Consider the following 57,671-nt stretch of genomic DNA (forward strand, 5'->3'; position numbering starts at 1 on the left):
ATGCCATCTGCTGATTCTATTTGGCAAGATCTTCAACGTTCCTTTAAAGAAGAGCTGAATCCGGCCAGTTATAGTGCTTGGATCGAGACTGCCAATGTCTTGTCGTTTGAAAAAAATCAGCTGCTGATCGAAGTACCCAGCGATCTTCATAAATCTTATTGGGAAAAAAATCTAGCTGCCAAAATTGTTGAAATGGGATTTATGAAAACTGGTGAAGAATTGATTCCTAGTTTTGTGACTGTCGAAGAAGCAGAAGCTTTAAAAACAGCCCCTTCTACTATTCAAACAGCTGCAGAAGAAAACGAGCGGCCGCCGAAATCGATCTTAAATGAAAAATACACATTTGATACCTTTGTCATCGGGAAAGGCAATCAGATGGCCCACGCTGCTGCTTTAGTTGTTGCAGAAGATCCTGGGTCTATTTATAATCCGCTGTTCTTCTATGGTGGCGTTGGTTTAGGGAAAACCCACTTGATGCACGCGATCGGTCATCAAATGTTGCTGAAACGTCCCAATGCCAAAATCAAGTACGTTAGTAGTGAAAATTTCACCAATGATTTCATTACTTCTATTCAAAAGAACAAAATGGAAGATTTTCGAAACGAATACCGCAATGTTGATCTTTTGCTGGTGGATGATATTCAATTCTTAGTCAATAAAGAAGGAACCCAAGAAGAATTCTTTAATACCTTCGAAGAACTGTATCGCAATAATAAACAGATCGTCCTGACAAGTGATCGTTTGCCAAATGAGATCCCGACTTTGCCGGAACGTTTGGTTTCCCGTTTTGCTTGGGGCTTATCCGTTGATATCACCCCGCCGGATCTAGAGACGCGGACTGCGATTTTGCGGAAAAAAGCCGAAGCCGAACGCTTGGAGATCCCCGACGATACCTTAAGTTATATCGCTGGGCAGATCGATTCGAATATCCGAGAACTTGAAGGAGCACTCGTGCGGGTGCAAGCTTTTGCTACGATGCAAAACTCAGACATTACAACGAGCTTGGCAGCTGAAGCCATCAAAGCCTTGAAATCAAGCCATGGCTCGACCCAAGTTTCGATTTTGCAAATCCAAGAAGAAGTCGCAAAATACTATCACATTCATGTCAATGATTTAAAAGGGAAAAAACGGGTCAAAGGCATCGTGGTCCCACGGCAGATCGCGATGTATCTCTCTCGAGAACTGACCGATAGTTCTTTACCAAAAATCGGCGGCGAATTTGGCGGCAAAGACCATACAACGGTCATTCATGCCCATGAAAAAATTCAGCATTTAGTCGAAACAGATCCCACGATCAAAAATGAGATCGCTGAAATCAAACAAATCCTCTTCAGCTGATCTGTGGATAAGAAAAGAAGAACCAAAAAAGTTGTCCACAAGTTATTCACAGGCATTTTCGTTAGTCTAATCACTCTTTTCTCGAGTTATCCACATTACTAACAAGCCTATTACTACTATTACTTTTATTTAATAACTATAAATTAAAGGAGTATCGCTATGAAGCTAACTTTAAACCGAACAGAGTTCATGCAAGAATTACAAACTGTCCAACGGGCGATTTCAACCAAAACCACCATCCCGATCTTAACTGGAGTAAAATTATCCCTTTCAGAAAAAGGATTGACCATGACTGGGAGCAACGCCGATATTTCCATTGAAACTTTTTTAAGTGTGGAAAACGAAAAAGCGCAAATGCAAATCGAAAAAACAGGAGCGATCGTTTTACAAGCACGTTTCTTCAGTGAAATCGTTCGTCGTTTGCCTGAAAGTACCTTAACCTTAGAAGTATTAGACAATAATCAAGTAGCGATCACTTCTGGAAAAGCCAACTTTACCGTCAACGGCTTGGATGCCGATAGTTATCCACATTTACCAGTTGTCGAAAGTCAAGATTCGATCGAGATTCCAGCGCACGTATTGAATAAGGTTGTTAGTGAAACAGTCTTTGCGGTTTCGCAACACGAAAGCCGTCCGATCTTGACTGGGGTTCACTTTGTCTTAGAAAATCAAAAATTATTAGCTGTTGCGACGGACTCACACCGTTTGAGCCAACGGGTGATTCCATTGGAAAGCGGAGAAACAGCCTTCAACATCGTGATTCCTGGCAAAAGCTTAACGGAACTTTCTCGTTCCTTAACAGATGAAGAAGAAGCGATCCAAATCAGCATTATGGATAACCAAGTGTTGTTCCAAACGAAAACCATGAAATTCTATTCTCGTTTATTGGAAGGAACTTACCCAGATACCAACCGTCTGATTCCTTCAAGCTTCAATACTGAGATTGAATTTTCTGTCCCAGAATTGTTACAAGCCATCGAACGGGCGTCATTGCTTTCTCATGAAGGCCGTAACAACATCGTTCGTTTGGCGATCTCCGAAGAAGCCGTTGTCTTATATGGAAACTCACCAGAAATCGGGAAAGTCGAAGAAGATCTTTCTTTTGAAAAAGTGACCGGCGACCCATTAGAGATCTCTTTCAATCCTGACTATATGAAAGCAGCACTCCGAGCCTTTGGTGACACGAGTATCGTGATCCGCTTTATCTCAGCGATCCGTCCCTTTACATTGGAGCCAACAGAGAGCAAAGGCAGCTTTATCCAGCTGATCACACCGGTGCGAACCAACTAGTTTTTCATATCTTTTGAAAAAAGTTGAAACAATCATCTGAAAATGAATAAATGAGTTAAAAGGGCTTAAAATCGTTTTTAAGCCCTTTTTTCTATTTTGGCTTCTTTTTTGTCTAAAAGCAGTAAGTCTTCTGAGAATGAAAAATATGCCGATGAATTTGTTTTCTTGGCAAAAAAAGAGTATAATAGAGCTAAACGCTCTTTGATAGAATTGAGGGGAATTATGAAAATGCAAATACCGTTAGAAACGGAATACATGACACTTGGACAAATGCTCAAAGAAGTCAGTGTGATCAGCAGCGGCGGCCAAGCGAAATGGTACCTTGCAGAGCACACCGTTTTTGTCGACGGCGAGCCAGAAAATCGACGAGGGCGCAAATTGTATGCGGGAATGCGTATTGAGCTACCTGATGAAGGTACTTTTTTTATGGTGAAGAAGGAAGACGCCGATGCGGCTGAATGAGTTGCATTTAAGCAATTATCGGAACTATGATTCGCTGACACTGACTTTTGAGAAAGGTCTGGTCATTTTTTTAGGCGAAAACGCGCAAGGAAAAACCAATATTTTAGAAAGCATCTATGTATTGGCGATGACCAAAAGCCACCGCACCTCCAGCGAGCAAGAGCTTATCCGCTGGGACACAGAAGGGGCGCGGATCTCTGGCAGTGTCAGTCGGGGACGCTCAACGATCCCGTTAGAACTGTTTTTGTCAAAAAAAGGACGAAAAACGAAAGTAAACCACATTGAGCAAAAAAAGCTCAGTAGTTACATAGGGCAGTTGAATGTCATTTTATTTGCTCCAGAAGACCTCTCCCTTGTAAAAGGAAGTCCCCAAGTCCGCCGCAAATTTCTCGATATGGAAATAGGGCAGATCGATCCAATCTATCTTTATGATCTCGTTCAATACCAATCCGTTTTGAAACAGCGCAATCAATACTTAAAACAGCTGAATGAAAAAAAACAGACCGATGAGATCTATTTAGATGTTTTAACGGAACAGCTGGTGGCTTTCGGCAGTAAAATCATTTTAGCCAGACAACGATTTGTTCAGCGCTTGGCGTATTGGGCAAATCAGCTGCACCAAAAGATCAGCCAAGGAAAAGAAACCTTGCAGATCGACTACTTATCGAATGTGCCTGGTGAGGCGAGTACGCTGGAGGAGATCCAACAGCAATTTGTCAAAGCCTTGGCACTAGTCAAAGACCGTGAACGATTTCGGCAAGTCACGTTGGCAGGTCCCCATCGAGACGATCTGGATTTTTTGATCAATGAGAAAAATGTTCAGACCTTTGGTTCGCAAGGACAGCAGCGAACGACCGCCTTAAGTGTTAAATTGGCAGAAATCGATTTGATGAAAGAAGAAACGGGGGAATATCCCGTCCTTTTATTAGATGACGTCATGAGTGAGCTGGATGATTCCCGACAACTGCATTTATTGGAGACCATTGAAGGAAAAGTTCAGACCTTTCTGACAACGACGACATTAGAACATGTGAAAGACAAAATGTCTGTGGAAGCAGAGATTTTTTATGTAGAGCAAGGACATATTAAAGGAGAATAGACTGAATGACAGAAGAAGAAAAAAGCTTAGTTGAACGTGCAAAAGCCTATGATGCCAGTCAGATCCAAGTGCTGGAAGGACTAGAAGCCGTCCGCAAACGACCTGGGATGTACATTGGTTCTACCAGTTCAGAAGGTTTGCACCACTTAGTATGGGAAATCGTCGATAACTCGATCGATGAAGCACTAGCAGGCTTTGCCTCAAGTATTCAAGTGATCATTGAACCAGATAATAGTATTACGGTCGTCGATGACGGTCGGGGGATCCCCGTTGATATCCAAGCCAAGACAGGCCGTCCAGCGGTAGAAACCGTCTTTACGATCCTGCATGCCGGCGGGAAATTCGGCGGTGGCGGCTACAAAGTATCTGGTGGACTGCACGGGGTAGGTTCCTCCGTCGTTAATGCGTTATCCACGACTTTAGACGTAAAAGTCTATAAAGAAGGCAAAGTGTATTATCAAGAATACCATCGTGGGGCAGTCGTTGATGACTTGAAAGTGATCGATGAAACCGACCGCCACGGAACGACCGTCCACTTTGTTCCAGATCCAGAGATCTTTACGGAAACAACCGTATTCAATTTTGATAAATTAGCGACACGGGTTCGGGAATTAGCCTTCTTGAACCGTGGCTTAAAAATCTCGATCGAAGACAAACGGGAAGAAAAACCCGTCTTGAAAGAATATCATTACGATGGCGGGATCAAGAGCTATGTGGAGCATTTGAATGCGAGTAAAACAGTGATTTTCCCAGATCCGATCTACTTAGAAGGAGAACAACAAGGAATCACGGTTGAAGTTTCCATGCAATATACCGATAGCTACCACAGCAACCTGTTGAGTTTTGCCAACAACATCCATACCTATGAAGGCGGAACCCATGAATTCGGGTTTAAGACTGCCTTGACACGGGTAATCAACGATTACGCCCGCAAGTCAAAATTGATGAAAGAAAACGATGAAAACCTAACCGGAGAAGATGTTCGGGAAGGATTGACAGCAGTTATCTCTATCAAGCATCCAGATCCTCAGTTTGAGGGACAAACGAAAACCAAATTAGGAAATTCGGAAGTGCGGACAGTCACCGATCGTCTCTTTTCGGAACATTTCACGAAATTCTTGATGGAAAACCCGAATGTGGGTCGTCAAGTCGTGGAAAAAGGACTTTTGGCATCAAAAGCCCGTCAAGCAGCCAAACGTGCCCGGGAAATGACTCGCCGAAAAGGTGCGTTAGAAATCAGTAACTTACCTGGGAAATTAGCTGACTGTTCCAGTAATGATCCAGAAAAATGCGAATTGTTTATCGTCGAAGGAGATTCTGCCGGCGGTTCAGCAAAACAAGGCCGCAGTCGCGAATTCCAAGCGATCTTACCGATCCGTGGGAAAATTTTAAATGTCGAAAAAGCCAGCATGGACAAAATCTTAGCAAACGAAGAGATCCGTTCATTGTTTACGGCAATGGGAACTGGGTTTGGTGCTGATTTTGATGTAGCAAAAGCCCGTTACCACAAGCTAGTTATCATGACCGATGCCGATGTCGATGGTGCCCATATCCGGACCCTGCTTTTGACGCTGTTCTATCGTTATATGCGTCCAATCGTTGAAGCTGGTTATGTCTATATCGCACAACCGCCATTGTACGGTGTCAAACAAGGGAAAAATATCCACTATATCCAACCCGGCAAGAATGCCGAACAAGATTTGAAAAATACGATTGAATCACTGCCTGCGACACCAAAACCAACGGTTCAACGCTACAAAGGTCTAGGGGAAATGGATGACCACCAGTTATGGGAAACCACGATGGACCCTGAAAACCGGATGATGCTGCGGGTCAGCGTAGATGATGCCATAGAAGCCGATCAAATTTTTGAAATGCTGATGGGGGATCGCGTCGAACCAAGACGGGCCTTTATCGAAGAAAACGCGCACTACGTGAAAAATCTTGACATCTAGCCAATCGTAGAGGAGGAAACAGCTTGAGTGAAGAAGCAAAACAAAATATTCATGACGTCAATCTGACCAGTGAAATGCGCGAGTCCTTTATCGATTATGCAATGAGTGTAATTGTTGCTAGGGCTTTACCAGATGTGCGGGATGGCTTAAAGCCGGTTCACCGCCGAATTTTATATGGAATGAATGAATTAGGGGTCACACCAGACAAGCCCCATAAAAAATCAGCCCGGATCGTCGGCGATGTCATGGGGAAATACCATCCCCATGGGGACAGTGCGATCTATGAATCAATGGTGCGGATGGCACAGCCCTTTAGCTATCGCTACATGCTAGTCGATGGCCATGGAAACTTTGGTTCAGTCGATGGTGACGGTGCCGCTGCGATGCGGTATACCGAAGCCCGCATGAGTAAACTGGCGATGGAGATGCTGCGGGACATCAACAAAGATACCGTTGATTTCCAAAGCAACTATGATGATACAGAACGAGAACCAGCGGTATTACCTGCCCGCTTCCCGAACCTTTTGGTCAACGGGACGACTGGGATCGCTGTTGGGATGGCGACCAATATCCCGCCTCATAACTTGAATGAAGTCATTGCCGCCATCGATCTATTGATGGAAAATCCAGAAGTCACAACGAGTGAATTGATGGAAGTCCTACCAGGACCAGACTTCCCAACTGGCGGGATCGTCATGGGAAAATCCGGTATTCGCCGTGCCTATGAAACAGGGAAAGGGTCGATCACTGTTCGCGGAAAAGTCGAAGTGACTGAAATGCCCAACGGCAAAGAACGGATCTTAGTGACTGAATTGCCATATATGGTCAATAAAGCGAAGTTGATCGAACGGATCTCTGAGCTGCACCGTGACAAGCGGATCGAAGGAATCACCGATCTGCGGGATGAATCATCTCGTGAAGGCATGCGGATCGTGATCGACGTTCGTCGCGACGTCAGTGCGTCGGTGATCTTAAACAATCTCTACAAAATGACTGCACTGCAATCTTCTTTTGGCTTTAATATGTTAGCCATTGAAAAAGGCGTGCCGAAGATTTTGAGCTTGAAACGAATTTTAGAAAACTACATCGAGCACCAACAAGAAGTGGTGACTCGTCGGACACAGTTTGATAAAAACAAAGCAGAAGCTCGTGCCCACATCTTGGAAGGATTACGGATCGCATTGGATCATATCGATGAGATCATTGCTTTGATCCGGGCATCAAATTCTGATGATGAAGCGAAAAATAGCATGATGGAGCGCTTCAAATTGTCCGATCGCCAAGCGCAAGCGATTTTAGATATGCGTTTGCGTCGCTTGACTGGTTTGGAACGCGACAAGATCGAAAACGAGTACCAAGGCTTGTTAGAATTTATCGCTGATTTGACAGACATTTTAGCAAATCCACAACGAGTCCTAGAGATCATCCAAACGGAGTTGCAAGAATTAGGCCAACGCTTTGGTGATGATCGCCGGACTGAATTATTGGTTGGGGAAGTCTTAAGTCTTGAAGATGAAGATTTGATCGAAGAAGAAGAAATCGTCATTACCTTGACGAACAATGGGTACATCAAACGAGTAGCTAAGTCTGAATTCCGTGCACAACGCCGCGGCGGACGTGGCGTTCAAGGAATGGGGATCCACGATGAAGACTTCGTGAAGACGTTGGTTTCTTGTTCGACTCATGACACATTACTGTTCTTCACCAATAAAGGGAAAGTTTACAAAGCCAAAGGCTATGAAATTCCTGAGTATGGTCGGGCAGCCAAAGGGATCCCTGTGATCAATCTCCTAGGGATCGATTCTAGCGAACGGATCGAAGCGATCATTTCGGCTTCTGGTGGGCCTCAAGAAGGACGCTACTTGTTCTTCACGACGCGTCTAGGTGTGGTCAAACGGACCTCAGTGACGGCCTTTTCAAATATCCGTGCCAATGGTCTGATTGCGATCGGTCTTCGGGAAAATGATGAGTTGGTCAATGTAATTGAAACCCACGGCGAAGATGTCGTGATCATCGGAACCCACGATGGCTACTCTGTGACCTTCAAAGAAGCGCTTGTGCGGGATATGGGCCGAACAGCTGCTGGTGTGCGAGGCATTCGTCTAAGAGACGGAGACTACGTGGTAGGCGCCGCTGTGATCACAGAAGACAGTGAGGTCTTGGTCATCACTGAGAACGGCTATGGCAAGCGTACCAAAGGCTCTGAATACCCAATCAAAGGTCGGGGTGGAAAAGGGATCAAAACAGCCAACATTACGGCGAAAAACGGTCCATTAGCCGGCTTGACGACGGTCAGCGGTGAGGAAGACATCATGGTGATCACCGATAAAGGCGTCTTGATTCGTTTCAATGTAGCGACTGTTTCCCAAACGGGTCGGGCAACCTTAGGGGTTCGTTTGATGAAGATGGAAAACAATGCCAAAGTAGTGACGATGGCAACGGTTGAACCAGAAGTCGAAGAAGAACTAGCGACTGCTGAAGAAACAGCGGTACAAGACGTACCAGTTGTGGAAGAAGCAACGGAAGACACCACGGATACACAAGAATAAGCAATACGTTTTCTAGGAAGACAGCAAGCTGCGAACCTGCAGCTTGCTGTCTTCTTACTCTTTTTCAAAAAATCGGCAGCAGCTGACGTATTTATCAGTGTAAGCGATTGTTTGCGGTGATGGGTAGATGCAGGGACGCAAAAAAATAGCTTGCAGTAGGGACGAAAAAAGTGTATAATAATTATTTGTGAGTAGTCTAATTAGACCACTCTCTCTGCTCCTAGAAAACTAGGGGCCAAAGTCCACAGGGAGGTGAAAAATCAATGGAAAACACGAAATATGAGATTTTATATATCATTCGTCCAAACATTGATGAAGAAGCAAAAGCCGCATTGATCGCTCGTTTTGACTCAATCTTAACTGATAACGGCGCTGAAGTTATCGAATCAAAAGATTGGCAAAAACGCCGTCTAGCGTATGAAATGGATGGATTCCGTGAGGGTATCTATCACATCGTTAAAGTTTCTTCTTCAACAACTGCAAGTGCAATCAACGAGTTTGACCGTCTTGCGAAAATCAATGATGACATTATCCGTCACATGATTGTCAAAGAAGAAGCATAATATTGTTTCACATGAAACAAAAGCGATGAGGAGATGATGAACTTTGATTAATAATGTTGTACTAGTAGGAAGACTAACCAAAGATCCTGATTTACGTTACACTTCTAATGGCACTGGTGTCGCAACCTTTACCTTGGCGGTAAACCGCAATTTTACCAACCAAAGTGGAGAGCGCGAAGCTGATTTCATCAACTGTGTTATTTGGAGAAAACCAGCGGAAACATTAGCAAACTATGCACGCAAAGGAACTTTATTAGGGGTTACTGGACGTATTCAAACCCGTTCATACGACAACCAACAAGGCCAACGTGTTTATGTAACAGAAGTCGTTGCTGACAACTTCCAATTATTAGAGTCGCGGAATGCTTCCGAGCAAAGACGCACAACTGATAGCGGATCTGGCAGTAACAATACGTATAACTCAAACAGTTCTTCTGGATTTGGTAACAATAACTCAAATCAAACTCAATCCTCTCAACCATCAGGAATGCCTAATTTTGATCGAGACAACTCCGATCCATTCGGAAACTCATCAATCGACATTTCAGACGATGATTTACCATTCTAAGAAATTGATAGGAGGGAAATAGGATGGCACAACAAAGAAGAGGCGGACGCAAACGTCGTAAAGTAGACTACATTGCTGCAAACCATATTGAACATATCGATTATAAAGATATTGAATTACTAAAACGTTTCATTTCAGAACGCGGTAAAATCTTACCACGTCGTGTAACTGGTACTGGTGCGAAAAACCAACGCAAACTTACCATTGCAATCAAACGTGCGCGTATCATGGGATTACTTCCATTCGTAGGCGAAGAATAAAGGCTCTTCGACATTTAGTGTTGGTAGAGAAAGATACAACTGAAAATTTAGTCATAACCAGTTAGGCAGAGTGCTTAACTGGTTTTTGTTTTACTTGGAAGATCAAGCCTTGAATGAGATAAATTCTTGCTCGAAAGTTATGGAAATTTCGATAGCCGTAGGCTACTCGTTTTATCACTTTTATCTTGTTGTTTGTTCCTTCTAATGCACCATTACTATACCTGGTTTTTAAAGCATATTGAATCCCTAATTTGTATTTATTTAAAAACGTCAGCTTCTTACAAAACCATTGTGGGAGGCGTTGATCTAAGCTGTTGATCGTATCGAAAAAGCTTTGGCTGTCCTTGTGTTTAAAGTGATAGAGGAGGAGCTGACAGGTCTCGTAAGCCCTTGTTAATTGCTCGTCATAACTCAAAAGCTCATCGACGATCGCTTTTTGCGTCATTGGTCTACGAAAGGATCGATCATATTGATAATTGGAACTATCCAGATCATAGGCATGTTTAAGGAGTAATTTCCAGAATCGCTTCAATCGTCGATACTTTGTCGGTTCCGTTTTTTGAAAGCTATTCATTGTTTTAATTCGCAACTGATTTAACGCACGAGTGATTTGTTGGACAATGTGAAAGCGATCGGTCACGATTTTGGCGTTTGGGAAGACCGCCTTTACAAGTTCAAAATAAGGGGCATTCATATCCATCACGACGTATTTCACGTTCGCTCGTGCTTTTCGAGTGAATTTAAGGAAATATGGTTTTAAGAAAGCCAGGCGACGATTCTCCAATACACCGATTAATTGCTGGGTCTGCCCATTCATAAAGACAAAACTCATTTTTCCACTGCAGGACTTCATCGATTTGAACTCGTCAAAACAAAGGACCGAAGGTAATGTATCAAAACGAGGATGATACGTTTTTAAACAGGTGTGCAGGACACGCAGAACGGTTACGTCAGAGACAAAATAGCGATCGGCAATTTCTTTTCTTGTTGTATTCTTCGCCAGTTCCAAGGCAATTTGAACCTTTAATTCCTTTGAAAGATAGCAGTTTTCATCCACCAAATTGGTCTGAGCGTTGAATGTCGACTGACATTCTTTACAGTAAAAGCGCGTACGTACCAAGCGTAATTCTGTTTTGATGTCTCGATAAGGCAAAAGTTGGACTTTTGTTTTATGTGAGCCATTCTTGATGATTCGTCCTTCATTTTTGATACCACATTTACGGCAATGGCTTGGTATATAGCTAAGTTTGGCATGGATAAGATTGGTGCGAAACCCCTCTTCTTCTATAGTCTCTAACCATTCTTCTTCGAAGAATAAATTTTCATCTGTTAAACCTAACAAGTTTCTAGTACAATGATCCATGGAGATATCCTTTCTTGGTGTGGTTTTGTTTTAGTCGACTAAATTCTACCAGTTAGGCTATCTCTTTTTCTATCTTTTTTTACAAAAAAAGTGTCAGTAGAAAATCCGTAGATTTTCCACCAACACTAAATATTGTAGAACCAGAATAAATCGAATGATTTTCATTGACAAGTTTCTTTTGAAGCTTGTCAATTTTTTTACATTAAAATCGGAACGTAGCGAAGGCAAGATTGTTTGAGGAATCATCTGTATAAGGTGTTCTTTTGTTTCATTTTTACTGCGCCTCTATCGAATTTTCTGCAATCTTAATACATTCTCATAAAGCTACTTGCTATAATCTTTATAGACAGTTCTTCTTTGCGTGCAATACACAACAATAGCAGCGGTACCTATTGCAATCAAGCAATTGGTTATAGATCCTAGAATGGATGAAAGATAAAGAGTAGCTAACAGCTTTTGTATGATCCATGATACTCTTATCATTGAAAATACCCCCATTGATTAATTACCAGTTTTAATGTACATTCTTTATGAAGATAATAACTGAATTTCATGAAATAGAAAATAATCGGCAGAAAAAACAGCTAATTTGCAGAGAATAAAGGATATTTAAAATAAATTTTCTAAAAAAACACAATATATGGTATGTTATCATGGTTTATCGTAGGATATATAGTAGTTGATAATCTGCAGAAAATAGTGGTTAATCTGCAGATAATCTGCAGATTAACAGAAAAGGAATGAAGGTATGGTGCAATTTACTTTAAAACCAGAAGGCGCTCAAATCGAGTATAAAAAATCAATGAAACAATTACCTAAAGATTTTTGGGAAACGTATTCGGCTTTCGCAAACACAGAAGGTGGTATGGTTGTTTTAGGGATTTCAGAAACAGAACCGGGTGTATTTTCTATAACGGGTGTTCAAAATGTAGAAAAAGTGAAAAAAGAACTATTTAATTCTCTACAAGATGATAGGAAAGTAAGCTATAACCTAATTTCTGAGAGACAAGTTAATGTAAGGTATTTTGATGAGAAAGCTGTCATTGAAATACTTGTTCCAGCAGCGCCTGCTTCGAAAAAACCAATCCATATCAATAGGGATCTAAGACAAACTTACAAAAGAAAAAATGACGGTGACTACAAAGCTACACCAGAAGAATTAAAGTATATGCTCAGAAATTCAGAAAGAGATCTAGATTCTGATACCCTACCGAGGTATGATATAAATGATTTAAATAAAGCCTCTATAGAAAATTATCGAAGATTATTGATTGGTAACAATGAGGATTCCCAATACATTGATATGGGGATACAAGAGCTCTTAATCGATATAGGTGCGATGAAAAGAAATAGAGAGAATCTAGAAAAGATTGACTATCAACTGACTGTCGGTGGGCTCTTATTCTTTGGAAAATATAGTTCTATTGTAGACTATATACCGCATTTTCACTTAGATTACTTTAATCGAACTGGATCGAGTGATCGGTGGAGCGACAGAGTAGCAACTGGTGATCCAAATTATCCGGATCTGAATGTATTTTCTTTTTTTCAAATCGTTTTAGAAAAATTACGAATGACCATTCAAGACAAATTTGATTTAACGAACGATTATACTCGAAATTCCTCAACTAATGACATAGGTATCGCATTGAGGGAAGCTTTGGCAAATGCACTTATACATGCAGATTACTTTTGTAAGAAATCAATTCGAATAGAGGCATATAGAGGCTTTTATATTTTTGAAAATCCTGGTGAAATGAAAATTTCGATAGAAGAATTTATTCGAGGTGGAGATTCTCAGCCTCGGAATAATACGATCACAACTTTGTTTAGAAGAGTTGGCCTATGTGAACGTGCGGGCACGGGAGGTCCTAAAATTGTCCAATCCGCGGCTAAAAACAAATTAAAGATGCCAGATATCCTATCCGAAAACGAAAAAACATGTTTAAAAATATGGAAAATAGACCTTGCTGAAGCTCATCCAGAATTAACTGTAGAGGAAAAAAGTGTATATAAGTGTATAATGCAAGCTGGGTATAGTATTTCTAGTATGGAAATACAAAAAAAGACAGGTTTAAGTAGATATTATGTAACCGAGGGAATTAAAGTATTGATTGAGAAAAATTTGATTTCGCAAGAAGGAAAAGGAAGATCAACAAAATATGCACTTGTAGAAGGAACATCTGAGAAATTAGCTCAGCTTCAACACATTATGAAAAGTTTAGAAAATTATTACATTAACTAAATGAAAGTAATTGAAGCGATTTGTTTGTGAGTATAGTAAATATGAAATTAGGTTTTGCGAGACGAATAAATCAAATGATTTTCATTGACAAGTTTCTTTTGAAGCTTGTCAATTTTTTTATCCATCGAAGAGTAAATTGTTATTTTATATATAGATAGAATAACGAATGATAGAAATTTTTTCCTGGTTGGTTCACCAAAAAAGTTTCACGTGGAACTTTTTTGCATCAATCGCCTATTTGATTGTTTTGTGGTAAAATAAGGAACAAAGCTTCAAAAAAATGGGATGATACATTGAGGGGTAAAAAAGATGGCAGCAATTGGGTTGATTTCAATTGATAATTACGATGATTTGATTGAGAAAAAAGACGACAAACAAGTTTCTTATTTGAACTCGCTGATCACGACACTGATTTCTGATTGGGCAAGTGAGAATCATGTTTTTTACAAACGAATCAATTCCGAGCGGTTTCTTTTCGTCGCGAAGTATTCAGATATTGAGCGGATGAAGGAAGAAAAATTCCAATTTTTGACTAGAGTACGGCAAGTTGCGGAAAAAAATGATCTGGCATTAACGATCAGTATGGGAATCTCCTATGGGGAAGAGTCTTTTGAAGAGATTGGTGAAGTGGCACAAAACAATCTCGACATTGCGTTAGTTCGTGGCGGCGATCAAGTCGTTTTAAAAGAAGCCAAAGAAGAAGCAAAACCGCAATTCTTTGGCGGTAATACGGATGGTACGCCGAAGAGAACGCGTGTTCGTTCTCGTGCCATGAGTACGGCGTTGAGAAAGATTTTTGCTGAAAACCAGCGGATCTTTATCATGGGTCATCGTTACCCGGACATGGATGCTTTAGGTTCGGCTTTTGGGGTGGCTTACATGGCGATGATGAGCGACAAAGAATGCTACATCATTTTAAATCCAAAAGAGATCACCGCCGACATTCAGCGGGCATTGGAAGAATTGAAAAAATACCCCGAGCTGGAACGATTTGTGATCACTGGGGAAGAAGCAGTTAATTTATCAAATGAAGAAAGTGTGCTAGTGATGGTAGATTACCATAAGCCATCGATGTCGATCTCGCAAGCGGTCTATGATGAATTTGACAAAATCGCAGTGATCGATCACCATCGTCGCGGGGATGAGTTTCCCGATAAGCCACTATTGACGTATATTGAATCTTCCGCGTCTTCGGCATCGGAACTGGTAGCAGAATTAATCCAGTATCGTGCTTCTCGCAGATCGCAAGTCCCGAAATTTATTACGACTTCTTTATTAGCGGGCATCTACGTGGATACGAAGAACTTCACGGTGCGAACCACTGGTCGGACCTTTGATATTGCTGGTTATTTGAAAAACCAAGGCGCAGATACGTCATTGGTTCAATACATGTTGAGTACGGATCTCGATTCCTATTTGATGATCAGTGAACTGGTTTCTCGCAGCCAGCATTTCCGAGAAGATATCGTGATTGCTGCAGCGGATGAAGATCGGGTGTACGATAGTGTCACCGTTGCGAAAGCGGCCGATACTCTGCTATCGATCAACGGGATCCATGCCGCATTTGTCATTACGAAACAACCAGGAGATTTGATCGGTATCAGTGCTAGAAGCACTGGTAAAGTCAATGTACAAACCTTGATGGAGGCATTAGGCGGCGGCGGACATTTTACCAACGCAGCCACGCAAATAAAGAACAGCAGCATTGGTGATGTAGAAAACCAGCTGCGAGCGGAATTAACGAAAAATGAACAATAACAAGGAGTGACCAAGATGAAAGTTATTTTCTTACAAGATGTCAAAGGCAAAGGCAAAAAAGGCGATATCAAGGAAGTCCCTAATGGCTACGCACAAAACTTTCTGATCAAAAACAACTTAGCCAAACCTGCCAACAATGAAAGCATGGCAGAATTAAAAGGCAAACAAAAAGCCAAAGAAAAACAAGACGCAGAAGTCTTAGCAGAAGCGAAAGAGTTAAAAGCACTTCTTGAAAAGGAAGAAACCGTTGTGAAGATCAATGCCAAAGCAGGGGAAGATGGCCGCTTGTTCGGTTCGATCCCATCAAAACAAATTGCCGATGCCTTGAACAAGCAATACAAAATCAAGATCGACAAACGCAAAATCGAATTGGATCAGCCGATCCGTGCATTAGGCTTTACGCAAGTACCTGTAAAATTGCACCCACAAGTAACGGCAACGATCAATGTTCATACCATCCAAGAATAAGCATTACTCCCAACAGTCACATGTTGGGGTTTTTTTCGGCAAACATCCAAGCAATCTTGTACTTTGGATGGGAATCTTGTAGAATGAATGGACGAAGGAGCGAATGGCATGAATGAAGTTTGGCAAAATCAAGTTCCCCCACAAGATATTGAAGCGGAACAAGCGGTCCTAGGGGCAGTCTTTTTAGATGCCGATGCGATCATCGATGCAATGGAAGTAATCGCCCCAGAAGATTTTTATCGCCGCAGCCATCAAATAATTTTTCAAGCAATGATCCAGTTGAACGACCGTAGTGAATCGATCGACTTGATTACGTTGAAAGCAGAAATTGAAAAAAGCAACAGTCTTGAAGATGTTGGCGGCCTGACGTATCTGACTGAATTGAGTCAAGCTTCACCATCAGCAGCAAGTATTGCTTATTATGCGAAGATCGTTGACGACAAAGCCACGTTACGCAATCTGATCCAAACAGCGAGCCGTATCGTAACCAAAGGCTTTGAACAAGATGAAGATGTGCAGTCGATCATTGATCAAGCAGAAAAAAGTATTTTAGAAGTATCCGAAAAGCGCAATAGCAATGGCTTCCAATCGATAGCGGAAGTCTTGAATCGGACGATCGAAACGATCGATCAGTTGGCGCAAAACAACGAAGAAATCACCGGATTACCTACGGGTTATGCGGCTTTAGACAAAATGACGGCGGGGCTGCAAAAAGAAGAGCTGATTATTCTGGCTGCCCGTCCCGCGGTAGGGAAAACCGCATTTGCCTTGAATATCGCGCAAAATGTCGGAACGAAAACCGATCGTTCCGTGGCGATCTTTAGTCTGGAAATGGGGGCTGAATCATTGGTCAACCGGATGCTTTGTGCGGAAGGCTCGATTGAGGCCAGTCACTTGCGGACGGGGCAGCTCTCAGAAGAAGAGTGGCGGAATTTGATCGTTGCCATGGGCAGTCTTTCTAACGCCAATATCTATATCGATGATACCCCTGGGATCAAGATCTCTGAGATTCGGGCACGTTGTCGGAAACTGGCGCAAGAAAAAGGCAATCTCGGCTTGATTTTGATCGACTACTTGCAGCTGATTGAAGGAACGGGTCGCGAAAACCGCCAACAAGAAGTCTCTGAGATCTCTCGCCAATTAAAGAAACTGGCGAAGGAATTAAAAGTGCCAGTGATCGCACTGTCTCAGCTTTCTCGGGGTGTGGAACAACGACAAGACAAGCGTCCTGTTTTAAGTGATATTCGGGAATCAGGATCGATCGAGCAGGATGCCGATATCGTTGCTTTCTTGTACCGAGATGACTACTACCGCAGCGAAGGCGACGATGACGATGAACCAGAAGAACAACAAAACAACAATGTGATCGAAGTCATTATCGAGAAAAACCGGAGTGGTGCCCGGGGGACCGTCGAACTTCTATTTATCAAAGAATACAATAAGTTCTCCTCGGTCTCGCCGCGAGAAGAGTTCGGGTAAGACACCAACGATGTGAGAAACCAAGGCTCCTGCTGCCGCCTGCATTGCGCTGATGGCAGCAGGGCTTTTTTTATGTGCTGACTTTATTCGTTTTTACGTGTATAAATAATTATTGAGAAGAAAATAGTTCGTTTTTTACCCCTGAAAAATGAGAATTTAAAACGATTATTCGATTTTAGATTGAAAGAGCTTGCGAATCTTGTTACAATACTTAAGGAATGCACTAATTAAAGAAAGAGGTCATTATATGTCATCTGTAGTAGTAGTAGGTACACAATGGGGCGATGAAGGTAAAGGAAAGATTACGGACTTTTTGAGTGAAAACGCGGAAGTCATTGCACGTTATCAAGGTGGAGACAATGCCGGCCATACGATTAAATTTGACGGTGTGACCTATAAACTGCATTTGATTCCTTCTGGGATCTTTTATGCAGATAAAATCAGTGTCATTGGAAACGGGGTCGTTGTGAACCCGAAATCATTAGTTAAAGAATTAGCATACTTGAAAGAAAACAATATAATAACAGAAAACTTAAAGATCTCTGATCGTGCTCATGTTATTTTACCTTACCATATCCATTTGGATCAGCTGCAAGAAGATGCCAAAGGTGACAACAAGATCGGTACGACGATCAAAGGGATTGGACCAGCCTATATGGATAAAGCTGCCAGAGTCGGCATTCGGATCGCTGATCTTTTAGACAAAGAAATTTTTGAAGAACGTCTGCGTATCAACTTAGAAGAAAAAAATCGTCAATTCGTGAAAATGTTTGACGCAGAGCCAATCGCCTTTGAAGACATTTTTGAAGAGTATTACGAATATGGCCAACAAATCAAAAAATATGTGACGGATACTTCGGTGATCCTTAACGATGCCTTAGATGAAGGCAAACGGGTTTTATTTGAAGGGGCACAAGGCGTGATGCTGGATATCGACCAAGGAACCTATCCTTTCGTAACGTCATCCAACCCCGTTGCTGGAGGTGTCACCATCGGTAGTGGTGTGGGCCCTTCAAAAATCAACAAAGTCGTTGGTGTCTGCAAAGCTTACACCTCTCGGGTAGGAGATGGTCCTTTCCCAACGGAACTGTTTGATGAAACAGGTGAACAAATTCGTAAGATCGGTCGTGAATACGGAACAACGACAGGACGTCCTCGCCGTGTGGGCTGGTTTGATACCGTCGTGATGCGCCATTCAAAACGGGTCTCAGGGATTACAAACCTATCCCTTAACTCGATCGATGTCTTGAGCGGTTTAGAAACCGTGAAGATCTGTACCGCTTATGAACTAGATGGTGAATTGATCTATCATTACCCAGCAAGCTTGAAAGAGTTGAACCGCTGCAAACCAGTCTACGAAGAACTTCCTGGCTGGTCTGAAGACATTACTGGCTGCAAAACATTAGCAGATCTGCCAGAAAATGCACGCAATTACGTTCACCGCATCTCTGAATTAGTCGGTGTCCGCATTTCGACCTTCTCGGTAGGACCAGACCGCAGCCAAACCAACATTTTAGAAAGTGTTTGGGCGCAAATCTAATCTGACACAAAAGCTTCAGAACAAGACGAAGAACTCCTGTGTCAAAAGCAGTCAACGATAAGTTTGGCTGCTTTTGATGAGAATTTCTTCTGTCTTGTTCTTTTTTTGCTATAATAGGGGGTAACGAGAGGGGTGAAACCATGTTTCAAATCATGACAGATTCCTGCTGTGATTTACCAGCAGCAAGATTAGCGGAGCTAGATGTTGCGTATATTCCGATGCTGATCGAATTAGACGGCAAAGAATATATCGATGATATGGGCAAAGAATTTGATACGGAATGTTTTTTAGGAAAACTAAAAGAACATGCGCAGCCGACAACTTCTCAAATCAATGTCGGACGTTATATGGAGTATTTTCGGCCGTATGTCGAAGCGGGCACACCGGTCCTTTATTTAGGTTTTTCTTCAGGAATGAGCGGCTCATTCCAAAGTGCCGTCCAAGCCGTAGCCTTACTAAAAGAAGAATACAAAGAAGTTGCGATCACCTTGATCGATACGCGCTCTGCGAGTTTAGGCGAAGGCTTCTTAGTGGCTGAAGCAGCCCAACAAAAAGCCCAAGGACGTTCGTTGCTAGAAGTCAGCCAATGGGTAGAAGAAAACAAACTGCGTTTAGATTCATGGGTCACCGTCGACGATTTAAAACAATTGGAACGCGGCGGCAGAATCTCTAAAACGGCGGCAGCGATCGGCGGATTGCTGAACGTGAAACCAATCATTACCGTCGATACTGCGGGAAAATTACGCAGCGTTGATCGAGTGCGGGGACGCAACAAAGCGATCCAAAAAATCGTGGATCAAACCATCGCCAATCTTCACGAATCAAAAACCAATACGGTTTATTTTGCCAATGCTGGCGATGCCGAAGCGGCGGAGAAAGTCATCAAACGTTTGACCGAAAAAGTTCCTGACATTATTATTCATCATTATCCATTAGGTCCAACGATCTCCAGTCATACCGGCTACGGCTGCTTGGCGCTGTTTTCATTCGGCAAAGCCCGTTTAGAACAAGCGTAACCTGCCAAAAATACCCGAAGCACCTAGACAAAATAAAAGAAACGCTCCAGTTGCAGCCTTGGTGGCGGGCAACTGGAGCGTTCTTTTTTTCAAAAGCAGCTTATTGATTCATTTCTGCTACGCGTTTTTGGACATCTTTGTTTTCTAAGAATTCATCGTAGGTCGTTTCGGCACGATCCACCACGCCTTTGCTAGAGACCGCAATGATACGGTTCGCAAGGGTTTGAATAAATTGGTGGTCATGAGAAGCAAACAACAATGAGCCGGTGAAGGCCATCAAGCCATCGTTTAATGCGGTGATCGATTCTAAGTCCAAGTGATTGGTTGGATCATCCAATACCAGTACGTTGGCTTTTGAAAGCATCATTTTCGACAACATGCAGCGAACTTTTTCGCCCCCGGAAAGAACATTGACGGGTTTTAATACTTCGTCACCAGAGAACAACATGCGACCTAGGAAGCTGCGCAAGAAGGTATTGTCGTCTTCTTCTTTGCTTGCGTATTGACGCAACCAATCAACGATCGGGGTATCCGTATCAAATTCGCTGGTCGTATCTTTTGGCAAGTACGCATGCTGCGTGGTCACGCCCCAACGAACACTACCTGTATCAGGAGTGATTTCCCCCATGATGACTTTGAATAGCGTTGTGGTGGTGATATCGCTATTGGCAACAAAAGCGACTTTGTCGTCTTTGTTCAAGGTGAAAGAGATATTGTCTAAAATCTTTTTGCCGTCGATCGTCACACTGACATTGTCGACTTGCAGCAAGTCATTCCCGATTTCACGTTCTGGTTTAAAACCGACAAACGGGTAGCGGCGAGACGAAGGTTGAATATCATCAAGAGTGATTTTATCCAACATTTTTTTCCGAGATGTTGCTTGTTTGGATTTTGATGCATTGGCACTAAAGCGTGCGATAAAGTCTTGCAGTTCTTTGATCTGCTCTTCTTTTTTGGCATTTGATTGGGATTGTAATTTCGCAGCTAATTGGCTTGATTCCAACCAGAAATCATAGTTGCCGACAAACAATTTGATTTTGCCGAAGTCTAGATCGGCCATATGGGTACAAACTTTATTTAAGAAGTGGCGGTCATGGGAAACAACGATGACGGTGTTGTCAAAGTTGATCAGAAACTCTTCTAACCAGTTGATAGATTGGATATCCAATCCGTTGGTAGGCTCATCTAGGAGCAAGACGTCTGGCTTACCGAAAAGGGCTTGTGCCAGTAAGACTTTCACCCGTTGACCAGCAGTTAGATCTTTCATCAAGACATGATGCAATTCATCGGGAATGTTCAAGCCTTGCAAAAGAACAGCGGCTTCGGGCTCTGCTTCCCAGCCATCAAGTTCCGCAAATTCGCCTTCTAGTTCGGCGGCACGAATCCCATCTTCATCAGAAAAGTCTTCCTTCATGTAGATCGCGTCTTTTTCTTTCATCACTTCGTAGAGACGTTTATGGCCCATGATGACCGTTTCGATCACTGGAAACTCTTCGTAATCATAGTGGTTCTGCTTCAAGACAGCCATCCGTTCATCAGGACCTAAAGACACATTCCCGGTTGAAGGTTGGATCTCACCAGATAAAATTTTTAAAAAAGTTGATTTACCAGCACCATTTGCACCAATCAAACCATAACAATTACCAGGCGTAAACTTAATATTAACATCATCAAACAGTTTGCGGTCTGAAAAATGCAAACTTACATCACTTACTGTAATCAATTCTTTTCCTCACTTTATATAAATTGACATGGAGTCTCCTAGCATTATAGCGATGAATGTTGAAACTTTCAAGTAAAGCCGAGGATTTCATCAGGAAAGGCTTAGGGCTGGTGAAAGAAAAATTTTGGCTGCTGCTGCCTTCCTAGTAGAACCTGACGGCTTCCTATGCTAGAGTATTGGTAGAATAGTTAGACAAAGGAGCAGACGAATGGTGGATTGGTTGGTTGGATTGTCGCCATGGCAGCAAGCGTTGGCGGGGACGATCTTTACGTATGGTATGACGGCGCTTGGGGCAGCGCTAGTCTTTTTCTTCAAAGAAATCAATAAAAATGTCCTGAATACGATGCTGGGGTTTGCCTCTGGCGTGATGATCGCTGCTAGTTTCTGGTCGTTATTAGATCCTGCGATCGCACGAGCCGAAGAAAATGGCGACATTCCGTGGCTTGTGGTCAGCATCGGGTTTGGTTTGGGTGGTTTGTTTCTATATGCAGCAGATAAGACGCTCCCGCATATGCATTTTGGTCCGAATCATGAAACAGAAGGTTTGCCCAGTCATTTGAAGCGAACGATCTTGCTGGTCTTTTCCATCACGCTGCATAATATCCCAGAAGGCTTGGCGGTAGGGGTAGCGTTTGGGGCGGCGGCTAGTGCCGATGACCCGCGAGCAGCGATCTTAGCGGCGCTTTCGGTAGCGATCGGAATCGGGATCCAAAATTTTCCAGAAGGCGCAGCCGTTTCGATCCCCTTGCGCCAAGAAGGGTTAAGCCGAACCAAGGCCTTTATGTATGGGCAAGCGTCCGGGATCGTAGAACCGATCGCCGGTGTGATCGGAGCTTTGCTGGTAACGAGTATGTCCGCTGTCTTGCCGTATGCGTTGGCTTTTGCAGCGGGTGCTATGATCTATGTAGTGGTGGAAGAATTGATTCCAGAAGCGCAGCAAACCTTGACTAGTCGCCGCCATTTTGCGGTCTTTGGCGTCATGCTAGGCTTTATCTTAATGATGGTTTTAGATGTAGCATTAGGCTGATCGATAAAAAAACACCTGACTTTCCAAAAGTCAGGTGTTTTTGATTTACTTGTAATTAACGATAATATTTTCTTGGCTTTTGGCGAATCGATGTTAACCAGCGAACGATCAAAACGGCTAGCAGCAAAGGAATCCCGAAACGGAAGACCAATCCGATCAGCCCACCAATAATGCCTAATACAACGGATAAAACAAGGGATGCTGCGATTAAAACTGCCACGACAGTAACGATTCTTCCTAATAAACTTTCTGTATTCATTGTGACTCCTCCTAGACTTTTTTTCTTATCCCTAGCATAACAAGAAAGAAAAAGAAACACATCCAACTTAAGACGGAATAATTGCTCCGCCGTGGGCCATAGGTTTGTGATAAACTAAACATGAATGAATCATGAAAGGAGTCAAAAAGAATGAATGCAGAAATTCTCACGAGCCAAGTCATCACAGAAGGAGGGTGCAATGCCTGTTTGCCTTATGAACTCAATACCTTCACGCTGCAGCTGCCGGATGGTCGTAGTTTTTCGTTAGAAAACTTGGATGCTGCTGCATTGGTGATGCCAATTGCCCAGATCAATCAGTGGCAGACGCGCTTATTATTAGAAGAAGACGAAGGATTGATCTATCAAAAAGGAACGCAAGAAGTAATTTTCGTAGAGGGCAGCCGTCAGGATACGTTTTCCAGCAAAGGACAGACGATTTCTTGTCCGAAAAAGAGTTGCGAAGCTGACGTCTTTGCCACAACCAATCGAGTGCTGACAGAATTGTTTGGCATCGAACCGATTTCCTTCGTTCTGCGGGCTGCACAAGCATAAGAGGACGAAAAAAAGCCGCTTGCGCATGTACCGACCTTTTAAAGTTAGCTTTTTAGTCTAACTATTGGAAGTCATGACAGCAAGTGGCTGTTTTTTCGTATCGTTACTTACGGATCTGGCCTTCGCCATAAATAATGTATTTGGTAGAAGTCAGTGCTTCTAACCCCATTGGCCCACGGGCATGGAGTTTTTGCGTCGAGATGCCGATCTCGGCACCAAAGCCAAACATAAAGCCATCGGTGAAACGGGTCGAGGCATTGACGTAAACCGCCGCCGCATCAACTTCTTTCAAGAAGCGTTGGGAAGCGAAATAATCATCGGTGATGATCGCTTCGGAGTGCTTCGTATTGTAGCGATTGATGTGAGCAATGGCTTCTTCTAGCGAAGTCACCACTTTGATCGCTAAGATATAGTCTAAAAACTCGGTTGCCCAATCCTCTTCAGTGGCAAGCTGTGCATTGTTTAAAAACGCCAACGCTTTTTGATCTCCTCGCAATTCGACTTGATCGGCAAACTGCTGTTCTACCATAGGCAAAAACTCCGCTGCCACTGCTTCATGGACGAGGATCGTTTCGATGGCATTGCAGACAGAAGGGCGTTGAGTCTTTGCATTCGTGACGATCGCCAGTGCCATCGGCAGCTGGGCTGCTTGGTCGATGTAGATATGATTGTTGCCGGTGCCGGTTTCGATCACTGGCACCGTGGCGGTCTCTTTGACACGACGAATCAAGCCGGCGCCTCCCCGAGGGATCAAAACATCCAAGTAATCTGTCAGCCGCATCAGCTCAGCCGCTGTTTCGTGGCTCGTGTCTTCGATAAACTGGATCGCATGGCGGGAGTGTCCATTGGCAGCTAATGCCTCTTGTAAAATAGTCACGAGGACTTGATTGGAGTGGAAGGCTTCCTTTCCACCACGCAAAATCACGGCATTTCCTGATTTGAAACACAGACTAGCTGCGTCAGTGGTGACATTAGGGCGGGCTTCGTAGATGATGCCGATGACCCCTAAAGGCACTCGTTGTTGACCAATCAAAAGATCGTCAGCATTGCGCCACATTTTATCCACGGCACCGATTGGGTCGGGCAATTGGGCGACTTCTCGGATGCCGTTAGCCATCTCGGTGATCCGTTGTTCTGTCAGCAACAGTCGATCCAGCATTGTCTGGCTGGTTCCTTTGGCTTTTGCGGCGGCTAGATCTTGTTGATTAGCAGCTAAAATCGTCTCGGTAGCTTTTTCTAAAGCATCGGCCATCGCTGCCAGTAGGTGGTTTTTTTCGCTGGCACTCAGTAAGCTTAATGTCTGGGCGCTTGCTTGAGCTTGTTGACCGATCGTTTGCAAGTTGCTCATTGCTCATCCTCCGTTCGTTGATAAAAGTGGGTGCCGACAGGTTCCCCTGCGAGCAAGTCAAAAATAATTTTCGGCTGCTTGCCGTTAGCCAGCAGCATGTGACTGTTCAAGTCTAAGATACGTTGGGCGGCTTTTAGTTTACTGGTCATACCGCCGGTTCCATAAGGACTGCCTTTTCCCGTAGCTTGTTCTAAAAGTTCTGGGGTGATTTCATTGATCTCGGAATACAAAACGGCATCAGGATCATTCAGCGGATTGGCGGAATAAAAGCCGTCGATATCAGAAAGCATGATCAAAAGCTCGGCTTTCGTCAACTGAGCGACGATCGCTGACAGCTGGTCATTGTCGCCGAATTTGGTGAGATGATCCAATTCATCCACTGCTACCGTGTCGTTTTCATTAATGATCGGGATGATCCCCATCGTAAGTAATTGCTCTAAGGTGTTGCTAACGTTTTGACGGCTTTGGGGAAATTCGATGATGTCTCTGGTCAGCAGGATCTGTGCAGTCTGCTGGCTATAGCTTTGAAAACGCTGGTTGTAGATCGTCATCAGTTCCGATTGGCCAACGGCGGCCACGGCTTGCTGCTGCGGGATCTCCACGGGTCGTTCTTTCAAATTCAACTTGTTCATGCCAACACCGATCGCACCAGAAGAAACTAAGATGATTTCTTTGCCTTGGTTTTGCAAAGCTGCTAAGACAAAGGCTAATTCATCGATGCCAGCTAGATTGATGGCACCATTGGGATAAATCAACGAGCTGGTGCCGATTTTTACAACGATTCGGTTTTTGTTTGAAAGATCTGCGCGCATATGCCACCGCCTATTTTTTGATATTTTTTCTATTGTACTCGCAAACGGGCGTTTCGTCATGTCCTTTTTTCTTTTTGGTCTATTTTTAAACGAAGAAATTGTAAAGACTTTTCGATAATTGTGTTTTCCATGAAGAAAATAGTTCTTCCTATGCTAAAATAGCTATATGTTTTATTATTGGAGGAACCCATGAAATTACGAGGATTTGAAATTATTACAGCATATAGAGAAAAAAGCATCACCTTGCCTCAACGTGCCACCCATCATGCGGCTGGTTACGACTTTGAAGCAGCGGAAGAAATCGTGGTGCCAAGCATTTGGAAAGCGGGCGTGATCGACGGGGTCAAAGCGCTTTTTGCAAAAGAGACCGCAAAACAATTGAAGCCAACCTTGGTTCCCACGGGGATCAAAGCCTATATGGGGGAAGACGAGTATTTGCAGCTGACAAATCGTTCCAGCAATCCTTTGAAACGTTTCTTAGTCTTGACGAATGGTGTCGGCGTCATCGACAGCGATTACTATGACAATCCAGATAATGAAGGGCATATCATGTTTCAGTTTACCAATTTCGGCCCCACAGATGTCGTCATTAAAAAAGGCGAACGGATCGGCCAAGGAATTTTCTTGCCGTTCTTAAAAGCTGATCAAGATACAACCACTGCCAGCCGAACCGGCGGCTTTGGCTCCTCGAATCAGTAAATCCTGCCTGGGGGTCTTTTTGATAGAAGTAGTGGAGGAGATCAATGGCAAAAAAAGCAAAAAGTCAATTTGTCTGTCAAAATTGCGGGTATAGTTCCCCTAAATATTTAGGGAAATGCCCCAATTGCGGCAGCTGGAATTCAATGGTGGAAGAAGTGATCCAAGAAACCGCCGATCGTCGAGTACGTACGACATTGACGGGGCAAAAGATGCAGCCGACGAAACTCGCCGATGTCGTACCGAAAAAAGAACCGCGGGTCCAAACGAAACTTGCTGAGTTGAATCGCGTCTTAGGCGGCGGCGTGGTCCCAGGCTCCTTGATTTTGATCGGTGGGGATCCAGGGATCGGAAAATCGACGCTGCTCTTGCAAGTTTCCCAGCAATTAGCAGCGATCGGCGGGACGGTCTTGTATGTGTCAGGAGAAGAAAGTGCCGAACAAATCAAAATGCGGGCGCAGCGCTTAGGCGCCATCGACACAGAATTTTATCTCTATGGGGAAACGGACATGTCAGAGATCAGTAAAGCGATCGAAAACATCCGCCCAGATTATGTGATCATCGATTCGATCCAAACCATGACCCAACCGGATATCACCAGCGTGGCAGGCAGTGTCAGCCAAGTGCGAGAAACGACCGCAGAATTGCTGAAAATCGCCAAAACCAATGGCATCGCCATCTTTATCGTTGGCCACGTGACGAAGGAAGGCTCGATCGCAGGACCGCGGATGCTGGAGCATATGGTGGATACCGTCTTGTATTTCGAAGGCGAAAAGCACCACAGTTTTCGAATTTTGCGGGCCGTAAAAAACCGCTTTGGGTCCACCAATGAGATCGGGATTTTTGAAATGGAAGAAGGCGGGTTGAAAGAAGTCGCCAATCCGTCACAAGTCTTTTTGGAAGAACGCTTAGAAGGCGCAACTGGATCGGCGATCGTAGTGGCAATGGAAGGCAGTCGGCCAATCTTGGTGGAAATCCAAGCACTGGTCACGCCAACGATGTTCGGCAATGCCAAACGCACGACGACGGGGCTAGACTTCAACCGCGTCTCGCTGATCATGGCGGTTTTAGAAAAACGGGCAGGCTTGCTGCTGCAAAATCAAGATGCCTACTTAAAAGCAGCCGGCGGGGTCAAATTAAATGAACCCGCGATCGATCTAGCGATCGCTGTTAGTATCGCGTCTAGCTACAAAGAAAAAGGCACCAGCCCGACGGAGTGTTTTATCGGTGAAATTGGCTTGACGGGTGAGATTCGCCGAGTCAACGCGATCGAGCAACGGGTCAAAGAGGTGCAAAAACTAGGTTTTACGAAAGTTTATTTGCCTAAAAATAATCTGACTGGCTGGCAGCCGCCCAAAGGCATCGAAGTCGAAGGCGTGTCTACCTTAGCCGAAACCTTGCGGAAAGTCTTCCGTTAAAGTGGAGTCAATGCAAGAGCAAGGGGCAATCGCCTCTCCTCTTGCCCTGACGCTGCTGATTCATTCGTTTGAACCAACCGACCGACAGCCGCTGACTGGCGGAAGGAGCCTGTCTGGCAGCACGGATTTTTGAACAAAAGAAACTTACTGGAGTATGGAGGAACATGTATGCAGAAACGAGTCATTACCGCACTAATGGTACTTGCCGGAGCAAGTCTGGGGATCTCACTGATGCCTATCGCATGGCAAGCCATTGGGCAAACCCAAAATGAATGGCTGAATAATAACATCACTAATAGTTTGCTTGGAGCCCTTATTTTCTTTTTATTATCTTTACTATTAGCGAAATATATTGCAGCCGGTATTCGCAAAATTGAAGAAAAACTAAGTGAATTGAGCTTAACGTATCTCTTGTTTGGCGCAATTGGTTCGATCATCGGTCTGATGATCGGTGTGATCGTGTCGATTCCTTTTTACAATTGGGATATTCCTTTTATCAACGGGATCGCCCCAATCTTAGTGATGGTCCTGTTAGGGTATCTCGGTTTTCAGATCGGGACGACACGGATCGATGAATGGAAAAAAGTCTTTGCCCCGAAAAACAAAAAGGCAGAGCCCCAAGAGCAAGATGAACAGCAGATGCTGGAAAGAAAGATCGCGGACCACTTCCACAAATACAAAATTTTGGATACCAGCGTGATCATTGATGGTCGGATCTATGACATTGCTAAAACAGGCTTTTTAGAAGGCGTCTTGCTGATTCCGAATTTTGTCTTGTACGAATTACAATACATCGCAGATTCTGGCGATAGTTTGAAACGGGTTCGGGGCCGCCGCGGCTTGGATATTTTGAATGCTTTGCAAAAAGAAGAAGGCATCGCAGTTGAGATGTATGAAGGCGATTTTGAAGACATTTCCGAAGTTGATAGCAAGCTGATCAAGTTAGCGAAGATGCTGGATGGTGTCGTCGTGACCAATGATTACAATCTAAACAAAGTTTCTGAATTTCAAAATGTGCCTGTCTTGAATATCAATGCGTTGGCCAATGCGGTCAAACCAGTGGTGATTCCAGGAGAAAGCATGCACGTCTTAGTGGTGAAAGCTGGCACGGAGCGCCAGCAAGGGGTCGCTTATCTAGATGACGGGACGATGGTCGTGGTGGAAGATGGCCAGCATTACATGAATGAACACATCGAAGTGATCGTCACCAGCGCCTTGCAAACGGCAGCTGGGCGGATGATTTTTGCCAAACCAGCCCATTCTGGTCGCGGCATCGACAACAAAGAAGGATCGAAATCAGAGAAATAATCCTCGGCAGCTGGCGTAAAATATGCCAGCTGCCTTTACTAATTGGGTTATTGATTGTACAATTCAACTTGAGGGTTCTGTTTTTTACGCGGGTCTTTCCCACTAAACTGAACAATAAGCCCCAAGCAGCTTGGCTGGCTTGGAAATCAGATGAAGGAAGAGGAAAACAATGACAAAAGTACGTGTACGTTACGCGCCAAGTCCAACAGGACATTTACACATCGGGAATGCTCGGACGGCTTTATTCAATTATTTGTTTGCTCGTCATAATGACGGTGAATTTATTATCCGAATCGAAGACACCGATCAAAAAAGAAACATTGAAGATGGTGAAAAAAGCCAGCTTGAAAACTTGCAATGGTTAGGAATGGATTGGGACGAATCACCTGAAAATCCAGGAGAATACGGTCCGTATCGTCAATCAGAACGAGGCGATATCTACCAACCACTGATCGATCAATTGCTTGCAAGCAATCGTGCGTATAAGTGTTATTGTACGGAAGAAGAATTGGAAGCCGAACGTGAAGGCCAAAGAGCTCGTGGCGAAATGCCCCATTATGCAGGGAAATGTGCCAACTTAACACCAGAAGAGCAAGCCGAAAAAGAAGCACAAGGCTTGAAACCAGTGATTCGTTTCCGTGTCTCTCGCAATACTGAATACAAATTCCACGACATGGTCAAAGGCGAGATCGTTTTTGAATCAGATAATGTCGGTGGCGATTTTGTCATTCAAAAACGTGACGGTATGCCGACTTACAACTTTGCAGTAGCAGTCGATGACCATCATATGAAAATCACCCATGTGCTGCGTGGAGATGACCACATCGCCAACACACCAAAACAGTTGATGATCTATGAAGCATTTGGCTGGCAAGCACCAGAATTCGGGCATATGACGTTGATCATCAATAGCGAAACCGGGAAAAAATTAAGCAAACGGGACGAATCGATTCTCCAATTCATCGAGCAATACCGTGAGTTGGGTTATCTACCAGACGCTATGTTCAACTTCATTGCACTTTTAGGCTGGTCACCAGTAGGGGAAGAAGAAATCTTCTCTCAAGAAGAATTGATCAAAATCTTTGATCCTGAACGGTTGAGCAAATCACCAGCTGCCTTCGATGCCAAGAAGTTGGAATGGGTCAATAACCAATACATGAAACAAATGGATCTGGATGAATTGACGGCAATGTGCGTCCCTTACTTGGTAAAAGCCGGTCGCATCGAAGAAACATTGACCGAAGAAAAAGCTGCCTGGTTGAAAAAAATCGTTTCCTTGTATCAACCGCAAATGAGTTTTGCGGCACAAATCGTCGACCTTTCGGAATTGTTCTTCGAAGAACACCCTGAATTAGATGATGCAGCCAAAGAAGTCTTAGCAGGAGAAACTGTACCGACGGTTTTAACAGCCTTTAAAGAAAAATTACAGGCGATGCCAGTCGTTGAGGCTGCGGCAGTCAAAGCAGCCATCAAAGAGATCCAAAAAGAAACAGGCATCAAAGGCAAGAATTTATTCATGCCGATCCGCGTGGCGGTCTCAGGCCAAACCCACGGACCAGAACTACCAGATACCGTTGAATTATTAGGGAAAGAAAAAGCCCTTGATCATTTGAATAACGTGTTATAAACACAGCGAATAGACGAAGTACTAGCCGATTTTTTTCAGAGAGACCACGGAAGGTGAGAGTGGTCAAAAAAGGCTAGGAAATGCACCTAGGAGTGGCTTTGGCGCAAGTCAAAGACGAAGCAGCGGACGTTACCCGCTTGAAGGCAGTGCCGAACTGCGAACAAAAGTGGGACCACGCAAAAAAGCGTCTTTTGAATAAGGAAACTTATTTGAAAGACGCTTTTTTCGTATCAAGAAGTTTGGATAAAGTAGGTGAGAAGATGACTTGGTTCAAAAAAGCAATTGCGGCAACAAAAAAACATGATCCATCGGTACGATCAACGTTGGAGATCATCATCACATACCCAGGATTTCATGCCTTGTTTTGGCATCGTTGGTCGCATTTTTTGTTTCAGCATCGCTGGTATTTTTTGGCAAAACTGACGGCCCAGTTTTGGCGTTTCTTGACTGGGATCGAGATTCATCCTGGTGCGCAGATCGGCCAAGGGGTCTTTATCGATCATGGGATGGGCGTCGTGATCGGGGAAACGGCGATCATTGAAGATGATGTCGTCTTGTTTCACGGAGTCACCCTGGGGGGAACCGGCAAAGAGCGGGGCAAGCGTCATCCCACGGTTAAAACCGGTGCGTTTCTCTCAGCCCATGCGCAGATCTTAGGTCCTGTCACGATCGGTGAATATGCAAAGATCGGCGCCAATGCAGTGGTTTTGAAGGATATCCCCGCAGAAGCAACTGCTGTCGGCATCCCGGCAAAGATCGTTCGAATCAAAGGAAAGAAGGTTACCCACGATGATTAAAATCTATAATACGCTGACACGAGAAAAAGAAGTGTTTCAGCCATTGGAAGAAAAGAAAGTAAAAATGTATGTTTGCGGACCCACCGTCTATAACTATATCCATATCGGGAATGGCCGCAGTACTGTTTCATTTGATACCGTACGTCGTTATTTCGAATACCGCGGCTATACAGTGGACTATTTGATGAATTTTACTGATGTCGATGATAAAATCATTCGTGCAGCAAAAGAATTAGGTACGACGGCCCCAGAAGTGGCAGAGCGTTTTATCAACGCCTTCAATGAAGATACTGCAGCGCTGAATGTCAAACCTGCTACGATGAATCCTCGTGTGATGGATCATATTGAAGACATCATTGCCTTTATTGCTGCTCTTGTAGAAAAAGGCTATGCCTATCCAGTCAATGGCGATGTTTATTACCGTACCCGTAAATTTGCTCACTATGGGCAATTAAGCGACCAATCCATCGACGAGCTGGAAGTCGGCGCAAGCCAGCGAACCGGTGAAGAACAAAAAATCAAGGAAGATCCGTTGGATTTTGCTTTGTGGAAAGCGGCAAAAGGCGATGAGATCGCTTGGGAATCTCCTTGGGGAGCCGGCCGTCCCGGCTGGCATATCGAATGCTCGGTGATGGCGACCAAACACCTAGGCGAGACCATCGATATTCATGGAGGCGGACAAGACTTGACCTTCCCTCATCATGAAAATGAGATCGCCCAAAGCGAGGCAAAAACCGGCAAGACCTTTGCCAACTATTGGATGCATAATGGCTATGTGACGATCGGTGAAGACGAAGAAAAAATGAGTAAGTCGCTGGGCAACTTCGTCACGGTGCATGAGATGGTCAAAAAAGTTGATCCACAGGTGCTGCGTTTCTTTTTGGCAACGACTCAGTACCGCCGACCAATCAAATACAGCGAGACTACCTTGCATGAAGCACAAACCAATCTGCAAAAATTGCGTACGACCTATGAAAATGCCAAATTCCGCTTGAATAGCAGTCACTATCAAGCCAGCGATGAGGAAGTCAATGCACCGGTTCTGGAAGAATTTGAAGAACGTTTCGTCAAAGAAATGGACGACGATTTCAACGCGGCTAACGGGATCACTGTGGTCTATGAATTGGCGAAGTGGCTGAACTTAGCTAGCGAAGACCCAGAAACAGATTTGGCTTTATTAGCCGCTGGATTAGCCAAATTCAGCGAATGGCTGACGATTTTCGGGATTTATTTTGTATCCGAAGAATTGTTGGATGAAGAAATCGAACAGCTGATCAATGAACGGATCGCCGCCCGCAAAGCCAAAGATTTTGCCCGCAGCGACCAAATCCGTGATGAGTTGAAAGAACAAGGGATTATCTTAGAAGATACCCCGCAAGGAACCCGATGGAGACGAGAAGCATGAGAGATTATAAACAATTGAATGGTTTGGCATTGGCCTATGTGGGGGATGCGGTCTATGAAGTCTATATTCGCGATTATTTAGTCGCCCAAGGCCAAACCCGCCCGAACCAACTGCACCATATGGCGACCCACTATGTGTCAGCCAAAGCCCAAGCGGCATTGATCCAAAAGATGTTGGATGAAGAGATCCTGACCGAAGAAGAACATGATTTTTACCGCCGCGGCCGTAATAGTAAAAGCCATACGGGTGCCAAAAATGCCGATGTCACGACGTATCGTATCGCTACTGGCTTTGAATCGCTGATCGGGTATTTGCACCTCACGCAGCAAAAAGAACGCTTAGACGAGCTAATAGACTGGTGTATAAAGAAAGTAGGAGAAGAAGATGCGAGAAAAACCGCAAAGAAAGCGTCCAAATAAAAAAACAGCTGGCCGATCAGAAGCCAGACAAGAAAATAGACCGGATCGCCGCAAAGAAGCCGCTGGAGAAGCCATCGAAGATAATTTTGTCTTCGGCTATCATGCGGTTGCTGAAGCCTTGAAAGAAGGGCGAGGCAACAAGCTGTTTCTTTCCGAAGAAGCACGGGGAGAAAAAATCGATCGTTTGAAAGAAATGGCGCGGGAACAGGCAGTTCCGGTCAAATGGGTGCCAAAACAAAAGCTGGATACGATGAGTGACCAAGGGGTCCATCAAGGCATGATCTTGGCGATCACCCCTTATCAGTATTTGACCTTGGATGAATTGTTGGCCCAAACGAAAGAACAGCCGCTGTATCTGATTTTAGATAATCTAGAAGATCCCCATAATTTCGGCTCCATCATGCGAACCGCTGATGCCAGCGGCGTAGACGGGATCATCATTCCAAAACACCGTGCGGTGGGGATCACGCCGATCGTGGTGAAAACGTCGACCGGCGCAGTGGAACATATCCCTGTGGCCCGCGTGACCAACTTGACCCAAGCAGTCCAGCAGCTGAAAAAAGCTGGTTTTTGGATCTTCGGTACTGATATGAGTGGCAGTGATTACCGCACATGGAATGCCCAAGGGGCGGTCGGTTTGATCATCGGCAACGAAGGTCGAGGCATGGGGGAAGGTTTGAAAAAAGAAGTGGATCAAATGCTGACGATCCCAATGACCGGGCACGTGCAGAGCTTAAATGCCAGTGTGGCGGCAGGTTTGTTGATGTATCAGGCCTTTACTAGCCGAAATGGGGCGTCCCAATGAAAACCCCTTTGCTGATCGTGGATGGCTACAATATGATTGGCGCTTGGCCGGAGCTGGTTCTTTTGAAAAATCAGGACCGTTTAGAAGATGCCCGAGAAGCCTTACTGAATCGGCTGTCGAATTATGCAAAATATGAAGGGTTGAAAATCATCGTTGTTTTTGATGCCCAACTGGTGCCTGGTGTGACTCAAAGTTACACCAAATATCAGCTGGAAGTTATTTTTACCGAAGAAGGAGAGACCGCCGACAGCTACATCGAACGAATCGCTGGTGAATTAAACAATCGATTGACGCAAGTCACCGTCGCTACCAGCGATTTAGCCGAACAGTGGGTGATCTTCTCTCAAGGTGCTTTGCGAACTTCGGCACGAGAATTGTACAAAAGCGTGGAAAAAACAGAAAAAGACATCCACGAGCATCAAACCGACTTGCGGTTTGAAAATTTCCGACGCAATTCCCCTTGGTCACCTGAACAATTAGCCGAACTTGAAAAGAAATTGCAAGACCTTAGTTAGGGACAAAGTTGGTCTGGTAAATTAGAAGATGTCCGAGCCATTTATGATACGCTCCTTTTGTAGCAAATGAACCAAAAACAAAAGGAGTGATCTCGATGCGCACAAAGGAAAGACAAGTATCGCACCGTTCAGATAGATTTGAAGAGTTGTTCAGAAAATATCGACCGATCGTTGAGATTTTGCATAAAAAATATTATCTGCGGGATTATGACTTAGACGATTGGCTGCAAGAAGGCAGGATCGTTTTTAATAAGTGTCTAAAGACTTACGATAAGGACAAAGGAACGACGATCGGTATCTTGTTTAAGCGTTCCTTTGAGAACCGTATCTGCAGCCTGTTGCGGGCGCAGCATGCCCAAAAACGCAAAGCCCAAGTCGATGCCTGCTCGCTGGAAGAAAAGCTTTTACAAGAAGGCAATCGGTTTTTGACCGATCATAATCGCTGTGCGGAAACTGCAGAGACCTACTTGTTCGTTAATGAATCGTTGGCAGAGTATCCGAAAAGTTTATCGTCTTTAGAACGAATGGTTATAATGAATTATTTAAAAGGATTAGAACTTGATCAGATTGCCGTTCAAGAAAAGCTGCCTTATGAAAAAATAAAAAGCGCTTTCAGTCGCGGTCGGACAAAGTTGATAGCGCTTATCAAGGGTGTTTAACAAAAATCTTATTGAAAGTAGAATTATTTTATGGTAAACTTGAAATTTTCTGCTTTTCGTGGTATGATGATGCTCGAGGTGAATGCGATGCCAACAACTTTAGCTACGATCAAGAAAGATTTAGAAGGCCGTATCGGTAGTGAGATTATGCTAGTTGCTCAGACTGGACGTAAGCGTCAAACTGAACGTCGCGGCGTTTTGACAGAAACTTATCCTTCAGTTTTTGTTGTAGATTTGGATCCAAATGAGAATTCATTCGAGCGGGTTTCTTATAGTTATTCAGATATTTTAACCAGAACTGTTGAGATTGAATTTTTATCAGAAGCTGTTTGAAACAAGAAGAGTTGACACTTTGTTGACTCTTTTTTGGTTCAATAAGATAAGGAGTGATGGGATGGCGTTTTTTCTAAAAGAGTTAGGGGAAATGACTGGGGTGGAGTTTTATCAGCTTGCCCGTTTGCGTACAGCGGTTTTTGTGGTGGAACAAGCGTGTGCGTATCAAGAGATCGATGCGATCGATGCACAAGCCAAACATTTATGGGCCCTTGATGAGGAAGGGCAGATCGTTTCGTACGCCCGTATTTTCCAGCAGGAACAAACGGTGCATTTTGGTCGGGTCATTGTGGCACCAGCATACCGGGGGCAAAAAGAAGGCCATCGTCTGATCAAAGAAGTTTTGCATCGCATTGAGCAGTGTTATCCAGCTTTGCCTATTGAGATCGAAGCACAAGCCCACTTAGAAAAATTCTACGGCCAATATGGCTTTAAAACCATTACACCGCCTTTTTATGAAGACGGGATCCTGCATGTCGGGATGAAAAAAGAAGCAAGCACAGCGACTCTCTAGCGAGGTTCGCGTGCTTGCTTCTTTTAGCGCTATGATTGATGGATCGGATGAATCCGAATCGCTTCTTTCGACCTTATTGACTAAGAGCTGTTTTTTTATCGGATCGTATCGTCCAATGAAGTTGGACGTGGATCAACAGTGTTGGCAGGAGGCGTTTGCGCTTTTAGAAGGTCACGAATCTCTTCTAAATAATCCTCTGCAGTGACTTCTGGTACTTCTTCTTCCTCAGGTTGTTGTTTCAGATTGCGTAGTTTGTTGACTGCTTTGACAATCAAGAACAAGACAAATGCGGTAATCAAGAACGTAATAATGGCAGTAATTACGCGGCCGAAATCAAAGACCACATTTTTGGCTGGTTCAAAGACTAAGCCAGAAAAGGCATCGGCGTTACCAAAGAGTGATAAGATCCATGAAACCAATGGTGTCAGCAATCCTTCAACTAAACTAGTGACGATTGCGGTGAAGGCACTCCCGATCACGACCCCGATCGCCAAGTCAATGACGTTTCCTCGTAAAATAAATTCTTTAAATTCTTTAATCATCCTGTATCCTCCCTTCTAAATCTTACTGACAGTATAGCGAAAAACGCGGGATTTATAAAAAAAAACGCTCGCTGCAACAGGTTTGATCAGCGAGCCGAGGAGAAAGTTTGTCAGCTATGCTATAATTGAAGAGATAATTTTGCTTCTAGAAGGGGTGTCACATGTCTATTGAATTAAAAAAAGGTGTTCGGTTAACGGTGCTACCGACCAAAAAGTATAAAACGATCCGTTTTTTCGTTCGGTTTACTGCACCATTGCAGGCTGAAATGACCGCCAAACGGACCTTATTGACCAGTTTATTAGAAACGACTAGTTTGGCTTATCCGACACAGACCGCATTTAGCAGTCAGCTGGCAGAGCTTTACGGTGCCAGCTTTGGTATGAATGTCAACAAACGGGGCAATCTGCATCAAATCAATGCAGCGATGTCCTTTGTCAACGGGAAGTACGTGTCAGATGAAGCAGTATTGCCGCAAGCAGCCGCTTTTTTAGCAGAAGTTTTGTTCCATCCGAATGCCCACGAGGAACAGTTTGAAGAAAAGAACTTCACCATCGAAAAGCACAACTTGATCGCCTATATGAACAGCGTGGCAGAAGATAAGCAAGCATTGGCTTCTTTAGGGCTGCAAGAGTTGTATTTCGAAAACGATCAGAATCAGAAGTATCCGAGCTTTGGCCGTCCCCAAGACTTAGAAGCTGTGACCGCAAAAGAGCTTTACCAAACCTATCGCTCAATGATGGACAATGATCAAATCGATATTTTCGTGATCGGCGATGTGGTTGAAGCAGAAGTTGCGGCGCTCTTCCAAAACATGGCCTTTACCGATCGGCCAGACCAAGCAATGCCGGTCTTTTATCAGCAAGCGGCGGAAAATATCATTCGCGAGAAAATCTTGCGGGAACCAATCATCCAAGCCAAATTGAACTTAGGCTATCATACTGGCGTGTATTATGACCAAGCCGAGCGGATCGCCTTTATGGTCTTCAACGGGTTGTTTGGCGGATTCCCTCATTCAAAACTGTTTATGAATGTCCGAGAGAAAGAAAGTTTGGCGTATTATGCTTCCAGCAGTATCGATACGTTTCGTGGGTATTTGTCGGTCCAAACAGGGATCGATGGCAAAAACCGCGACAAGGTTTTCAAATTGATCGAACAGCAGCTGCAAAGCTTGCAGCGTGGCGAAGTCACCGCGGAAGAACTGGCACAAACAAAAGCGATGTTGAAAAACCAGTACTTGCTTTCATTGGATAACCCACAAGCACTGATCGAAACAGCCTATCTGAATCAGTGGGTACCGAATACGAAAATGACGGAAGATGAATTTATGCAGAAATTGGCACAAGTGACCGTGGCAGATGTCCAAGCATTGGCTCAAAACGTGTCCTTGCAAGCTGTATTCTTCCTGGATAAGGAGACGACCCATGAATAAAAAAGTCTATCAGCAAATCAATGAGACCCTTTATGAAGAAGTATTGCCAAACGGCTTGAAAGTTTATTTGCTGCCAAAAGCCGATTTCCATAAAACTTACGGACTTTTCAGTACGAACTATGGCTCTGTCGACAATCATTTCGGGTTTTCACCCGAAGAATTGCATCAAGTCCCTGATGGCATTGCCCATTTTCTAGAGCACAAACTGTTTGAAAAAGAAGACGGCGATGTCTTTCAAACCTTTGGTCAGCAGGGGGCTTCTGCCAATGCCTTTACCAGTTTCACGAAAACCAGCTACCTTTTTTCGGCAACCGATCAAATCAAGCTGAACCTTGAAACGTTGATCGATTTCGTTCAAGCCCCGTATTTCACAGAAGAAACCGTCGAAAAAGAAAAAGGGATCATTGGTCAAGAAATCCAAATGTATGATGACGATCCAAACTGGCAGCAGTTTTTCGGTATCATCAAAAATCTGTATCCGAAGCACCCCTTGCATATCGATATCGCTGGTACGGTGGAAAGCATTGCGCAGATCACCGCTGAAGACTTGTATCTTTGCTACAATACCTTCTATCACCCAAGCAACATGACGCTTTTTGTGGTAGGCAATATCGATCCTGAAGAAACGATGGCGTGGATTCGGACCAATCAAGCGGCCAAGACCTTTCCAGAAATGCAGGCGATCATTCGCCAGTTTCCTGAAGAAACCTTTGCCGATATTCAAGCAGAATCAAGTCTTACCATGCCAGTGACACGTGCCAAAGGCGTATTAGGGATCAAAGGGGACTTGAACAAACTGCCGAAATCAGGAAGAGAGCTCTTGCGCTTCAAAAATGCGTTGAATCTTTTCTGCCAATTGGTGTTGGGCAATACTTCCGCCAATTATTTGCGTTTGTATGATCAAGGCATCATCGACGACACATTTGGGTTTGAAGTGAACTTGGATCGCGGCTTTTACTTTGCCGACTTCTCGGGGGATTCTGAAGAGCCAGAAAAAATGTTGGCAGAGATCGAAGCGATCGTAATGAATTTCCAGCAAGATCCAGAGATCAATGAAGAAAACTTGACGTTATTGAAGAAGAAAATGCTAGGGAAATATTTCCAATCACTGAACTCACTGGAGTTTATCGCAAACCAGTTTACCCAAAGTTTATTCGGTGAAACGACGCTCTTTGATCTGCCAGAGGTGATCCAATCGATCACTTTGGAAGATGTCCAGCAAGCGGCTCGTTCCTTTATCGATCCCAAAGCGTTTAGTCGTTTTTACATGTATCCAACGGAAAAAGCCTAAGCGAAGGCTGGTTTTGTCAAACAGCTGTCATCTAAGCGACACTGACTGATTCAAGGAGGAACGCCCAACAGAACAAGGGCTGGCCAACTCCTGAGTCATTCAGTGTTTTCTTTTTGCGTCAAAGGGTGGTTTTTTCTTGCAATTTGATGCCAATTTGGCGAAAAGTATTAAAATTTGTTTGCGAGTTGTGGTTAGGCTATCCTCAGACTTTTTCTTTTATGGTATTCTTTAATTATTGAAGCAAAATCTTTTTTTGTTTTTTTACAAAAAAACACGGAAAAAATGTTATATTTAGTAGACGGTGCGCTCAGATGGCAATCGGCGTGACGGAGTTTTTTTTATTGACGTATACAGGGAACCCCTGTTTTAAAATGATAGAGCAGCTTTGCTGACCTTACGACAAGCAGCGAAGCGATTTTAGGGCTTTTTTTAAAGATGAATAAAAGACTGGAGTAGATGATCGAGTGGCCAACGAAACAACGATTGGAGCAAAATTACGGCAAGCCCGTTTAGATAAAAACATTTCATTGATTGAATTACAACAAATGACAAAGATCCAAAAACGCTATTTAGAAGCAATTGAAGCAGAGCGTTTTGATCAATTGCCAGGCACTTTTTATGTCCGTGCGTTTATTCGCCAATATGCAGCAGCGGTTGGAGAAGACGGCGACAAATTGGTAGCCGTTTTTGATGGCAAAGATACGTTAGACGCCCCCTTACCAAAAAGACCGCAGCCTGAAACCGTCAGCGGCTCACGAAAAGCACAGCACGTAGAAGAAAAAAGCGGCTCATTTGTCGTCCGCTATTTGCCGATGATTCTATTAGGCCTGGTGGCCATTACGATCGTGAGTATCGTGGGCTACATGGCTTGGCAGGACCGGAATACAACGCCGATGATCCAAGGAAGCTCTTCTCTTGTGGTAGAAAATTCAGCGTCTACCGCTTCCACCACGTCAAGTACGGAAGAAACCAGTACTTCGAGTGAAGCGACTGAGTCCTCAAGTACGACGGAATCCAGCGAAGCGAAAATGACGATGACTGCCAGTGATTCGACGCAATCGTCGATCACGATCACGATGAAAGATGCGGAAAATCCTATTGAATTAGCATTTACTGGGCTAGATGCTTCTTGTTGGGTCGGTGTACAAGTCGACAACGCTTATGTGTACCAATACACTGTTCAAGCGGGAGAAACGCAATCGATGACGCTGCCAGAAGGCGCCACGAATGCAACCTTGACCCTGGGCGCAAGCCAAAACATCTCCATCAATGCCAATGGTCAGGAAGTGGACTTTTCTGATCCGCAATTTGAATTGTTACAAAAGACAGTCCGCCTCGTGATTGAATACCAAGACGATGCGGCATAAATCTGACAAATGTGCTTCATTGAGGTATCATTAGCTAAAAAGTTATCTGTTGCATCCGACCATTGAAAAGCAGAAGTAGTGGCATGATTTGCCGTTATTTCGTACAATAGTCGGCAGAGAGGAGTCTATTTCGTGAATTTACCCAATCAATTAACTGTATTACGGATCATTATGATCCCCATCTTTATTTTGGTCTTGGTTTTGCCGATCGATCTTGGCACGCTGACCGTTGGTACGACACAATTAGAAAACACGCACCTTATTGCAGCGATCCTTTTTGCGGCAGCCAGCATTACAGACTGGCTAGATGGCAAGATCGCTCGTTCCAGAGGCCTTGTTACCAACTTCGGGAAGTTTGCTGACCCGTTAGCAGATAAAATGCTCGTCATGACGGCTTTTATCATGCTGGTTGAATTAGACAAAGCCCCAGGCTGGGTAGTTTCGATCATCGTTTGCCGCGAGTTGGCAGTGACAGGGTTACGCTTGTTGTTAGTGGAACAAAGCGGGGAAGTCATGGCTGCTGCGTGGCCAGGGAAAATCAAAACCGCGACACAAATGGTTGCGATCATTTTCTTGTTCTTGAACAACATTCCCTTTTCAATGATCGGTTTGCCTATCGATCAAATCATGTTGTATCTATGTTTGATCTTCACGATCTATTCCGGGGTCGATTATTTCATAAAAAATACGAATGTTTTTAAAAATTCTATGTAAAATTTCTAGATCTAGATTTTCTAGATCTAGATAAAGAAGCGATAAAAACAAGGATACAAGTCACGAAAGTTCAGAAGTTTTCTGGACTTTTTTTGTCAATATGAAAGACTTTTACGTATCTGATAAATGAAGGAGTAAACGAATGAAAGCAGAAATTATTGCAGTCGGGACCGAATTACTTTTAGGACAGGTGGTGAATACAAACGCGACCTTCTTGTCAGAAGAACTGGCAAGTCTTGGGATCGATGTTTTTTATCATAGTGTTGTCGGGGACAACCCCAATCGCTTAGAAGAATTGCTGACGATCGCCGACAAACGCAGCGACTTGATCGTATTGTGCGGCGGCTTAGGGCCCACCGACGATGACTTGACGAAACAAGTCACTGCCCGTCATGTGGGACAAGAGTTAGTCAGAGATGAACCAGGTTATCACCAATTGAAAGCCTTCTTTGAAAACAGTCAACGGAGGATGACGGAAAACAATTTGCGGCAGACCCTCGTTTTTAAGGACGGTGTGTCTTTGCCAAATCCCAATGGACTAGCGATCGGGATCTTTTATCAGACAGCCGCTACCAGTTATTTGCTGCTGCCAGGACCACCAAGTGAACTACAGGCGATGTTTCTTACCCACGCAAAACCACTTCTGTTAGAGCAGTTTCCCCAAGAAGAGGTCTTGCTTTCTCGCGTTTTGCGCTATTACGGGATCGGGGAATCGGCATTGGTCACAGAATTGGCCGATTTGATCGAGAATCAAGTCAATCCCACCATCGCTCCTTATGCCAAACCCAATGAGGTCACGCTGCGTCTGACGGTCAAAACCGCAGACGAGGCGCAAGGGATCAAACAATTGGATGCGTTAGAAGAAACCGTCCAAGCACGGGTCGGTGCGTATTTCTATGGGTATGGGGAACAAAATTCGCTGGCAGAAACAGTCGTCGAGCTACTGATCGAGAAAAAGAAAACCGTCACCGCAGCGGAAAGTTTGACCGCTGGTTTGTTCCAAGCGACCCTAGGAGGGATTCCTGGCGTCTCTGAGGTGTTTCCCGGTGGGTTCGTGACATATTCTACTGCAACAAAAAGCAAGCTCTTAGGCATCGATCCAGGGCTTTTGGAAAGTTATGGAACTGTTAGCCAGGAATGTGCAGAAGCAATGGCCGTCTATGCCCGCAAACAAGCCGAGACTGATTATGCGGTGGCGTTTACTGGTGTTGCTGGTCCAGACGAGTTAGAAGGTCAGCCTAAAGGCACCGTTTGGATCGCCTTAGCTTCTGACAAAGGCGTCTCGAGCCAGCTGTATCACTTCAACCGCGACCGCGCCTATATTCGGCATAGTGCCGTCATGGCGGGCTTAAATCAAATACGTAAGGAATTATTAAATTAATGCGAATGTTTGTTCGTTTTTTCTTGCAATTTCCCGTCAGAAGGACTATTATTATCTTATGAACGACACACGAAAGTGATGAATATAAGGAGGATTATCCGTTTGGCAGATGATCGTAAAGCAGCCTTAGATGCTGCACTAAAGAAGATTGAAAAGAACTATGGTAAAGGTGCCATCATGAAGCTTGGCGAAAAAGTTGATCAACAAATTTCAACGATCCCAAGTGGTTCATTGGCCTTGGATGTTGCATTAGGTGTAGGTGGTTACCCACGAGGACGGATCGTAGAAGTTTACGGCCCAGAAAGTTCTGGTAAAACGACAGTTGCTTTACATGCCATTGCGGAAGTCCAAAAAAATGGCGGAACAGCAGCATTTATCGATGCCGAACATGCGTTAGATCCTCAATATGCGCAAAAATTAGGCGTAAATATCGATGATCTTTTGTTATCACAACCAGATACAGGAGAACAAGGATTAGAGATCGCTGACGCCTTAGTTTCAAGTGGTGCGGTTGATATCGTGGTCATTGACTCGGTAGCAGCTTTAGTCCCACGGGCGGAGATCGATGGTGAAATGGGTGATACCCACGTTGGTTTGCAAGCTCGTTTGATGTCACAAGCATTACGGAAACTTTCTGGTTCCATCAACAAAACGAAAACGATCGCGATCTTTATCAACCAAATTCGCGAAAAAGTTGGGATTATGTTTGGGAATCCAGAAACGACACCTGGTGGACGTGCGTTGAAATTCTATTCAACCATCCGTTTGGAAGTACGTCGTGCTGAGCAATTGAAATCCGGTACAGATATCATCGGGAACCGCACGAAGATCAAAGTAGTCAAAAACAAAGTAGCGCCACCATTTAAAGTAGCGGAAGTCGACATGATGTATGGTCTAGGTATTTCACAAGAAGGTGAATTGCTGGATATGGCCGTGGAACAAGACATCGTTGATAAAAGCGGTGCGTGGTATGCCTATAAAGGGGATCGCATCGGTCAAGGTCGTGAAAACGCCAAAAACTATATGCGTGAACACCAAGAAATGATGCTAGAAGTTTCTGCTCGCGTCCGCGATGCTTACGGGATTGGAACAGGAGAGACCGTAACCCTCGAGGAAGCGCAAGAAGAATTACCATTAGACGAATAAGTCTTGAAAAAGCCAAACAACGAGGTTGTTTGGCTTTTTTGTGGCTTTTTGCTAGATTCATCTATTGTTGAAAAAACATCCGTAAAAAGGAAGGGTTGCGAAAGTTTACTTTATTATTTAAAGTTGACACTCTTGTGTTCAAACATTAGAATAAACGTATGTGGATTTCCACATAAGAAGTAGCGAATTGATAATTTTGTTATCCTTTGTTAATCAAAATTACAAAATATTTAAAAAGATAGTATGGAGGTGGATTCATTGGAACTACTTTACATTCTCCTCGCTATCATCGGTTTAATTGTCGGTCTTGGATTAGGAGTTTATGTGACGAAATCTCGTCATGAGAAAGAAATCAACGGCGCCCAAAATTCTGCAGCTGGAATTATCGAAAGCGCTAAGAAAGAAGCAGAAACTCTTAAAAAAGAAGCATTGTTAGAAGCTAAGGAAGAAAATCAGAAGTATCGGTCAGAGATTGAAAGTGAGTTGAAAGAAAGCAAACTTGATTTAAAATCACAAGAAAATCGTTTACTCCAAAGAGAACAAGTTCTTGATCGTAAGGACGATTCTTTGGAAAAACGAGAACGCTCACTTGAAGATAAAGAAGGCAGACTTAGTGAGAAACAACAATTAATTGACGAGCGAGAAAAAGAAGTAGAAAACTTAATCGATGGACAACAGAAGGAATTAGAGCGCATCGCTGCGCTGTCTAGAGATGAAGCAAAAGAGTTGATCATGAAATCAACGGAAGAGGAATTGAACCATGAATTAACGATCATGGTCAAAGAATCTGAACAGCGTGCGAAGGAAGAAGCAGATCGAAAAGCAAAAAATCTCTTGTCCTTAGCAATCCAACGTTGTGCCGCAGACCAAGTGTCTGAAACCACGGTATCGGTCGTATCATTACCAAACGATGAGATGAAAGGTCGAATCATCGGAAGAGAAGGTCGGAACATTCGCACCCTTGAAACATTGACAGGGATCGATTTGATCATTGATGACACGCCAGAAGCAGTCGTCTTATCAGGATTTGATCCGATTCGCCGTGAAATTGCTCGTATGACCCTTGAAAAACTGATTCAAGACGGCCGGATCCATCCAGCTCGAATTGAAGAAATGGTCGAAAAATCTCGGAAAGAAATGGATGAGCATATTCGTGAATATGGGGAACAAGCAGCCTTTGAAGTCGGCGCCCACACCCTTCATCCAGACTTGATCAAGATTTTAGGTCGTTTGCGTTTCCGTACCAGCTACGGACAAAACGTCTTGAACCACTCGATCGAAGTCGCAAAACTAACCGGTGTTCTTGCCGCAGAATTAGGCGAAGATATCCAGTTAGCCAAACGTGCTGGACTCTTGCATGATATCGGGAAAGCCCTTGACCATGAAATTGAAGGCTCTCACGTTGAGATCGGGGCTGAGTTAGCTGCCAAATACAAAGAAAATGGTGTGGTGATCAATGCGATCGCTTCTCACCATGGAGATGTTGAAGCAACATCGGTTATCTCTGTTTTAGTTGCAGCCGCAGATGCCTTGTCAGCAGCCCGTCCAGGTGCCCGCAGCGAATCATTGGAAAATTATATTCGCCGCTTGCAAAACCTAGAAAATATCGCCAACGGCTTCAAAGGGGTCGATTCCAGTTTTGCAGTCCAAGCCGGACGTGAAGTCCGTGTAATGGTCAAACCAGAAGAGATTTCTGATTTGGATGCTGTACGATTGGTTCGCGACATCCGCAAGAAGATCGAAGACGATTTGGATTACCCAGGTCATATCAAAGTAACCGTTATTCGCGAGACCCGCGCAACGGATTACGCCAAATAGCAAGCAAAAGCAGTATCCTCTCAGAGGGTACTGCTTTTTGTGTAGCTGATTGTCAATAAGGACGGCTGAGTTGTGCAAAATCGACTCTATTTCATCAGTCCCATAAATGATTGTGCCTTTTTTATTCGTCGGCAACAGAACAACGAACAAGCAAAAGGATGGCTCGATAGCGACAGAGGCGAAAAATGGGAGGATCGATCCAGTATTATCGATTGGGGGGCTATTGAAAAACAAAACAGACCCAGACTTCTCGGGGAAGTCCAGGTCTGATTCATGTGTTTCACGTCTATACGTCCATCAAATCTTGCGTCGGCGGGCAAAGTCCACAAAGCGGAATTTATCCAGTCGGTGGATCGATTCGGTGTATTCAAAACAGCGCGTGTCTTCTAGATACACCAGGCTGCGAACCGTAACGACATGCTGATCTTCAGGACGCAGATCCATTAGATCCCGCAATTCTTTGTTGACGGGGTCAACAGTGATTTCTTTTTGTGCATAAGCGATCTCAAGGCCAAGATCATTTTCAAAGTAATCAAAGATCGATACTTTCGCTCGGTTTTCTGGCAACTCTTCGATGATAGAAGCATCAAGGTAATCTTTATCCAAAATCACCACTTCTCCATCGATTCTCCGCTGACGGATCAGTTTCCATGCCTCAGAGGCGACAGGCCAACCAGTGGTCTCGTGCAGCTTTGGCGAAACGGCGATCTTACGGATCTCGACAACCTTAGTTTCACTAGGAATGCGTTGGGTATCTTGCAGCTCTCGAAAACTCGTCAAGCCAGAAATCGGGAAATCAAAGCGATTCAAGTCTAAAACGATCGAACCTTTCCCTTGTTTCTTTTGGATATAACCAGCATCCCGCAATAAATTCAAGGCCTTACGGACAGTCTCGCGGGAGACACCATAAGTTTTGATCAATTGGTTTTCGCTAGGCAGCAAAGAATGCGGAGGGTATTCGTTTGCTAGAATTTTTTGTTCTAAATCTAAAAATATTTCTTTGAACTTGTTCATCGGATTGCCCCCTCTTTGGCTATTATAGCGAGGCCAATTTGGAAATGCAATCGACTATTTCGCCAAAAGTTCGTCAATGTTTAGGTCCGTCAATTTTTCAACGATCACATCTGCACCGTGTAATTCTTCTCCTGAATAAACGCCTACCGCATACATACCAGCAGCTTTGATGCCGTCGATCCCAGCTTGAGCATCTTCAAAGCCAACTGCTTCTGACGGTTCAATGCCTAGTGCCAGCGCTGCTTGGATAAAGATCTCTGGATCTGGTTTGCCTTTTTTCAAGGTTGCTGGGTCAACGATCGTATCAAAGTCTTGCATGACCCCAAGTTTGTCCAAAATAAACGGCGCATTTTTGGATGCTGAAGCGATCGCACAAGGAATGTTTTTTGCTTTGGCTTCATCAAGGAATGTCTTCACCCCTGGCAATAGATCATCAGGAGTCAAGCTTTGTAATAATTGTACATAGTGGGTATTTTTCTTCGTCGCTAACGCTTCTTTTTCGACTTCTGTGTAGGCATCATTTTTGTTGCCTAGGGTTAAGATTCGCTCTAAAGAATCCATGCGGCTGATGCCTTTTAACTGCTCGTTGAACTTCAAATCGATCTCGATCCCGATCTCAGCAGCTAATTCTTTCCATGCAATGTAGTGGTATTTGGCCGTATCCGTGATAACGCCGTCTAAATCAAAAACAAATCCTTTTTTCATGTGTAACACTCCTTTTAGTAAGTAATCGTTGCTTCTTTCTTTGCTTCTAGAGAAACTTGTTGCCCATTCACTAAGATCATGACTGGCTGATCAGCGGTAATCGTCAATGTTTCATGTGTAACATTCATCGCAAAGCGGATGCCGCGAACTTCTAGCTGAAAGGCTAAGCTGTCCCAAGCTTTCGGCAAGTTTGGCGTGATCTGCAGCTGCTTTTCTCGAATATCGATCCCAGCAAAAGTGGTTAATGGAATAAACAACGTAGCAGCCATGACACCGGCGTGAATGCCTTCTGCTGTAGTCCCGCCTTGGATATCACGGTAATCAGAAGAGAGGGCTTCTTGGTATAACGACCAAGCCAACTCCTGATCATCTACCATTGCCGCCAACTGGGCATGAACGATGCGTGACAACGTCGAGCCGTGGGAGGTACGAGCCAAGTAATAATGGAGATTTTTTTCAATATAGTCTGTTGGCAGCTGGTAAGAAAGATCTGCCAAAATCTGATTGACTTGCTCTTTTGAGAAATTGTAGAAAATCATCAAACTATCCGCTTGTTTCGCGACTTTGTAGCTGTCAGCACTCTTGCCTTCAGCGTTCAAGATGCGGTCCATCCGATAGATGTTGCCATATTTCTCTTTGTAGTGAGCCCAATCCAGATCTTCCAGCTGGAAGTACCCTTCAAATTGTGCAATGATGCCTTCTGGATCAATCTCTAAGCCCAGCTTGGTACGAATATCTGCCATAGCAGCAATATCTGCAGGGGTTAAAGCCGTTTTCTCTAATACCGCTTGGAAGCTCTCTGCTGAAAGTTGTTGTTGAAGGTTCTCGATCTCTTCAAACAACCATACTACCATCATATTGGTATAGGCGTTGTTTTTCAAGCCGCCTTGTTCACTATTTGGGTAGCTTTCATGAAATTCATCTGGTCCCATGACTTTATCGATAAAGTAACGTTGAGCAGCATCATCCCAGGTGGCAGCACTTTGCCAGAAATGAGCGACTTCTAACATCAATTCTAACCCATATTGTTCCATGAAGACTCGATCTTGCGTGTTGTGCCAGTATTGCCAAATGTTATAAGCGATCGCTAAGGAGACATGGCGTTGCAAGCGACTGTGATCTTCTTTCCATTCGCCGCTGATAGGGTTCAAATGCAGTTCTTGGGATTGCTCACTGCCATCCAATCCTGATTGCCATGGGAACATGGCGCCTTGGTAGCCAGCTTTTTGGGCATCTTTTTTGGCAGCAGCTAAGCGGCGGTAGCGATACAGCAGAATTTCTTTGGCGGTGTCAGGAAAATGTAGAATGTAAAACGGTAAGATAAACAGTTCATCCCAGAAAATATGACCGCGATAGGCTTCACCATGTAAGCCACGGGCAGTGATACTGGCATCTAAGGACTCCTGATAAGCATTCGGTGCTGCGGAGACCAGCAGATGATACGTATGCAGATTCAGCATTTTTTGCGACATCAAGTCACCAGTGACTTCGATGGCCGCTTTCGCCCATAATTCAGCCCAGGCTTGTTTTGAGGCGGTATACATCGTCGCAAAATCAGGTAATGCTAAGGAAGAAAACGTAAATGCCGGTTGCGACTCTTCTTGGCGATAAGCGGCAACAGTGACTGATTTTTCGACCCGATAAGTTTGTCCTTCCGTCACCTCAAGGGTTACTTGCTGACGGACGACCTGGTCGGTTGTTTCAGCTTGCAGCTCAGCCAATGGCAGGTCCTGTAAAAACAGTTCAGAGGATTGGACAACGGTAATCTGTGATTGGTTAGTGGTGACCACTAAATGCGCTTTGTTTTGTTCAGCTGCTGCCTCTTTCACGGTCAAATGCTGGTTAGTTAAACTACGGTAACGAGCGACGTTATAGTTATAGACCGATCCGTCGGCTTCACTGACGAAGGTAACGGCGCCAGAAAAGTTCAGCGGGGTAAACTGATAGACCAAGCTGTATTGGTGAACGTCTTGCATATTGGCGATCTTCTTCGTTTCGATTCGCAGACGCTTTTGTTTTTTGGTTTCAATTTCTGCCACTGATTGGAACAAGCCGGTCTTCAGATCCAATGTCCGTTTAAAGGAAAGGAGCTGATTGTTGGCGATATCGATCACTTCATCATCGATCTTCACGTACATTTTTTGCAGATTCGGTGCATTGACAAAGTCTTCATTGCTGATGGTATGACCAGAAACATCCGATTCCACCGTATTGTAAAGACTTGCTAAATACAGTCCTGGATAGTTCGCTTCACAAATGGTCATCTCAGGCGTTGTGCCTCGCAGCCCTAAATAGCCGTTACCGACGGTTAAAAGTGACTCCACCGAGTATTCATCTTTACCAGGGGTGTAGCCATAGTATTCGAGGCGCCAAGGAATTTCAGTACTTTTTTCTTCATACTGTTCTTTCGTAGTGCAAACAAAGGGACGATTCAATTTTTCTGTCAACCATTGGTCCAGTGAAAAAGTCCCTTCTTCATTCGTAAACACCAGCGATTCAGAGACGATCCCGCCACCTTCCATTTGCTGCAGCTGCGCGGTCAGTGCGGCAACGCGTTCACTGTCAGTCCCAGAAAACGGATAGGTCGTACCCGTTTGATCCGTTAACAGCCATTGTTCCTTAGACAATATAATCGTATTCACAGTAGTTATCCTCCTTTAAACTTGTCTATACATGCAAAATGATTATAACGTAAATTGTAAGCTATTTCAATTTATCTATCCTGTTTTTTTATTCTTTTTTGTCAAATAAACAGTAAACAAAGTTGTTGGCAATATTATTTTATATTAATGAAACATTTTAAAAAACGTTTATTTATCAAGGTTTTTATATGGTACCTTTGCTATTTGCTTGTATTGTTTATAGAAAAAGTGAAAAAAATTGGTTTGAAACGCTTGCAATATCAAAATTATCAAGTTATGATTAGTGCGTAATCAAAACATATATATACAAGTGGAGATGAAAGGGGTTTATTAATTATGGGAAAGTATCGTGATGATGCTGAGAAGCTGCTGGAATATGTTGGCGGCAAAGAAAATATCGCCGCAGTAACACATTGCGCGACACGGATGCGTTTTGTTTTGAACGATCAGTCAAAAGCAAACGAAAAGGCAATTGAAGAAATTCCAAGTGTCAAAGGAATGTTTACCAATGCGGGACAATTCCAAGTCATTATCGGCAATGATGTCTCAACGTTTTACAATGATTTTACCGATGTATCAGGAATAGAAGGTGTTTCTAAAGAACAAAGTAAAGCGATTGCAAAAAACAATCAAAATATCGTGCAACGAGCGATCGCTACGTTAGCTGAGATCTTTACCCCGTTATTACCAGCGATTATTGTCGGTGGTTTGATGCTAGGGCTGAGAAATTTCTTAGAAGGTGTACCGCTAGAAGCCCTAGGTGGACAAACCATTACACAAGCTTCTACTTTTTGGAACGGTGTCAACGGCTTTTTATGGCTGCCCTGTGAAGCGATCTTTCACTTTCTACCAGTAGGGATTACTTGGAGTATTACACGTAAGATGGGAACCACGCAAATATTAGGGATTGTTTTAGGGATTACATTGGTTTCACCGCAATTATTAAATGCTTATTCAGTAAGTTCAACTTCTGCTGCAGAAATTGCTCAAAATTATACGTGGGACTTCGGGTTCTTCACTATTGATAAAATTGGGTATCAAGCACAAGTGATCCCAGCAATGCTGGCAGGTTTCTTATTGGTTTATCTTGAAAGATTCTTCCGGAAATGGATTCCAGAAGCGGTTTCAATGATCTTCGTTCCATTGTTCTCATTGCTGCCAACTATTTTAGCAGCCCACATGGTGTTAGGTCCAATCGGTTGGCAAATCGGATCAGGCATTTCTTGGGTCGTAAATGCTGGCTTGACCTCACCATTAAACTGGTTATTTGGTTTCATTTTCGGTGGCTTGTATGCGCCTTTGGTTATTACCGGATTGCATCATACAACGCTAGCGATCGACTCTCAATTAGTAGCGGATTTTGGGACAACCAACCTTTGGCCAATGATCATGCTGTCAAATATTGCGCAAGGTACGGCAGTATTGGCGATTTGGTTCCTTCACCGTGGCAATAAAAAAGAAGAACAAGTCTCTGTTCCAGCAACGATTTCTGCTTACATGGGGGTTACTGAACCAGCGATGTTCGGGATCAATTTGAAATATGTTTACCCATTTGTCGCAGCAATGGTAGGTTCTGCCTTTGGTGGAATGCTGATCACTGCAACGAATACCCGTGCACTAGGTATTGGTGTAGGGGGACTGCCTGGCTTCTTATCATTTAAAATTGAAAACTATCCAATGGTCTTCATCTCAATGGCTGTGACGATTGCCATCACGTTTGTTTGCACCATCATCTTTAGAAAAGTTACCTTCTTAAATAAATTAGAACCGCAATTGGCTGCTGATACAGCTGCAGCAGCGGCTGTTCCACCAACGACGGCTGCACCGACAACTGCAGCCCCAGAAGCAGCACAAGTTTCAGAAGAAACCCTTTATGCTCCAGCTGATGGGAAAGTAGTTGCCATCACTGAAGTTTCTGATCCTGTCTTTTCTCAAAAAATGATGGGTGACGGCTTTGCTGTTCAGCCAACGAATGGAACGATTTATGCTCCTGTTGCAGGTACGATCTCTAGCATTTTTGAAACAAAGCATGCAATTGGGATTTTAACGCCTGGTGGCGCGGAAGTTCTTGTTCATATGGGCTTAGATACTGTGGAATTAAAAGGTGCGCCATTTGAGGTCCTTGTTTCTGAAGGTGACACGGTCACACCAGAAACGAAGATTGCAGTGATGGATCTAGACGCAGTGACCGCAGCTGGCAAACAGACAGATGTTTTGACGGTCATCACGAATGCCGAAAAAGTGCGTCAGCTTTCATTGACGACTACAGGCACAGTGACAGCCAAAACAGCGGTTGGTTCCGCTGAATTAAACTAAAAAAACAATCCGTTTCCGAGAGCACCCTTTGACTAAGAAGGGGGATCGGAAGCGGATTTTTTTATGGCCGCCCTCAAGGGAGAGCGGCTTTTTTCTTGGTTTTCAATGGGTAAAGCCGCAGTTAGCTGACGGCTTTTTTGTCGGTGCTTTTGCGGAAGTAGTTGATCGTTAATAGGAAAGTCAGTAAGACTAAGGCCCACAAAAAGAATAAGGCGATTTGAGAGCCGATGACCGTCCCTTGGGTGTAATCGGTCGCCGCATTTTGTGCCAAATTGATAATGGTCGCCACCACAGCCGTCGCCACTGCACCAGAAAATTGCTGCAGCGTATTAAAGATCGCATTACCGTCCGCGTACAACGCAGGAGTCAGCTTGTTTAAGCCGGTGGTCATCATATTGCTGTAGGCTAAGCCGATCCCGATCATGTAAAAGACATGTCCAGCAACTAGGCTCCAAATGAAAGGCGAACGCAAAACGAGGGCTAAGGCAAGCCAACCGATGGCAATCAACGTCAAACCAGACAGGATCGGTTTTTTCGGTCCAACTTTATCCAGCAACCGACCAGAGATCGGCGCAAGGATCGCCCCGATCGCCGCCCCAGGAAGCATAACTAATCCTGCAGTAAAGGCATCTTTTCCCAAGACGAGTTGGACAAAGTTCGGCAAGACAAAGGAAATGCCCAGTAAAAGGAACTGACAAACAAGAAAGCCAAACAGAAACAAACTGAAGCTACGGTTTTTCAAAACAGCCAAACGAATCAAAGGGTTCGGGCCTTTTGAGCGTTGATAAAACAAGCCAGCACCAATAAAACCGAAAAGCAGCGGCAGTAGACTTGCCAAGGTGCCTACTTGATTCAAGAACAATAAGAAGCCGCTGAACATCAAGACGATTCCTAATAAACTCAGTAAATCCAGGGAAGTGTCTTTTGCCCCAGCCGTTTTAGGGATCGAGTAAAGGCCGAGTACTAGGGAGACCAGCAAGACTGGGATCAAGAAAAGAAAGATCGCATTCCAAGACCAATGGGCGGTCAATAAGCCCCCATATGTCGGTCCGATCGCTGGAGCGATGGAAGTGGTCAAATTCCCTAAGCCGATTGCCGCTCCCCGTTTTTCAAAGGGGGAGTAAGTCAAAATGATGTGGAACATCAAAGGCAGTGCGATCCCTGTGCTGGCACCTTGGAAAAAGCGGCCAATCAGCAAAATGGCAAACGTCGGCGATAAAAAGTCGATCACCAAGCCAACAAGGAAAAAGGCGTTGGCAGCTAGAAACAAGGTTCTCAATGAGAAGCGTTTCAAAAGGTAGGTCGATATTGGGACAATGATGGAGATGACCAGTAAGTAGATGGTCGTCACCCATTGAACATCGGATGTTGAAAGCGTAAATTGATCGATCAATGTCGGAAACGTTACATTCATGGCTGTTTCAATCAGCACACCTGCAAATGACATCAATCCGGTTGCGAGGATCGCCCCCACGAGTTTTTTGTTGTTTTCCATATTCTCACCTCTAAAAATTCGCAAAAAAAGAGACCGTTTCTATTCTCATAGAAACCGCCTCTCTCTCGACAAGCGAACCCGCTTGTTATCTGTACGATTTAATCTATCGCTATTCTACTGACTTCATAAGAAAGTGTCAAGAGAAGTGGATAAAAAAATAGCAAAAAACTTTTTTGAAAGTTTTCAAACTTTTACTTACACCAGAAATTTTCTTCTGCTAGAATAGTCGAGTACGAAAAAGAGAAAGGAAGTTGTTACATGCCCATCAATAAAAAAGAAAGTTTGATCTATACGACACTTATGTGTATTTTCATGGTGTATTTTATGAGTGTTTATAACCTCATGTTTCAAGTCGGTGTTTCGGCATTGGCATTCCAATTGGCGTGGAATGAATTGCCATTAGCCCTTTGTGTCGCCTTTATTTTGGATTGGTTCATTGTTTCTGGTCCGGCAAAAGGTTTGGCGTTTCGATTTTTGGACCATCAATCAGCTACTTGGAAAAAAATCGGTTTGATTTCTTCATTGATGATCGCCGGCATGGTGATCTGTATGTCACTCTTTGGTGCGTTGATGCACCCAAACCCTGATCACTCAGTGTTGGTCAATTGGCTAAGCAACATTGGGAAAAATGTGATCGTCGCATTGCCGTTGCAATTGTTCATTGCAGGTCCAATCGTTCGCCGCGTGTTTCGCGCCTTGTTTCCTATTGGCACTGTGCAAGAACAGCCAGTACTAGGGGAATAATCGATCATTAGAAAAAACGTACTGCAGACAGGTTCTGCCAAGGTTAGCTAAAACAGCTAGCTTGGCGATACCTGGACTTGCGGCACGTTTTTTGCTTTTATAGACAGCAAAAAAACCCATAGGATGGTATGGGTTTTTCTGGTTACCCTATGAAATAGGATACAGGATGTACTTATATAGTAATATGGTTCCGTCAAAAAGAGAAGTTCAATTTTTTCACCGATACATGAAATTAATGCAAATCGATTGTTTTTATGACCAAAAAATCAACTTATAATTATTTTCCGTCTGTTATTCCGTATAGAAACCAACGAGTTGATACCAGCGACGATGCTCAATATGGTAGGCATCAGGTGAATAGCCTGACATTGAAAAACCGATAAAGGTGATGACCAGTCCGAGAATAATAAACAACAGACTGAGAAAAACGAAAAAGCGCTTATTGATTTTGATCATAGGACTGCCTTCTTTCGATAGTTTTGAACAAATGATTTCGGCCAAATGACAAGGGAGTGGGTAAGACGTGAAAAAGGTCGGCTCATACTATAAGTGGCGATCAGGCAAAGCAGCCCTAAACCAAATAAGAAAATCCCCACACCTAACTGACTTAAAAAGAGATAGAAACCATCCGCCATCAGCATGGGACTTAAGACAACGCTAGCAATCCCACCGATAAACGTAGTGACACCAATCATGCCAGTGGTGAAAGGCACACACCAGATGATTATTAAAAAGCTTAGGATCAGCAAAGCGGCACTTAACAAGAGGCTGCCCCACAATGGGAAGCCCAGTACTAAAATCAAGAGCAAAAAGGGATGAAAGCGGCGGGGAATCTCTACTACGACCTCTTCCGTTTCGGTAACTGCTTGGATCAGTTCTTTTGGGGAGCCAAGGCGTGCCACGGCTTCTTCTTCGGTGTATCCTTCTTCCATTAAATCTTCGATCATCTCGTCATAATAGTTGATCAGCTGATGAATCTCGCTAGGTCTGACTTTTTCAGATAATTCCGCAGCCAATGCCTTGATAAAATCAACTCTGTTCATCTAATGTTCCTCCTTTAATAAATCGCTGGATCAATGTCAATTGGGGCCAGTCGTTGGTTAAAAAATCGTCGATCCGCTGTTTTCCGATTTTGGTCAAGCGGTAATATTTTCGGGTCCGTCCTTGATGGCTTTTATTATAAGTCTCAACCGCTCGGCTGGCTTCTAAGCGCTTCAAGATAGGATAGAGCGTTGATTCTGAGATTGGCAGTAAAGGAGATATGTTTTTGACTAATTCATAGCCATAAGAGTCACCATGCTGCAAATAAGCCAAAACACAAATTTCCAATAATCCTTTTTTTAATTGGGCATCCAAAGGCTCTCCTCCTGTTCATACTCATACTATACATTACATAGTATCATTCCACAAGCAGCACCAGTCAAAATCAGCCTTAAGTCTGAGCACCATAAGACAACAAGAGTTTCTTTAATAAAATGGTCAAAAATAAAAAATAAAATTAAGAAAATCGGCGGAAAGTATAGGTTAACGTGATCTTTTTTGTTAAAGTAGAAGTATAAAGATTACTTTCAGTAAGAAAATGGGCGTTGGTTGTGCTTCTAAAAGCTGCAAGTAGTCATGGTGAATGAGACGAACATCAGCAAGAATTGGTGACGTCCAGAAAGGAAGGGGTATTATGAGAAAAGCAACGATTACGAAAAAATATTTGATCAATTGCTTAAAAAAATATCTGGTGGAATATCTTTATCGACCAATCACTGTCCGCGACATTGCTAAATATGCACGAACATCGACCCAACCGATCTATTTAAATTTTTCAAACATGCAAAATTATAAACAGGCGATGGTTGATGATGTATTTCGCGACATTCACGAAACAAAAAAAGAGTCAGAAGAGACACTCGATTCCTTATACAGCTTTTGGCAGGACTATTACGTATTTGCCAGCCGCAATCGTAACCTCTTTTTCGCACTTTTTTTAAATGATATTGGCTGTGGTCCTTACATAAAAGAGCGTTCTTTTGCTTATTTTCAAGAAGCAATTGCTAAATCAGCTGTTTTTCAATGTGCGCATAAAAGCGATCTGAGAAAATATCATGAAGAAGCCTTGATCTTTTTTAGTGGGTTGGTATTGCTGTTTATTCGTGAAGGGTGTAGTGACAGCAAGAATGATTTTATGAAAGATACCATTGAGTATTGGGAACGAATGCTAAAGGAACCAGAAAGCGCGCCACGTGATCGGGGACCGCAAGCATTGTTAGAGGCTGGTGCGTTTGCTGTAGAGGAATAGGTACTTGAAATCAAGCATTAAAATAAATATCTGAATATTTTGACACCAAAAAACCGTTAGTGATTAAACATTCTTCACTGACGGTTTTTTTTGAGGAGGTAAGTCTTGCGGTATGAGTAGAACAATTGTGGTGTTTTCACCTTTTACTGATTGAATCGATAAGGAAGCTTGCGTGCCATAGTACAATGCTAGCCGTTGGCGTACATTGTTGATACCATAATGTTGATCAGAAGGTTCCTCCAGTTGTTTTAGCTGTTCAGGATCAATCCCGGGACCATTGTCTTGAATCTCAAACCGTAGCCACTGTCCTTCTTTGAGGCAGCGGATCGTCAATACCCCTCTGCGGTCATCTTCAATATGATCAAGCCCATGAAAGACGGCATTTTCGACAAACGGCTGCAAGAGTAGATTGATCATCGGATATTCATCGATATTTGAGTCAATTTCGAGGACTAAATCAAAGGAATGGTGATGCATTTTTTGCTGAATTTTAGCATAGGTGATCGTCAGATCGAGTTCTTTGCTGACGGATAGCCGGTTGGATCCTTGGTTTAGGCTGAGACGGTAGAATCGAGACAGCAGCTGAGCCATCTCACGGATCTCGTG

The 57,671-nt window shown here is 43.8% G+C and carries 54 protein-coding genes and 1 other annotated feature (1 of these 55 running past the window's edge); of the genes, 40 read left to right on the forward strand and 14 right to left on the reverse strand.

Translation table 11 applies throughout. From position 1 onward, the window contains the following. The 9 genes from dnaA (at position 1) to rpsR (ending at position 10,084) form a co-directional block, all read left to right on the forward strand. A complete protein-coding gene (gene dnaA / locus IGI71_RS00005; RefSeq protein ID WP_015508676.1) occupies positions 1-1,338 on the forward strand; it encodes a chromosomal replication initiator protein DnaA in 1,338 nt (445 codons plus the stop codon). Between the two features lie 159 nt (positions 1,339-1,497). After that, the gene (dnaN, locus tag IGI71_RS00010; RefSeq protein ID WP_005226354.1) at positions 1,498-2,628 is read left to right on the forward strand and encodes a DNA polymerase III subunit beta; all 1,131 of its coding nucleotides are present in this window, start codon (positions 1,498-1,500) and stop codon (positions 2,626-2,628) included. A 222-nt stretch (positions 2,629-2,850) separates the two neighbouring features. Next, entirely contained in the window at positions 2,851-3,090 is a 240-nt protein-coding gene (gene yaaA / locus IGI71_RS00015; protein WP_077453248.1) for a S4 domain-containing protein YaaA, read from the forward strand. Beyond that, positions 3,077-4,189, forward strand: a complete 1,113-nt coding sequence (gene recF / locus IGI71_RS00020; protein WP_010748471.1) for a DNA replication/repair protein RecF — start codon at positions 3,077-3,079, stop codon at positions 4,187-4,189. The genes yaaA and recF overlap by 14 nt, the downstream gene beginning before the upstream one ends. A 5-nt stretch (positions 4,190-4,194) precedes the next feature. Beyond that, positions 4,195-6,144: a DNA topoisomerase (ATP-hydrolyzing) subunit B gene (gene gyrB / locus IGI71_RS00025; RefSeq protein ID WP_005226359.1), complete on the forward strand. Its 1,950-nt coding sequence runs from the start codon at positions 4,195-4,197 to the stop codon at positions 6,142-6,144. A gap of 23 nt (positions 6,145-6,167) precedes the next feature. Further along, positions 6,168-8,693: a DNA gyrase subunit A gene (gene gyrA, locus IGI71_RS00030; RefSeq protein ID WP_010748472.1), complete on the forward strand. Its 2,526-nt coding sequence runs from the start codon at positions 6,168-6,170 to the stop codon at positions 8,691-8,693. Positions 8,694-8,956: 263 nt separating this feature from the next. Continuing rightward, entirely contained in the window at positions 8,957-9,256 is a 300-nt protein-coding gene (gene rpsF / locus IGI71_RS00035; RefSeq protein ID WP_005226363.1) for a 30S ribosomal protein S6, read from the forward strand. A 43-nt stretch (positions 9,257-9,299) separates the two neighbouring features. Then, positions 9,300-9,824: a single-stranded DNA-binding protein gene (ssb, locus tag IGI71_RS00040; protein ID WP_005226365.1), complete on the forward strand. Its 525-nt coding sequence runs from the start codon at positions 9,300-9,302 to the stop codon at positions 9,822-9,824. A gap of 23 nt (positions 9,825-9,847) precedes the next feature. Next, complete coding sequence (gene rpsR / locus IGI71_RS00045) at positions 9,848-10,084, forward strand: 30S ribosomal protein S18 (RefSeq protein WP_005226367.1); 237 nt, start codon at positions 9,848-9,850, stop codon at positions 10,082-10,084. A 61-nt stretch (positions 10,085-10,145) separates the two neighbouring features. On the opposite strand, the gene IGI71_RS00050 is transcribed toward rpsR, so the two are convergent. Beyond that, complete coding sequence (locus tag IGI71_RS00050; protein ID WP_201705159.1) at positions 10,146-11,447, reverse strand: ISL3 family transposase; 1,302 nt, start codon at positions 11,445-11,447, stop codon at positions 10,146-10,148. 748 nt (positions 11,448-12,195) lie between these two features. Between IGI71_RS00050 and IGI71_RS00055 the strand changes: the two genes are divergently transcribed. The 6 genes from IGI71_RS00055 (at position 12,196) to IGI71_RS00080 (ending at position 19,953) form a co-directional block, all read left to right on the forward strand. After that, the gene (locus IGI71_RS00055) at positions 12,196-13,692 is read left to right on the forward strand and encodes an RNA-binding domain-containing protein (protein ID WP_167826582.1); all 1,497 of its coding nucleotides are present in this window, start codon (positions 12,196-12,198) and stop codon (positions 13,690-13,692) included. A gap of 309 nt (positions 13,693-14,001) precedes the next feature. After that, positions 14,002-15,450, forward strand: a complete 1,449-nt coding sequence (locus tag IGI71_RS00060; RefSeq protein ID WP_005232918.1) for a DHH family phosphoesterase — start codon at positions 14,002-14,004, stop codon at positions 15,448-15,450. A 15-nt stretch (positions 15,451-15,465) separates the two neighbouring features. Further along, positions 15,466-15,918, forward strand: coding sequence for a 50S ribosomal protein L9 (rplI, locus tag IGI71_RS00065; protein WP_005226371.1), 453 nt, complete (start codon positions 15,466-15,468; stop codon positions 15,916-15,918). 108 nt (positions 15,919-16,026) lie between these two features. Then, positions 16,027-17,397 carry a replicative DNA helicase gene (dnaB, locus tag IGI71_RS00070; RefSeq protein ID WP_005226374.1) on the forward strand — a complete coding sequence of 457 codons (1,371 nt, stop codon included), beginning with the start codon at positions 16,027-16,029 and terminating at the stop codon, positions 17,395-17,397. A gap of 247 nt (positions 17,398-17,644) precedes the next feature. Further along, positions 17,645-18,937, forward strand: coding sequence for an adenylosuccinate synthase (locus IGI71_RS00075; RefSeq protein WP_005232916.1), 1,293 nt, complete (start codon positions 17,645-17,647; stop codon positions 18,935-18,937). Positions 18,938-19,077: 140 nt separating this feature from the next. Then, a complete protein-coding gene (locus IGI71_RS00080; RefSeq protein ID WP_430616019.1) occupies positions 19,078-19,953 on the forward strand; it encodes a DegV family protein in 876 nt (291 codons plus the stop codon). A gap of 100 nt (positions 19,954-20,053) precedes the next feature. Here the strand turns inward: IGI71_RS00080 and IGI71_RS00085 are convergent, their stop codons facing one another. Next, positions 20,054-21,676 (reverse strand): ABC-F family ATP-binding cassette domain-containing protein, encoded by a 1,623-nt coding sequence (locus IGI71_RS00085; RefSeq protein ID WP_005226380.1) that lies wholly within the window; start codon positions 21,674-21,676, stop codon positions 20,054-20,056. Positions 21,677-21,884: 208 nt separating this feature from the next. Here IGI71_RS00085 and IGI71_RS00090 point away from each other — a divergent pair, with 208 nt between their 5' ends. Then, on the forward strand, positions 21,885-22,703 hold the full coding sequence (locus IGI71_RS00090) for a ZIP family metal transporter (RefSeq protein WP_005232914.1): 819 nt from the start codon (positions 21,885-21,887) through the stop codon (positions 22,701-22,703). A 55-nt stretch (positions 22,704-22,758) separates the two neighbouring features. Here IGI71_RS00090 and IGI71_RS00095 read toward each other — a convergent pair whose 3' ends face one another. Continuing rightward, positions 22,759-22,962, reverse strand: a complete 204-nt coding sequence (locus IGI71_RS00095) for a hypothetical protein (RefSeq protein WP_010748476.1) — start codon at positions 22,960-22,962, stop codon at positions 22,759-22,761. 150 nt (positions 22,963-23,112) lie between these two features. Here IGI71_RS00095 and IGI71_RS00100 point away from each other — a divergent pair, with 150 nt between their 5' ends. After that, entirely contained in the window at positions 23,113-23,514 is a 402-nt protein-coding gene (locus IGI71_RS00100) for a DUF4809 family protein (RefSeq protein ID WP_010748477.1), read from the forward strand. Between the two features lie 103 nt (positions 23,515-23,617). Here the strand turns inward: IGI71_RS00100 and IGI71_RS00105 are convergent, their stop codons facing one another. Both IGI71_RS00105 and proB read right to left on the reverse strand, forming a co-directional pair. Then, positions 23,618-24,862, reverse strand: a complete 1,245-nt coding sequence (locus IGI71_RS00105) for a glutamate-5-semialdehyde dehydrogenase (protein WP_221692654.1) — start codon at positions 24,860-24,862, stop codon at positions 23,618-23,620. Next, on the reverse strand, positions 24,859-25,674 hold the full coding sequence (proB, locus tag IGI71_RS00110) for a glutamate 5-kinase (protein WP_008376761.1): 816 nt from the start codon (positions 25,672-25,674) through the stop codon (positions 24,859-24,861). Before proB ends, IGI71_RS00105 begins: the two co-directional genes overlap by 4 nt. A gap of 189 nt (positions 25,675-25,863) precedes the next feature. Here proB and IGI71_RS00115 point away from each other — a divergent pair, with 189 nt between their 5' ends. From IGI71_RS00115 to IGI71_RS00175, 13 genes are all read left to right on the forward strand, one after another. Beyond that, positions 25,864-26,373, forward strand: a complete 510-nt coding sequence (locus IGI71_RS00115; RefSeq protein WP_060791698.1) for a dUTP diphosphatase — start codon at positions 25,864-25,866, stop codon at positions 26,371-26,373. Positions 26,374-26,417: 44 nt separating this feature from the next. After that, positions 26,418-27,788 (forward strand): DNA repair protein RadA, encoded by a 1,371-nt coding sequence (gene radA, locus IGI71_RS00120; RefSeq protein WP_221692652.1) that lies wholly within the window; start codon positions 26,418-26,420, stop codon positions 27,786-27,788. Between the two features lies 1 nt (position 27,789). After that, positions 27,790-27,921 (forward strand): hypothetical protein, encoded by a 132-nt coding sequence (locus IGI71_RS00125; protein WP_254907872.1) that lies wholly within the window; start codon positions 27,790-27,792, stop codon positions 27,919-27,921. Between the two features lie 35 nt (positions 27,922-27,956). Beyond that, complete coding sequence (locus IGI71_RS00130; RefSeq protein ID WP_005226396.1) at positions 27,957-29,096, forward strand: PIN/TRAM domain-containing protein; 1,140 nt, start codon at positions 27,957-27,959, stop codon at positions 29,094-29,096. 169 nt (positions 29,097-29,265) lie between these two features. Further along, positions 29,266-30,723: a glutamate--tRNA ligase gene (gene gltX / locus IGI71_RS00135; protein ID WP_016608945.1), complete on the forward strand. Its 1,458-nt coding sequence runs from the start codon at positions 29,266-29,268 to the stop codon at positions 30,721-30,723. Beyond that, positions 30,720-30,918 (forward strand) — a binding site (T-box leader). (Overlaps the previous gene by 4 nt.) A 65-nt stretch (positions 30,919-30,983) precedes the next feature. Continuing rightward, entirely contained in the window at positions 30,984-31,520 is a 537-nt protein-coding gene (epsC, locus tag IGI71_RS00140) for a serine O-acetyltransferase EpsC (RefSeq protein WP_081117733.1), read from the forward strand. Further along, positions 31,513-32,925 (forward strand): cysteine--tRNA ligase, encoded by a 1,413-nt coding sequence (gene cysS, locus IGI71_RS00145; protein WP_252704596.1) that lies wholly within the window; start codon positions 31,513-31,515, stop codon positions 32,923-32,925. The genes epsC and cysS overlap by 8 nt, the downstream gene beginning before the upstream one ends. Continuing rightward, positions 32,922-33,344 (forward strand): Mini-ribonuclease 3, encoded by a 423-nt coding sequence (locus IGI71_RS00150; protein ID WP_015508687.1) that lies wholly within the window; start codon positions 32,922-32,924, stop codon positions 33,342-33,344. The genes cysS and IGI71_RS00150 overlap by 4 nt, the downstream gene beginning before the upstream one ends. Next, positions 33,310-34,149 carry a 23S rRNA (guanosine(2251)-2'-O)-methyltransferase RlmB gene (gene rlmB / locus IGI71_RS00155; RefSeq protein ID WP_010748485.1) on the forward strand — a complete coding sequence of 280 codons (840 nt, stop codon included), beginning with the start codon at positions 33,310-33,312 and terminating at the stop codon, positions 34,147-34,149. Before IGI71_RS00150 ends, rlmB begins: the two co-directional genes overlap by 35 nt. Further along, positions 34,146-34,664, forward strand: coding sequence for an NYN domain-containing protein (locus IGI71_RS00160; RefSeq protein WP_010748486.1), 519 nt, complete (start codon positions 34,146-34,148; stop codon positions 34,662-34,664). The genes rlmB and IGI71_RS00160 overlap by 4 nt, the downstream gene beginning before the upstream one ends. A gap of 95 nt (positions 34,665-34,759) precedes the next feature. Then, positions 34,760-35,323, forward strand: a complete 564-nt coding sequence (locus IGI71_RS00165; protein WP_115231489.1) for a sigma-70 family RNA polymerase sigma factor — start codon at positions 34,760-34,762, stop codon at positions 35,321-35,323. A gap of 87 nt (positions 35,324-35,410) precedes the next feature. Further along, a complete protein-coding gene (locus IGI71_RS00170) occupies positions 35,411-35,656 on the forward strand; it encodes a Veg family protein (RefSeq protein ID WP_005226417.1) in 246 nt (81 codons plus the stop codon). A 61-nt stretch (positions 35,657-35,717) separates the two neighbouring features. Further along, complete coding sequence (locus tag IGI71_RS00175) at positions 35,718-36,170, forward strand: GNAT family N-acetyltransferase (protein ID WP_010748489.1); 453 nt, start codon at positions 35,718-35,720, stop codon at positions 36,168-36,170. A gap of 95 nt (positions 36,171-36,265) precedes the next feature. Here the strand turns inward: IGI71_RS00175 and mscL are convergent, their stop codons facing one another. Then, positions 36,266-36,712 (reverse strand): large conductance mechanosensitive channel protein MscL, encoded by a 447-nt coding sequence (gene mscL, locus IGI71_RS00180; protein ID WP_005226421.1) that lies wholly within the window; start codon positions 36,710-36,712, stop codon positions 36,266-36,268. Between the two features lie 161 nt (positions 36,713-36,873). Here mscL and yfmF point away from each other — a divergent pair, with 161 nt between their 5' ends. The 7 genes from yfmF to rny all read left to right on the forward strand — a co-directional run bounded on the left by yfmF (position 36,874) and on the right by rny (position 45,859). Then, the gene (yfmF, locus tag IGI71_RS00185) at positions 36,874-38,142 is read left to right on the forward strand and encodes an EF-P 5-aminopentanol modification-associated protein YfmF (RefSeq protein ID WP_086293487.1); all 1,269 of its coding nucleotides are present in this window, start codon (positions 36,874-36,876) and stop codon (positions 38,140-38,142) included. Continuing rightward, a complete protein-coding gene (gene yfmH, locus IGI71_RS00190) occupies positions 38,135-39,433 on the forward strand; it encodes an EF-P 5-aminopentanol modification-associated protein YfmH (RefSeq protein ID WP_430616022.1) in 1,299 nt (432 codons plus the stop codon). Before yfmF ends, yfmH begins: the two co-directional genes overlap by 8 nt. Before the next feature lie 464 nt (positions 39,434-39,897). Continuing rightward, positions 39,898-40,800 carry a helix-turn-helix domain-containing protein gene (locus IGI71_RS00195; protein WP_430616023.1) on the forward strand — a complete coding sequence of 301 codons (903 nt, stop codon included), beginning with the start codon at positions 39,898-39,900 and terminating at the stop codon, positions 40,798-40,800. Between the two features lie 132 nt (positions 40,801-40,932). After that, positions 40,933-41,514 carry a CDP-diacylglycerol--glycerol-3-phosphate 3-phosphatidyltransferase gene (gene pgsA / locus IGI71_RS00200; protein WP_034859101.1) on the forward strand — a complete coding sequence of 194 codons (582 nt, stop codon included), beginning with the start codon at positions 40,933-40,935 and terminating at the stop codon, positions 41,512-41,514. 142 nt (positions 41,515-41,656) lie between these two features. Further along, on the forward strand, positions 41,657-42,895 hold the full coding sequence (locus IGI71_RS00205) for a competence/damage-inducible protein A (protein WP_375819296.1): 1,239 nt from the start codon (positions 41,657-41,659) through the stop codon (positions 42,893-42,895). A gap of 102 nt (positions 42,896-42,997) precedes the next feature. Continuing rightward, a complete protein-coding gene (recA, locus tag IGI71_RS00210; protein ID WP_008376737.1) occupies positions 42,998-44,041 on the forward strand; it encodes a recombinase RecA in 1,044 nt (347 codons plus the stop codon). A 243-nt stretch (positions 44,042-44,284) separates the two neighbouring features. Continuing rightward, positions 44,285-45,859, forward strand: a complete 1,575-nt coding sequence (rny, locus tag IGI71_RS00215; protein WP_005232891.1) for a ribonuclease Y — start codon at positions 44,285-44,287, stop codon at positions 45,857-45,859. Positions 45,860-46,156: 297 nt separating this feature from the next. Here the strand turns inward: rny and treR are convergent, their stop codons facing one another. Genes treR through IGI71_RS00230 form a run of 3 tightly spaced genes read right to left on the reverse strand, consistent with a single transcriptional unit; the run spans position 46,157 to position 50,220 of the window. Then, positions 46,157-46,873: a trehalose operon repressor gene (gene treR / locus IGI71_RS00220; RefSeq protein ID WP_005226457.1), complete on the reverse strand. Its 717-nt coding sequence runs from the start codon at positions 46,871-46,873 to the stop codon at positions 46,157-46,159. Positions 46,874-46,927: 54 nt separating this feature from the next. Then, on the reverse strand, positions 46,928-47,578 hold the full coding sequence (pgmB, locus tag IGI71_RS00225; protein WP_142973403.1) for a beta-phosphoglucomutase: 651 nt from the start codon (positions 47,576-47,578) through the stop codon (positions 46,928-46,930). A 14-nt stretch (positions 47,579-47,592) separates the two neighbouring features. After that, positions 47,593-50,220, reverse strand: a complete 2,628-nt coding sequence (locus IGI71_RS00230; RefSeq protein WP_430616024.1) for a glycoside hydrolase family 65 protein — start codon at positions 50,218-50,220, stop codon at positions 47,593-47,595. 336 nt (positions 50,221-50,556) lie between these two features. On the opposite strand from IGI71_RS00230, the gene treP reads away from it, so the two are divergent. Next, complete coding sequence (gene treP, locus IGI71_RS00235; RefSeq protein WP_430616025.1) at positions 50,557-52,536, forward strand: PTS system trehalose-specific EIIBC component; 1,980 nt, start codon at positions 50,557-50,559, stop codon at positions 52,534-52,536. A 121-nt stretch (positions 52,537-52,657) separates the two neighbouring features. Here the strand turns inward: treP and IGI71_RS00240 are convergent, their stop codons facing one another. Next, complete coding sequence (locus tag IGI71_RS00240; RefSeq protein ID WP_430616026.1) at positions 52,658-54,031, reverse strand: MFS transporter; 1,374 nt, start codon at positions 54,029-54,031, stop codon at positions 52,658-52,660. A 258-nt stretch (positions 54,032-54,289) separates the two neighbouring features. Here IGI71_RS00240 and IGI71_RS00245 point away from each other — a divergent pair, with 258 nt between their 5' ends. After that, the gene (locus IGI71_RS00245) at positions 54,290-54,775 is read left to right on the forward strand and encodes a DUF2798 domain-containing protein (protein WP_086294317.1); all 486 of its coding nucleotides are present in this window, start codon (positions 54,290-54,292) and stop codon (positions 54,773-54,775) included. A 291-nt stretch (positions 54,776-55,066) separates the two neighbouring features. Here the strand turns inward: IGI71_RS00245 and IGI71_RS00250 are convergent, their stop codons facing one another. From IGI71_RS00250 to IGI71_RS00260, 3 genes are read right to left on the reverse strand one after another with little or no spacing between them, the layout of a single operon-like run. Continuing rightward, positions 55,067-55,231, reverse strand: a complete 165-nt coding sequence (locus IGI71_RS00250; protein WP_005226470.1) for a hypothetical protein — start codon at positions 55,229-55,231, stop codon at positions 55,067-55,069. Further along, complete coding sequence (locus tag IGI71_RS00255; protein ID WP_074535567.1) at positions 55,228-55,818, reverse strand: DUF1700 domain-containing protein; 591 nt, start codon at positions 55,816-55,818, stop codon at positions 55,228-55,230. Before IGI71_RS00255 ends, IGI71_RS00250 begins: the two co-directional genes overlap by 4 nt. Continuing rightward, complete coding sequence (locus IGI71_RS00260; RefSeq protein WP_005226473.1) at positions 55,805-56,131, reverse strand: PadR family transcriptional regulator; 327 nt, start codon at positions 56,129-56,131, stop codon at positions 55,805-55,807. Before IGI71_RS00260 ends, IGI71_RS00255 begins: the two co-directional genes overlap by 14 nt. Before the next feature lie 319 nt (positions 56,132-56,450). Here IGI71_RS00260 and IGI71_RS00265 point away from each other — a divergent pair, with 319 nt between their 5' ends. Continuing rightward, positions 56,451-57,065, forward strand: coding sequence for a TetR/AcrR family transcriptional regulator (locus IGI71_RS00265; protein WP_430616027.1), 615 nt, complete (start codon positions 56,451-56,453; stop codon positions 57,063-57,065). A gap of 63 nt (positions 57,066-57,128) precedes the next feature. Here the strand turns inward: IGI71_RS00265 and IGI71_RS00270 are convergent, their stop codons facing one another. Beyond that, on the reverse strand, positions 57,129-57,671 hold the final stretch of the coding sequence (locus tag IGI71_RS00270; RefSeq protein ID WP_430616028.1) for a sensor histidine kinase. The gene runs 1,173 nt beyond the window's last position; only the last 543 of its 1,716 coding nucleotides appear in the window; the start codon falls outside the window, past its right edge; the stop codon is at positions 57,129-57,131.

Source organism: Enterococcus sp. DIV1279b (genome assembly GCF_050531515.1).
Classification (GTDB): domain Bacteria; phylum Bacillota; class Bacilli; order Lactobacillales; family Enterococcaceae; genus Enterococcus_D; species Enterococcus_D casseliflavus.

Bases quoted from the DNA above. Each gene is read 5' to 3' on its own strand.
- dnaA (WP_015508676.1), top strand. From the start codon at position 1: ATGCCATCTGCTGATTCTATTTGGCAAGATCTTCAACGTTCCTTTAAA.
- dnaN (WP_005226354.1), top strand. From the start codon at position 1,498: ATGAAGCTAACTTTAAACCGAACAGAGTTCATGCAAGAATTACAAACT.
- yaaA (WP_077453248.1), top strand. From the start codon at position 2,851: ATGAAAATGCAAATACCGTTAGAAACGGAATACATGACACTTGGACAA.
- recF (WP_010748471.1), top strand. From the start codon at position 3,077: ATGCGGCTGAATGAGTTGCATTTAAGCAATTATCGGAACTATGATTCG.
- gyrB (WP_005226359.1), top strand. From the start codon at position 4,195: ATGACAGAAGAAGAAAAAAGCTTAGTTGAACGTGCAAAAGCCTATGAT.
- rpsF (WP_005226363.1), top strand. From the start codon at position 8,957: ATGGAAAACACGAAATATGAGATTTTATATATCATTCGTCCAAACATT.
- rpsR (WP_005226367.1), top strand. From the start codon at position 9,848: ATGGCACAACAAAGAAGAGGCGGACGCAAACGTCGTAAAGTAGACTAC.
- IGI71_RS00050 (WP_201705159.1), bottom strand. From the start codon at position 11,447: ATGGATCATTGTACTAGAAACTTGTTAGGTTTAACAGATGAAAATTTA.
- IGI71_RS00055 (WP_167826582.1), top strand. From the start codon at position 12,196: ATGGTGCAATTTACTTTAAAACCAGAAGGCGCTCAAATCGAGTATAAA.
- IGI71_RS00060 (WP_005232918.1), top strand. From the start codon at position 14,002: ATGGCAGCAATTGGGTTGATTTCAATTGATAATTACGATGATTTGATT.
- rplI (WP_005226371.1), top strand. From the start codon at position 15,466: ATGAAAGTTATTTTCTTACAAGATGTCAAAGGCAAAGGCAAAAAAGGC.
- dnaB (WP_005226374.1), top strand. From the start codon at position 16,027: ATGAATGAAGTTTGGCAAAATCAAGTTCCCCCACAAGATATTGAAGCG.
- IGI71_RS00075 (WP_005232916.1), top strand. From the start codon at position 17,645: ATGTCATCTGTAGTAGTAGTAGGTACACAATGGGGCGATGAAGGTAAA.
- IGI71_RS00080 (WP_430616019.1), top strand. From the start codon at position 19,078: ATGTTTCAAATCATGACAGATTCCTGCTGTGATTTACCAGCAGCAAGA.
- IGI71_RS00090 (WP_005232914.1), top strand. From the start codon at position 21,885: ATGGTGGATTGGTTGGTTGGATTGTCGCCATGGCAGCAAGCGTTGGCG.
- IGI71_RS00095 (WP_010748476.1), bottom strand. From the start codon at position 22,962: ATGAATACAGAAAGTTTATTAGGAAGAATCGTTACTGTCGTGGCAGTT.
- IGI71_RS00100 (WP_010748477.1), top strand. From the start codon at position 23,113: ATGAATGCAGAAATTCTCACGAGCCAAGTCATCACAGAAGGAGGGTGC.
- IGI71_RS00105 (WP_221692654.1), bottom strand. From the start codon at position 24,862: ATGAGCAACTTGCAAACGATCGGTCAACAAGCTCAAGCAAGCGCCCAG.
- proB (WP_008376761.1), bottom strand. From the start codon at position 25,674: ATGCGCGCAGATCTTTCAAACAAAAACCGAATCGTTGTAAAAATCGGC.
- IGI71_RS00115 (WP_060791698.1), top strand. From the start codon at position 25,864: ATGAAATTACGAGGATTTGAAATTATTACAGCATATAGAGAAAAAAGC.
- radA (WP_221692652.1), top strand. From the start codon at position 26,418: ATGGCAAAAAAAGCAAAAAGTCAATTTGTCTGTCAAAATTGCGGGTAT.
- IGI71_RS00130 (WP_005226396.1), top strand. From the start codon at position 27,957: ATGCAGAAACGAGTCATTACCGCACTAATGGTACTTGCCGGAGCAAGT.
- gltX (WP_016608945.1), top strand. From the start codon at position 29,266: ATGACAAAAGTACGTGTACGTTACGCGCCAAGTCCAACAGGACATTTA.
- epsC (WP_081117733.1), top strand. From the start codon at position 30,984: ATGACTTGGTTCAAAAAAGCAATTGCGGCAACAAAAAAACATGATCCA.
- cysS (WP_252704596.1), top strand. From the start codon at position 31,513: ATGATTAAAATCTATAATACGCTGACACGAGAAAAAGAAGTGTTTCAG.
- IGI71_RS00150 (WP_015508687.1), top strand. From the start codon at position 32,922: ATGAGAGATTATAAACAATTGAATGGTTTGGCATTGGCCTATGTGGGG.
- rlmB (WP_010748485.1), top strand. From the start codon at position 33,310: ATGCGAGAAAAACCGCAAAGAAAGCGTCCAAATAAAAAAACAGCTGGC.
- IGI71_RS00160 (WP_010748486.1), top strand. From the start codon at position 34,146: ATGAAAACCCCTTTGCTGATCGTGGATGGCTACAATATGATTGGCGCT.
- IGI71_RS00165 (WP_115231489.1), top strand. From the start codon at position 34,760: ATGCGCACAAAGGAAAGACAAGTATCGCACCGTTCAGATAGATTTGAA.
- IGI71_RS00170 (WP_005226417.1), top strand. From the start codon at position 35,411: ATGCCAACAACTTTAGCTACGATCAAGAAAGATTTAGAAGGCCGTATC.
- IGI71_RS00175 (WP_010748489.1), top strand. From the start codon at position 35,718: ATGGCGTTTTTTCTAAAAGAGTTAGGGGAAATGACTGGGGTGGAGTTT.
- mscL (WP_005226421.1), bottom strand. From the start codon at position 36,712: ATGATTAAAGAATTTAAAGAATTTATTTTACGAGGAAACGTCATTGAC.
- yfmF (WP_086293487.1), top strand. From the start codon at position 36,874: ATGTCTATTGAATTAAAAAAAGGTGTTCGGTTAACGGTGCTACCGACC.
- yfmH (WP_430616022.1), top strand. From the start codon at position 38,135: ATGAATAAAAAAGTCTATCAGCAAATCAATGAGACCCTTTATGAAGAA.
- IGI71_RS00205 (WP_375819296.1), top strand. From the start codon at position 41,657: ATGAAAGCAGAAATTATTGCAGTCGGGACCGAATTACTTTTAGGACAG.
- rny (WP_005232891.1), top strand. From the start codon at position 44,285: ATGGAGGTGGATTCATTGGAACTACTTTACATTCTCCTCGCTATCATC.
- treR (WP_005226457.1), bottom strand. From the start codon at position 46,873: ATGAACAAGTTCAAAGAAATATTTTTAGATTTAGAACAAAAAATTCTA.
- pgmB (WP_142973403.1), bottom strand. From the start codon at position 47,578: ATGAAAAAAGGATTTGTTTTTGATTTAGACGGCGTTATCACGGATACG.
- treP (WP_430616025.1), top strand. From the start codon at position 50,557: ATGGGAAAGTATCGTGATGATGCTGAGAAGCTGCTGGAATATGTTGGC.
- IGI71_RS00240 (WP_430616026.1), bottom strand. From the start codon at position 54,031: ATGGAAAACAACAAAAAACTCGTGGGGGCGATCCTCGCAACCGGATTG.
- IGI71_RS00245 (WP_086294317.1), top strand. From the start codon at position 54,290: ATGCCCATCAATAAAAAAGAAAGTTTGATCTATACGACACTTATGTGT.
- IGI71_RS00250 (WP_005226470.1), bottom strand. From the start codon at position 55,231: ATGATCAAAATCAATAAGCGCTTTTTCGTTTTTCTCAGTCTGTTGTTT.
- IGI71_RS00255 (WP_074535567.1), bottom strand. From the start codon at position 55,818: ATGAACAGAGTTGATTTTATCAAGGCATTGGCTGCGGAATTATCTGAA.
- IGI71_RS00265 (WP_430616027.1), top strand. From the start codon at position 56,451: ATGAGAAAAGCAACGATTACGAAAAAATATTTGATCAATTGCTTAAAA.